Raw genomic sequence first — 55912 nt, 5'->3', positions numbered from 1 at the left:
AACAGGTCGACGTCGCGGATCTCGAAATCCATGCCCTTTTCGAACAGCACCAGCCGGCAACGCTGGGAGAACGGACAAGTCGTGCCGGAATACAGAACCATCATGTTTGCGTTTCCTCAAAAAGCTGAGGGCCAGCGCGCGGAAAAGCCGCTTGGCGGGCTTTTCCGCGCGCTGGCCCCACGCCAGTCACGGCGTGATTACTTGATATCTTTCCAGTAGGCGGCATTGAGCCGCCATGCGAAGAAAGTCAGGACACCGAGGAACAGCAGCACCCACACGCCAAGGCGTTTGCGGGTCTGCTGCGCCGGCTCGGACATCCAGCTCAGGTACGCGACCAGATCGCCGACGGCGGCATCGTAATCCACCGGCGAAAGCGTTCCGGGCGTCACCTGCTGGAACCCGGCGAGCTTGCGCACTTTCTCGCCCGTTTCCTCGTCCTTCTTTTCCTCGAATTTCGCAATGCGCTCCCCTTGAAGCTGCCACAGCACGTGAGGCATGCCGACGTTCGGGAACACGACGTTGTTCCAGCCCGTCGGCCGCGTATCGTCGCGGTAGAAAGTGCGCAGATACGTGTAGAGCCAATCACGGCTGCGGGCGCGCGCCTCGACGGACAGATCCGGCGGCGCAACGCCGAGCCAGTTCTTCGCGTCTTCCGGCCGCATCGCGACGGACATCGTGCTGCCGACCTTATCGGTCGCGAACAGGAGATTCTTCTCGATCTCCTTCTGCGAGATGCCGAGATCCGTCAGCCGGTTGTAGCGCATCAGGTTCGCACTATGGCAATTCAGGCAATAGTTTACAAACAATTGCGCGCCATGCTGCAAAGAGACGAGATTCTCCGTGTTATCGGGCGCCCGGTCGAGCGGAAATTCGCCCTCCTCGGCCCGCGCGGATGCGCTCGTCAGCAGACATGCCGACACAATAAACATTGCGAGCGCCGAAAGCAATTTCTTCATACGAATACCTCCTCGCTCACGTCAATGGGGTTTGAACCGCACGCGTTCGGGCGGCTGCTTGAATGTGCCGAGCCGCGACCAGAACGGCATGCCGAGGAAGAACGCGAAGTACACGAGCGCGCACACCTGCGCGATCAGCGTCGCGGCGGGCGACGGCGGCCGCGTGCCGAGGAACGCGAGCGTCATGAACACGGCGACGAAGATCCCGAAGAACACCTTGTGGAAGAACGGCCGGTAGCGGATCGATTTGACCGGGCTGCGGTCGAGCCACGGCAGGAAGAACAGCGTGACGACGGCCGCGCCCATCACGACGACGCCCCAGAACTTCGATTCGGTGAGGTACATGAAGACGACGAGCGCCGCGGCGAGCGCGGGCAGCGCGATCTTCCACTTGCCGCGCGCGCGCACGAGCGCGAGGAGGCCGAGCGCCGCGATCACGATCATCAGCACGATCTTGAACGGGTCGGTCGTCGCGCGCAGCATCGCGTAGAACGCGGTGAAGTACCAGACGGGCGCGATTTCCGGCGGCGTCTGCAGCGGGTTCGCCGGAATGAAGTTGTTCGCCTCGAGGAAGTAGCCGCCCATCTCCGGCATGAAGAACACGATCACCGCGAACACCATCAGGAACACGCAAACGCCGAAGAAGTCGTGCACCGAGTAGTACGGGTGGAACGGAATGCCGTCGAGCGGCACGCCCTTGTCGTCCTTCTTCTCCTTGATCTCGATGCCGTCCGGGTTATTCGACCCCACTTCGTGCAGCGCGATCAGGTGCGCGACGACAAGCAGCAGCAGCACGAGCGGAATCGCGATCACGTGGAACGCGAAGAAGCGGTTCAGCGTGACGTCGGACACGACGTAATCGCCGCGAATCCAGAGCGACAGGTCCGGGCCGATGAACGGGATCGCCGAGAACAGGTTCACGATCACCTGCGCGCCCCAGAACGACATCTGCCCCCACGGCAGCAGGTAGCCGAAGAACGCCTCGGCCATCAGGCACAGGAAGATCGCGCAGCCGAAGATCCACACGAGCTCGCGCGGCTTGCGGTACGAGCCGTACAGCAGGCCGCGGAACATGTGCAGGTAGACGACGACGAAGAACATCGACGCGCCCGTCGAGTGCATGTAGCGAATGAGCCAGCCCCACGGCACTTCGCGCATGATGTACTCGACCGACGCGAACGCGAGCGTCGAGTCGGGCTTGTAGTTCATCGTCAGGAAGATGCCGGTGACGATCTGGTTCACGAGCACGAGGAGCGCGAGCGAACCGAAGAAATACCAGACGTTGAAGTTCTTCGGCGCGTAGTACTCGGAAAGATGTTGCTTCCAGGTGGAAGTGAGGGGAAAGCGCCGGTCGACCCAGCCGAGCAGGCCTGTTGTGGAGATCTCTTTATTGTCGGTCGCCATTTACGCTTCTCCTTTCTCGTCCTTGCCGATCACGAGCGTCGTGGCCGACGTGAACATGTAAGGCGGGACGTCCAGATTCTGCGGCGCCGGCTTGTTCTTGAAGACCCTGCCGGCGAGGTCGTAGGTCGAGCCGTGGCACGGACAGAGAAAGCCGCCCGGCCAATCGTCGGGCAGGTTCGGCTGCGGCCCCGGCGTGAAACGCTGGCTCGGCGTGCAGCCGAGATGCGTGCACACCGCCATGACGACGAGAATGTTCTTGCGGTCGGTCCTCGACCGGTACTCGTTCGCGCAATACGACGGCAACGGCATCGAGTACGGGGATTTCGACTGCGGATCGGCGACTTCCTTGTCGGCCTTCACGACATCGGCGAGCATGTCGTCGGTGCGGTTCAGCACCCAGACCGGCTTGCCGCGCCAGGGAACCGTGAGCATTTCGCCCGGCTTGAGCGCGCCGATATCGACTTCGACGGGCGCGCCGGCCGCCTTAGCCTTGGTGGACGGCGCCAACGACGCCGCGAAAGGTACCACGGTTGCGACGCCACCGACGCCGCCCGCAACCGATGTCGCAATCAGCCAAGTCCGGCGGCCGCTGTCGACGTGTTCCTCTTCTTTGTCTCGCATCACACGCCCCAATTCTGAGTTGGATTTCCGTCACGACATTTCACACCGCCGCTAGTTTGCTCGAATGGAGTCGGCATTTACAAGACCCGGACGTTAAATACCTCCTGAAGCTATTATTAATCAAGGGTTTCCCCGAGCTATCGAAATTCCAGGTCCGATAATCGACGAAATCCGCACCGCAAGGCATTTCCGTTTGGATGCGGTGCGGCAATTCGCGCAGTTAAACCGGGTTATGAATATCGATAAAAATATGCTCGAGATCAAATCGCTCCGATAAATGCTGGCCGAGCGCCTGGATGCCGAATCGCTCGGTCGCATGGTGCCCCGCCGCAACGAATGCGACGCCGCTCTCGGCCGCCGCGTGCGTCACGTACTCGGACACCTCGCCCGTCAGGAACACGTCGGCGCCCGCGTCGATCGCCGCGTCGAAGAAGCTTTGCGCGCCGCCCGTGCACCACGCGACGCGGCGCAGTTGCTGGTCCTGGTCGCCCAGCACGAGCGGCGTGCGGCCGAGCGTGTTCTCGACCTTCGCGGCGAAATGTTCGAGCGAGACGGACATCGGCAACGTCGCGAGCCAGCCGAGATCCTGATCGCCGAAGCGGGCGTCGGCGATCAGGCCAAGACGCTCGCCGAGCTGCGCGTTGTTGCCGAGTTCGGGGTGCGCGTCAAGCGGCAGGTGGAACGCGAACAGGTTCAGGTCGTTCGCGAGCAGGCGCTTCAGGCGCTGATACTTGCGACCGGTGATCTGCGGCGCCTCGTTGCGCCAGAAGTAGCCGTGATGGACGAGCACCGCGTCCGCGCCCCATTCGAGGGCGCGATCGAGAAACGCGAGCGACGCCGTCACGCCGGTGGCGATTTTTTCGATCTTGCGACGGCCTTCCACCTGGAGGCCGTTCGGGCTGTAGTCCTTGAACCGCTCAATTTCGAGGGTATTGTTCAAGTACAATTCGAGTTCGATCCGATCCATATAAACCTCTAGTATCTTCAAATGCTTAGACGCTTCTGGCTGTTCTTCGCCCAAGCGGTGACGGTGCTGCTGGCACTGATGTTCATCGTGGCGACGCTCAAGCCGCAATGGCTGCAACGGCAGGGACAACTCGGCAAACAGCTCGCGGCGCCGATCGTCGCGCTGCGGGAAGTCGCACCCGGCGTCGGAGGCGCCCCGGCTCAATCCTCGTATGCGGACGCCGCGCAGAAGGCGATGCCCGCGGTCGTCAACGTATTCTCCAGCAAGGACGGTTCGCTGCCGCCCGATCCGCGCGCGAAGGACCCGCTCTTTCGCTATTTCTTCGGCGATCGCAACGCGCGCCGGCAGCAGGAGGAGCCCGCTGCCAATCTGGGGTCGGGCGTCATCGTAAGCTCGGAGGGTTACATTCTAACGAACCAGCACGTCGTCGACGGCGCGGACCAGATCGAAGTCGCGCTCGCCGACGGCCGCACGGCCACCGCGAAGGTGATCGGCAGCGATCCGGAAACCGATCTCGCGGTGCTCAAGATCAACATGACGAACCTGCCGACGATCACGCTCGGCCGCTCGGACCAGGCGCGCGTCGGCGACGTCGTGCTCGCGATCGGCAACCCGTTCGGCGTGGGCCAGACGGTGACGATGGGGATCATCAGCGCGCTCGGGCGCAATCACCTCGGCATCAACACGTTCGAGAATTTCATCCAGACCGACGCGCCGATCAATCCGGGCAACTCGGGCGGTGCGCTCGTCGACGTGAACGGCAACCTGCTCGGCATCAACACGGCGATCTACTCGCGCTCGGGCGGCTCGCTCGGCATCGGCTTCGCGATTCCCGTGTCGACCGCGCGCAACGTGCTCGAGAGCATCATCACGACGGGCGCCGTCACGCGCGGCTGGATCGGCGTCGAGCCGCAGGACGTGACGCCCGAGATCGCCGAATCGTTCAGCCTCGCGCAAAAATCGGGCGCGATCGTGGCGGGCGTGCTGCAAGGCGGCCCGGCCGACAAGGCGGGGATCAAGCCGGGCGATATCCTCGTGTCGATCGACGGCGAGGAAATCACCGATACGACGAAGCTGCTGAACGTGGTCGCGCAGATCAAGCCGGGCACGCCGGCGAAGGTGCATGTCGTGCGCAAGGGCAAGGAACTCGACGTGACGGTCGTGATCGGCAAGCGGCCGCCGCCGCCGAAACAGGCGCTCGACGACCAGAACAGCGACGAGGAACAGTGAGCGCCGGCGCGGCGCGCGCTTCGGAGCGGCCCTGGCCCCCCGGCGCGGCCGAGCGACGATGCCGGCGCGGGCCGGGTGGCGTCGACGGTGGCATCCGCCTACGGTAGCGCGGCGGCAAACAAAAAGGCAACCCGATGGGTTGCCTTTTTCGTTCCGATGCGCCGATCCCGCCGACTGCCGCGACCGGCGGAACGGGGCGGACCTTGAAACGGTGCCTGTGCGGCCCCCGACGCCGCCGATCGCGCCCCGCAAGATTCTTCAGCGTACCGGATTCGCGCCGAAGCACGCCTGGGCAGCGCCTCCTCCCCCGGGCGAAACCGGCGCCCCCCCTCTCGATCACCCCGAGTCGGCCCGTTCAGCTCGCCGCGGCCTTGCCCTTGTCCTCTTCCTTCGGCGGCGGCTTGACGAAGAGCCGCGCCGCGATGATCCCTGCCTCGTACAGCAGCACGAGCGGCAGCGCGAGCATCAGCTGCGAGAACACGTCGGGCGGCGTCACGACGGCCGCGACGACGAACGCGCCGACGATCACGTACGGCCGGATCTCCTTGAGCTTCTGCACGGTCAGCACGCCCATCCGCACGAGCAAGACGACGACGATCGGCACCTCGAACGTCACCCCGAACGCGATGAACATCCCGAGCACGAAACTCAGGTAATTGTCGATGTCGGTCGACATCTCGGCGCCGAGCGGCGCGTTGTAGTGCGCCATCACGCGGAAGATCGTCGGAAACACGAGGAAGTACGCGAACGCCATGCCGCACAGAAACAGGAAGTAGCTGCTGCCGACGAGCGGCAAGACGAGCTTCTTCTCGTGCTGGTAGAGCCCGGGAGCCACGAAGGCCCAGATCTGGTACAGCACGAACGGCAGCGCGATCACGAGCGCGACGAGCATCGTCACCTTCATCGGCACGAAGAACGAGCCGGTGACGTCGGTCACGATCATCTTGCCGCCCTTCGGCAGGTTCTCCATCAGCGGCCGCGCAAGCAGCCGGAAGATGTCGGGCGCCCAGTAGACGAGCCCGAGGAACACGACGATCACGGCCGCGCCCGCCTTGATGATGCGGTCGCGCAGCTCGACGAGATGGGAGATGAAGGTTTCTTCCGGACCTTCGTCCGGATTGTGCTGGGGGTCGCTCACGCCGGCCCTCGGTTGAAGTGTCTAGCGCCGATCATCGATCAGAAGAAACGCGCCGGACGGCGCAGGCTCGCCGGCTGGTGTCGCGCGACGCGCGCGGCGCCCGACTGCACCTGCGTACGGCGCATCGTCGCGCGCTTGTACCAGACGGGCGTCACCGTCTTCTTCACGCGCCAGTTGCGGCGCTTCGCCGACGCGGCGGCGAAGGTGCGCCACGACGGCTCGTCGAACGACGCGGGCGCGCCGCCCGATGCGTCCGCGGCCGCCGAATCGCCCGACGACCCGGCCGAATTCCACGCGGCGTTCAGATCGCGCTCGTGCTCGCGCAGGTTGTCGTGGATCGTGTTCTCGACGTTGCGCGCCGCCTGCTCGAAATCGGTCTTCATCGTGCGCAGCGCATCGAGCTCGATCTCGCGCGAGACTTCCGCCTTCACGTCGTTGATGTAGCGCTGCGCGCGCCCGAACAGCGCGCCCGCCGTCCGCGCGACGCGCGGCAGCCGCTCGGGGCCGAGCACGACGAGCGCGACGACGCCGATGAGCGCCATCTTCGAAAGACCGAGATCGAGCATCGCGACGCCCCGTCAGTGTCCGCGCGTCACGCCTTGTTCGAATCCGACGAACGCGCCGCGTCCTTCGCGTCGACGTTCACCGAGCCCGAGCGCGGCAGTTGCTGCGCGTCAGCGGGGGTTTCGCTCTCCTTCATGCCATCCTTGAAACCCTTGACCGCACTGCCGAGATCGTTGCCGATATTGCGCAGCTTCTTCGTGCCGAACACCAGCGCGACGATCAGCAACACGATCAGCCAGTGCCAAATACTCAATCCGCCCATGATGAAACTCTCCTAAACCTCGCCGGTTTCGCGGCGCAAATCACCGGCCCCGTGCCGGCTTCGTTCGGATAGCGGGCCGCCCGCCATCTCATCCCATCCGGCGCCACGGACGCGGCCCGGCCAGAATATGCGCGTGCAGGTGATAGACCTCCTGCCCGCCGCCCGGCCCGGTGTTGATTACCGTCCGGAACCCGGTTTCGCCGCCCGTGTACGCGCAACCCAACTGCTCGGCGAGCCGCGCGACGAGAACCATCATTCTACCAAGCAGCGGCGCGTCGTCCGCGGTGACGGAAGACAGCGTCGGCACGTGCTTGCGCGGTATCACGAGCACGTGCGTGTCGGCCGCGGGCCGGATGTCCCGGAAGGCGACGAACTCGTCGTCCTCGTGCACCTTCGTGCTCGGAATCTCGCCTGCCGCGATCTTGCAGAACAGGCAATTCGGGTCGTGACTCATCGTGTTCCTCGACGCGTCCCGCAACGCGTCAGAACCACGCCTGTGGATCGAGCGTCTTGTTGTCGTTCAAGTACAGCCAGCCTTTAATGATACGGTACAGCGTCCAGATCCACACCGCGCCCAGCACGATGAAGCCGATCCCGACGAACAGCAGCGCGAAACCGATCAGATACGCGATCAGCGCGCGCCAGAACGTACGGATCTGCCATTCGAAATGGGCCTGGTATGCGGTGCCCAGCGCATCGTCGCGTTTCACGTAGTTGATGATGATCGCGACGATGCCCGTGATGCCGCCCGTCAACCAGTGAATCGCGTACAGCAGATAGAGGATGTGCGTCAGCGTGCGCAACGATTGCTGGCGTTCGCCCTCGGTCGCACCCTGGAACGACGGCGGATATTGGTTCGGCGACTCTGGCATGATGCTATTCCCCTTTGATGACAAATCTCACGCGGCGTGTGGCCGCATCGGCTCACCCGCCATTTTCTTCGCGCTCGCGACGCTTGCGCAGCGCCTTTTCCTCGATGCCCGACATCCCTTCGCGGCGCTCGAGCTCGGCGATCACGTCGGCGGGGCTCAGGTCGAAATGAGACAGCGCGACGAGGCAGTGAAACCACAGGTCCGCGATCTCGCCGACGAGCGCGGAAGGCGCGCCGCCCTGGCGGACGTCCTTCGCGGCGAGCACGACCTCGGTCGCTTCCTCGCCGATCTTCTTCAGGACCGCGTCGTCGCCCTTGTGAAAGAGGCGCGACACGTACGATTGCTCGGGATCGCCGCCCTTGCGGCTGTCGATCACGGCGGCCAAGCGCAGCAGCGTGTCTTCGATCGTCGATTGCGTCATTTGTAGATATGTTCGGGATCTTTGAGCACCGGATCGACCGCGACCCATTCGCCGCCGTCGACGGTGCCCTCGAATTTCTGGAAAAAGCACGAGCGCCGGCCCGTGTGGCACGCGATGCCCGCGACCTGCTCGACCTTCAGCAGCACGACGTCCTCGTCGCAATCGAGCCGCACTTCGTGCACGTGCTGCACGTGGCCCGACTCCTCGCCCTTGAACCACAGGCGCTGCCGCGAGCGCGAGTAGTACACCGCTCGCTTCAGTTCGATCGTCTTCGCCAACGCGTCGCGGTTCATCCACGCGAACATCAGCACGTCGTTCGTCGCCGCGTCCTGCGCGATCACCGGCACGAGGCCGTTCGCGTCCCAGCGGACCTTGTCGAGCCAGTCGCCCGGCTTCACTGCTTCGTTCATCACAACCTCACCGCAATGCCACGCTCGGCCATGTAGCGCTTCGCCTCGCCGACCGTGTGCTCGCCGTAGTGGAAAATGCTCGCGGCCAGCACGGCGTCCGCGTGGCCTTCGACGATGCCCGCCGCGAGGTGCTCGAGCGAGCCGACGCCGCCCGACGCGATCACGGGCACGGGCACCGCGTCCGACACCGCGCGCGTGAGCGCGAGATCGAAGCCCGCCTTCGTGCCGTCGCGGTCCATGCTCGTGAGCAGGATCTCGCCCGCGCCGAGCTCGGCCATCTTGCGCGCCCACTCGACCGCGTCGAGGCCCGTGCCCTTGCGGCCGCCGTGCGTGAAGACCTCCCAGCGCGGCGGCTCGCCCTCGGCCGACACGCGCTTCGCGTCGATCGCGACGACGATGCACTGCGAGCCGTACTTGTCGGCCGCGTCGCGCACGAGCTGCGGGTTCGCGACCGCCGACGAGTTCATGCTGACCTTGTCCGCGCCGGCGTTCAGCAGGCGCCGTACGTCCTCGACCGCGCGCACGCCGCCGCCCACCGTGAGCGGAATGAACACCTGCGACGCGACCGCCTCGATGATCGGCAGGATCAGGTCGCGCCCGTCCGACGTCGCGGTGATGTCGAGGAACGTGAGTTCGTCGGCGCCCTGCTCGTCGTAGCGCCGCGCGATCTCGACGGGGTCTCCCGCGTCGCGCAGCTCGACGAAATTGACGCCCTTGACGACGCGCCCGGCGGTCACGTCGAGACAGGGGATGATGCGTTTAGCTAGAGCCATGATGTTACGCGGCATGCCGCGGGTAATGCCGTCCGCGCGCGGCGGACGGCTGGGCGAAAAGGCGTGGCGCCGAGGCGGCGCGTCAGGCGTCGTCGAGCTCGCCGTTCAGTTCGTCCGCGCGCTTTTGCGCGGCGGCGAAATCGAGGTCGCCCGAGTAGATCGCGCGGCCGCAGATCACGCCTTCGATACCTTCGACTTCCACTTCGCAGAGCTTCTCGATGTCGCCGATGTTCGACAGGCCGCCGCTCGCGATCACCGGAATGCCGACCGCCTGCGCGAGCTTCACCGTCGCCTCGATGTTGATGCCTTGCAGCATCCCGTCGCGGCCGATGTCCGTGTAGACGATCGACTCGACGCCGTAATCCTCGAACTTGCGCGCGAGATCGATCACTTCATGGCCCGTGAGCTTGCTCCAGCCGTCGGTGGCGACCTTGCCGTCCTTCGCGTCGAGGCCGACGATGATGTTGCCCGCGAACGCGCTGCACGCGTCCTGCAGGAAGCCCGGGTCCTTCACCGCCGCCGTGCCGATGATCACGTACGACAGCCCGGCGTCCAGGTACTTCTCGATCGTCTCGAGGCTGCGGATGCCGCCGCCCAGTTGCACGGGGACTTCGTCGCCCACTTCGCCGAGGATCGCCTCGATCGCCTCGAGATTTTTCGGCTTGCCGGCGAACGCGCCGTTCAGGTCGACGAGATGCAGACGCCGCGCGCCGAGATCGACCCATTTACGGGCCATCGCCGCAGGATCCTCGGAAAAAATCGTCGCTTGGTCCATATCGCCTTGTTTGAGGCGCACACACTGACCGTCTTTAAGATCGATGGCCGGAATCAGCAGCATAGCAATCGGGTGTTGTCAGGGAAAAATGAAGAGATCACAAAAGACGTGCGCCGCCCATCCGGCGCGACGCCGTCTCGCTAGTTTAGTACAACTCTTTCTGCGTATCCGCTCGCGAAGCCCGTGCGGCGGGCGTTTTGCACCCGCCGGGTGTGGCTCTCGCGCCACGTTCAGGGGTTCCAGTGGACAAAATTCCGGTATAGCCGCAGCCCCACTTCGGCGCTCTTCTCCGGGTGAAATTGGGTCGCGAAGAGATTGTCACGCGCGACCGCGGACGTAAAGACCTCGCCGTACGGGGTCTCGCCCGCGACGTGCGCCGGGTTGTCCGGCACCACGTAGTAGCTGTGCACGAAATAGAAGTACGCGTCGTCCGGCACGCCTTCCCATAACGGGTGCGGCTGCGTCTGATGCACCCGGTTCCAGCCCATCTGCGGCACCTTGAAGCGGGAGCCGTCGTCCTGCAGCCGGCCTTCGAGCTCGAAGCGCAGCACCTTGCCCGGCAACAGGCCGAGGCCCTCCGTGTCGCCTTCGGCGCTCCAGTCGAACAGCATCTGCTCGCCCACGCACACGCCGAGCAGCGGCTTCGCGCGCGACGCCTCGATCACCGCATCCTGCAGGCCGGACTCGCCGAGGCACCGCATGCAGTCGGGCATCGCGCCCTGGCCCGGCAGCACGACGCGGTCCGCCGCGCGGATCGCCTCGGGCCGGTCGACGATCTTCACGTCGGCGGCGGGTTCCGCCTTCATGAGCGCCTGCGCGACCGAGCGCAGGTTGCCCATTCCATAATCCACAATCGCAATCGAAGTTTTCATGTCAGTGCAGGTAACAATGCCTTCAGTCCGTCGACGATGAATTCCACCGCCAGCGCCGACAGCATCAATCCCATCAGACGCGTGACGATGTTGATGCCGGTGCGGCCGATCCAGTGCGCGATCGGCTCGGCGAGCCGCATCGCGAAAAAACAGATGAGCGCGAGCGCCGCGCCGATCGCGACGAGCCCGAGCCGGTCGTACCAGTGCCGGGCGTTCGCCGCGTAGACGATCACCGTGCTGATCGAGCCCGGCCCCGTCAGCAGCGGAATCGCGAGCGGCACGACGGCGATGCTGTTCTTCGACTCCGCCTCGTCGCGCTCCTCGGGCGTCGACCGGGTGTTGCCGATCTGCGCGTTCAGCATCGAAATCGCCATCAGCAGCATGATGATCCCGCCGCCGGCCTCGAGCGAGCCCACCGAGATCCCGAAGAAATCGATGATCTGCTGGCCGAGCAGCGTCGTCACCGCGATCACGCAGAACACGGAGACCGTCGCGACGCGGATCGTGTGCCGCCGCTCGGCTTCCGTCTGCTGCGCCGTCAGGCTCAGGAAAAACGGCACCGCGCCGAGCGGATTGATCAGCGCGAGCAGGGAGATGAACGATTTGAGCAGATCCATCGCAAGCCGGCGCAGCCGCCGCGGCCAGTGGGGTCGTGTTCGCTCCGGCCGGGAATCAGAGGCTGCCCTTCGTCGACGGGATCTGCCCCGCCGCACGCTCGTCGAGCTCCACCGCCATCCTGAGCGCGCGGCCGAACGCCTTGAACACCGTCTCGAGCTGATGGTGCGCATTGACGCCGCGCAGGTTGTCGACATGCAGCGTCACGCCCGCATGATTGACGAAGCCGCGAAAGAATTCGATCGACAGGTCGACGTCGAACGTGCCGATCCGCGCGCGCGTGAACGGCACGTGGAATTCGAGGCCCGGACGCCCGGAGAAGTCGATCACGACGCGCGACAGCGCCTCGTCGAGCGGCACGTACGAATGGCCGTAGCGGCGAATGCCCTTCTTGTCGCCGATCGCCTTCGCGACCGCCTGGCCGAGCGTGATGCCGACGTCCTCGACCGTATGGTGGTCGTCGATGTGCGTATCGCCATGCGCTTCGATGTCGAGATCGACGAGACCATGGCGCGCGATCTGATCGAGCATATGGTCGAGGAACGGGACGCCCGTCGCGAGCTTCTGCTTGCCGGTGCCGTCGAGGTCGAGCTTCACACGGATCTGCGTTTCGCTGGTATTGCGAACGACTTCCGCCACGCGCATGGTGATTCCTTGAATTGACTGGTGTAAATGGGGGACGGGAAAGGCGGCGCCCCGGGGTGGCCCGTCAGGGCAGCGCCAACTTCAATGCGGCCAGCAGGCGCGCGTTTTCTTCGGGAGACCCAACCGTTACGCGCACGCAATTGGCGAGCAATGGGTGCATTTTACTCACGTTTTTGATCAGCACCCGCTCGGTCAAAAGTACGTCGAACACGGCGGCCGCGTCCGGCACCCGCACGAGCAGGAAATTGCCCGCGCTCGGGAACACCGTCGCGCCCGGCAGCGCGCCGATCGCGTGCGCGAGCGCCGCGCGCGCGTCGCGCAGTTGCGCGGCCTGCGCGTCGAGCACGTCGAGGCGCTCGAGCAGGAATTCGGCCGCCGCCTGCGTCAGCACGTTCACGTTGTACGGCGGGCGCACCTTGTCGAACTGCGCGAGCCACGCGGGCAACCCGACCAGATAGCCGAGGCGAATGCCCGCGAGGCCGAGCTTCGACATCGTGCGCATCACGACGACGTTGTCGAACGCCGCCGCGCGCGGCAGCCAGCTGCGCTGCGCGAACGGCTGGTAAGCCTCGTCGATCACGACGAGGCTCGCGCTCGCCGCCGCGATGATCCGCTCGATGTCCTCGTCCGGATACAGCGTGCCCGTCGGGTTGTTCGGATAGGCGAGATAGACGAGCGCCGGCCGGTGCTCGGCGATCGCCGCGAGCATCGCGTCGACGTCGAGCGTCAGATCGGCCGCGAGCGGCACGCCGACGAACTCGAGCTGCGCGAACTTCGCCGACAGTTCATACATCACGAAGCCCGGCAGCGGCGCGAGCACTTTCGCGCCCGGCTTCGCGCACGCCATCGCGAGCATGCTGATGATCTCGTCGGAACCGTTGCCGAGCAGCACGTCGCACGCGGCGGGCACGCCCATCGCCGCGCGCAGCTTGTCGATCAGCGCGGCGGGACGCGGCGCCGGATAGCGGTTCAGCGCGACGTGCGCGAGCCGCTCGCCGAGCTCCGCCGCAAGCGGCGCGGGCAGCGAATACGGGTTCTCCATCGCGTCGAGCTTCACGAAGCCCGTGGCGTCCGGCACCGGGTAGCTCGTCATCGCGAGCACGTCGCGGCGGATGATGTCTTCTGGCGTAGTCATGTCGGCAGCGGCGCGCAGGCGCCGGCGTGGCCCCGGCCGAAGCGCCCTCGCGCGACGCCTGCGCCGCGCGGCGGGCCGCCTCGCCGGGCGGTCTCGGGTTGTCGTCGTTGTTGGCTGGTCTCGTATCGCGCTTCCGGTGCGCCCGGCTTACCTTTAGCCTTTCTGGCGGTCGCCCGCCCCTTTCATCCGGTACTCGGCGCTCTTCGCGTGCGCCTGCAATCCTTCGCCGTACGCGAGCTCCGATGCGATCTCGCCGAGCGTGTGCGCGCCTTCGGCGCTCACTTCGATCACGCTCGAGCGCTTGAAGAAATCGTAGACGCCGAGCGGCGACGAGAAACGCGCGGTGCGCGACGTCGGCAGCACGTGGTTCGGGCCCGCGCAGTAGTCGCCGAGGCTTTCGCTCGTGTAGCGGCCGAGGAAGATCGCGCCCGCATGGCGGATCTGCTTGCCCCATTGCTGCGGCTCGAGCGCGGAGATTTCGAGGTGCTCGGGCGCGATGTCGTTGGCGATCTTGCACGCCTCGGCCATGTCGCGCACCTTGACGAGCGCGCCGCGGCCCTCGAGCGACGCGCGGATCACGTCCCGGCGCGGCATCGTCGGCAACAGCTCGTCGATCGCCTTCTCGACGCGCTCGATGAACCCGTCGTCCGGGCACAGCAGGATCGATTGCGCGAGCTCGTCGTGCTCGGCCTGCGAGAAGAGGTCCATCGCGACCCACGACGGATCGGTCGTGCCGTCGCACAGCACGAGGATCTCGGACGGCCCGGCGATCATGTCGATGCCGACCGTGCCGAACACGCGGCGCTTCGCCGACGCGACGTACGCGTTGCCGGGGCCGCAGATCTTGTCGACGGCGGGCACCGTTGCCGTGCCGTACGCGAGCGCGGCCACCGCCTGCGCGCCGCCGATCGTGAACACGCGGTCGACGCCGCCCAACAGCGCCGCGGCGAGCACGAGGTCGTTCTTCACGCCGTCCGGCGTCGGCACGACCATCACGATCTCGCCGACGCCCGCGACGCGCGCGGGAATCGCGTTCATCAGCACCGACGACGGGTACGCGGCCTTGCCGCCCGGCACGTACAGGCCGGCGCGGTCGAGCGGCGTCACCTTCTGGCCGAGCACGGTGCCGTCGGCTTCCGTGTATTGCCAGCTATGGCTGCCGCATTCGATCTTCTGCTTCTCGTGGTAGCCGCGCACGCGCGCGGCCGCCGCCTCGAGCGCCGCGCGGCGCTTCGGCTCGAGGCCCTCGAGCGCCGCCTCGAGCGCGTCCTGCGGCAACTCGAGCGCCGCGACGCTCCGGGCGTTCAGCCGGTCGAAGCGGTTCGTGTAGTCGAGCACCGCGGCGTCGCCGCGCGCCTTCACGTCCGCGAGGATCTGCGCGACCGAGCGCTCGATCGCTTCGTCTTCGCTCGCCTCGAACGCGAGCACCGCGCGCAATTCGGCCGCGAAGCCTTCGCTTGCCGAATCGAGTTTGCGAATCTTGATAGCCATGCTGTCATCCGTTCCGGTAATGCGCCGAAAGCCGCGAGGGTCAGGCTCCGCTCCGCTGCGACGCGCGTTCGAACGCGTCGAGGAACGGCTTCAGCGCGGCGCGCTTCAGTTTGAGCGCGGCCTGGTTCACGACGAGGCGCGACGAGATCGGCATGATCTCCTCGACCTCGACCAGATTGTTCGCCTTCAGCGTGCCGCCCGAGCTGACGAGATCGACGATCGCGTCGGCGAGGCCCACGAGCGGCGCGAGCTCCATCGAGCCGTACAGCTTGATCAGGTCGACGTGCACGCCCTTCGCGGCGAAGTGCTCGCGGGCGGTCTCGACATACTTCGTCGCGACGCGCAGCCGCGCACCCTGGCGCACCGCGTTCGCGTAATCGAAGCCCGCCGGCACGGCCACCGACATCCGGCAGCGCGCGATGTTCAGATCGATCGGCTGATACAGCCCGCCGCCGCCGTGCTCCAGCAGCACGTCCTTGCCGGCGACGCCGAAATCGGCCGCGCCGTACTCGACGTAGGTCGGCACGTCGGTCGCCCGCACGACGATCACGCGCAGGTTCGGATCGGTGGTCGGCAGGATCAGCTTGCGCGAGGTTTCCGGGTCCTCGGCGACCGTCACGCCCGCCGCCGCAAGAAGCGGCACGGTTTCCTCGAAGATACGCCCTTTCGACAGCGCCAGCGTCAGCGGTGCAGTCATGCTTCGCTCCCTGAAATGCGGCGCACGCTCGCGCCGACGGCCGTCAGCTTCGTCTCCATCCGGTCGTAGCCGCGGTCCAAATGATAGATGCGGTCGACGAGCGTCTCGCCTTGCGCGCAGAGGCCGGCGATCACGAGGCTCGCCGACGCGCGCAGGTCGGTCGCCATCACGCTCGCGCCCGAGAGCCTCGGCACGCCCGTGACGAGCGCCGTGTTGCCGTCGACCGCGATGCTCGCGCCGAGGCGGTTCAGCTCCTGCACGTGCATGAAGCGGTTCTCGAAGATCGTCTCGATCACTTGCGCGGAGCCGTCCGCGACCGCGTTCAGCGCCATGAACTGCGCCTGCATGTCGGTCGGGAACGCCGGATACTCGGACGTGCGGATCGCGACCGCGCTCGGCCGGCGATCCATCTTCACGCGCAGCGTGTCGGCGCCCTCTTCGATCGTCGCGCCCGCTTCGCGCAGCTTGTCGATCACCGCGTCGAGGATGTGCGCACGCATGCCGGTGAGCGTCACGTCGCCGCCCGCCGCCGCGACCGCGCAAAGGAACGTGCCCGCCTCGATCCGGTCCGGGATCACCGCATGCGTCGCGCCGTGCAGGCGCTCGACGCCCTGGATCACGAGCCGGTCGGTGCCGATCCCGTCGATCTTCGCGCCCATTTCGACGAGCAGATGCGCGAGGTCCGTCACTTCCGGCTCGCGCGCGGCGTTCTCGATCACCGTCTCGCCGTCGGCGAGCGTCGCCGCCATCAGCAGATTCTCGGTGCCCGTGACGGTGATCATGTCGGTGACGATCCGCGCGCCCTTCAGGCGCTTCGCGCGCGCCTCGACGTAGCCGTGCTCGATGCGGATCTCGGCGCCCATCGCCTGCAGGCCCTTGATGTGCTGGTCGACTGGGCGCGCGCCGATCGCGCAGCCGCCCGGCAGCGACACCTTCGCGTAGCCGAAGCGCGCGAGCAGCGGGCCGAGCACGAGGATCGACGCACGCATCGTCTTCACGAGCTCGTAAGGCGCGACCGGGTTGTCGACGCGCGACGCATCAAGCAACACCCGCGCGCCGTCCGTCTCCTCGCGCATGCCCATTTGGCCGAGCAGCGCGAGCGTCGTGCGCACGTCCTTCAGGTTCGGCACGTTCTCGAGGCGCACGGGCTCGGCGCTCAGCAGGCCCGCGCAGAGGATCGGCAGCGCGGCGTTCTTCGCGCCCGACACGGCGATCTCGCCGGCAAGGCGCCGGCCGCCCTCGATCACGAGCTTGTCCGCTCCGTGCGCATGCGTTTGCCGATTGCCGGCCGGGGTTTCCGTGGCGACGCGCTCGACGGCGTCGCGTTCGTTGACGGTGACTTGCACTGACTGTTTCCGTTTATGCATTCTGCCATTCGGCGGGCGTCAGCGTCTTCATGCTGAGCGCGTGGATTTCCTGCTTCATGCGATCGCCAAGCGCCGCGTAGACGAGCTGATGCCGCTGAATCGGCCGCTTGCCCTCGAAGGCGGGCGACACGATCGTCGCGAAGAAATGCTGGCCGTCGCCTTCGACTTCCAGATGCGTGCAGGCAAGGCCCGCCGCGATGTATTGCTTGACCAGTTCGGGAGTCGGCAACATGAAATGCTCCTGTCAGTACGCGCTGGGCCGCCCGGCGCGATTCGGCGCGCGCGGCGGGGCGGCGGCGAACGCGGCGCGCGGCCGTCGATTCATATCAATGACGCAGTTTGTAGCCGGTGGCGAGCAGCCGCATCGCGATCAGCGCGAGCAGCGCGAAGAAGCCGGCGACGATCGCGAGGCTCGCGAGCGGATTCACGTCGGCGACGCCGAAGAACCCGTAGCGGAAGCCGTCGATCATGTAGAAGAACGGATTGAGCCGCGACACCTCGCGCCACACGGGCGGCAGCGAGTGCGTCGAATAGAACACGCCCGACAGGAACGTGAGCGGCATGATGAGGAAGTTCTGGAACGCGGCGAGCTGGTCGAACTTCTCGGCCCAGATGCCGGCGATCAGCCCGAGCGTGCCGAGAATCGCCGAGCCGAACAGCGCGAACGCGACGATGTAGAACGGCGCGGCGAAGCTCATCGGAATGAACCAGACCGTGACGACGAACACGCCCGCGCCGACCGCGAGCCCGCGCACGACGGACGCGAGCACGTACGCGCCGAAGATGTCCGCGTACGACAGCGGCGGCAGCAGCATGAACACGAGGTTGCCCGTGATCTTCGACTGGATCAGCGACGACGAGCTGTTCGCGAACGCATTCTGCAGCACGCTCATCATCACGAGGCCGGGCACGAGGAAGCTCACGTACTCGACGCCCGGATACACCTCGACGCGCCCCGTCAACGCATGGCCGAAGATCGTCAGATAGAGCAGCGCCGTGACGACGGGCGCGAGCACCGTCTGGAACGACACCTTCCAGAACCGCAGAATTTCCTTGTAGAACAGCGTGCGAAACCCGCTCATGCCAACCCCTCGATCACATCGGCGCCGTTCATCACCTGCACGAACACATCCTCCAGATCGGCCTTGCGGATTTCGATCTCGTCGAAGCCGCAGCCGGCCGCGCGGCAGAGCGACAAGATCCGCTCGACCTCGTCGTAATCGGCGATCCGCAGCAGATGCTCGGGCGCCGTGGCGGGCGCGGCCTCCGCTTCGAGCGCGCGCAACTCGGCGGGCAGCACGCCGTGCGACAGCCGCAGGAACAGCTGCAGCCCCGAGAAGCGCTGCAGCAGCGCGCGTGTGCGGTCGAGCGCGACGACTTCGCCGCGCCTGAGCATCGCGATGCGGTCGCAGAGCGACTCCGCTTCCTCGAGATAGTGGGTGGTCAGCACGATCGTGTGGCCTTCGCGATTGAGCCGCGAGATGAACTTCCACAGCGTCTGGCGCAGCTCGACGTCGACGCCCGCGGTCGGCTCGTCGAGCACGATCACGGGCGGCCGGTGCACGAGCGCCTGCGCGACGAGCACGCGCCGCTTCATCCCGCCCGACAGCGCGCGCATGTTCGCGTCGGCCTTTTCGGTGAGGTCGAGGTTCGCCATCACTTCGTCGATCCAGTCGTCGTTGCGGTGCAGGCCGAAGTAGCCGGACTGGATGCGCAGCGTCTCGCGCACCGTGAAGAACGGATCGAACACGAGCTCTTGCGGCACGACGCCGAGCGCGCGCCGCGCCGCCCGGAAATCCTTGACGACGTCGTGGCCGCGCACGGTGACGGTGCCTTCGTCGGCGCGCGCGAGGCCGGCGAGAATGCTGATGAGTGTGGTCTTGCCTGCGCCGTTCGGGCCGAGCAAACCGAAAAACTCGCCTTCCTCGACCGACAGGCTGACGCCCTTGAGCGCCTGAAGCGACTTGTAGCGCTTCTTGACGTGACGGATTTCTATGGCTGACATGACTGAGCGCGGCACGACGGCCGCGACGCCTTCTTTATGCTCGATGCGAAAGGGGGAATTGGGGACCGTTCGGCAGCCCCGCAAAACGGTTGATTATAGGGCAAACCGGCGAAGCCGATCGTCGTGGGAACCCGTAGCCGGAGCCCGGGCGCATGATGCGCGTCGCAAACGCGTCGCGCGCTCGCTTCGGCGCATTCGCCGCGCCCGGCCCGGGCGGGCGGCGGGCCCTGCCTCATCGATCAGCGGAACGAAGACGGGCTCGCGAACGGCGCAACGGCCGTCGGCGAACCCGGACGCGGGCGTCAATGTCGCCCGGAGAGAAGCGTGTCGATGCCGTACGCCTGCGCGAGACTCGCGAGCTTCGGCGGCAGATTGAGGATGTCGAGCGTCACGCCGCGCGCACGCGCGGCGCGCTGCCAGGCGAGCAGCACCGAGAGCGCCGACGAATCGAATTGCGCGAGCGCCCCGCAGTCGACGGCCGTCGCGCCCGCGTCGATGCGCGCGAGCCCTTGCGCGAGCGCGGCCTTCGCGCTCGCGTGGGTCAACGTCGCGCCGGAGTCGAAGCGGCTCACGATGCCTGCTTGCCCGAGGCAAGCTGCTGGTTGCGCTCGGTCAGGAACTGGATCAGGCCGTCGACGCCGCTTTGCTGGATCTTCTCGTTGAACTGCTGCTGGTAGGTCTGGATCAGCCAGGCGCCCAGCACGTTCAGGTCATAGACGCGCCAGCCCTGCGCCGTCTTGTACAGCCGATAGTCGATCTGCACCGGTTGGCCGTTGTTCATCGCGACCGTGCGCACGACTACATCCGTCGCGTCCGAATCCGCGCGGAACGGCGGGTACTGGATCTGCTGGTCCGGCTTCAGCTGCGCGAGCGCGCCCGAATAAGTGCGGATCAGCAGCTGCTTGAACTGCTCGATCACCTGCTGCTGCTGGGCGGGCGTCGCGGTGCGCCAGTTGCGGCCCATCGCGAGCTGCGTCGTGCGGCGGAAATCGGTGTACGGCAGGATGTCCTTGTTGACGATCGTGATGATGCGGGCGGTATCGCCCTGCCTGATCGTCTGCGCGCGCACTTCGTCGAGCACCTGCTGCGTCGCGGACTTGATCAGCGCCTGCGGATTCGACTGGTCGACTTCCGCGTGCGCGGCGGCCGCGCCAAACGAAAACAGCGCGGCAAAGACGGGGATCAGAAACAGTTTCTTCATAGGTATGCCCTGCTTATGTGGGTCAATGCCAAACTTTGAACCGTCGGCGGCGGCGCAAGTTCGCGCCGGCCGCCGTCAGAATCGTTTCCGGCTGTAACGAATGTAAGTGCCGGGGTCAATGTAGCCGGATGCTCGGGAAACGGATGCCGCCCGGCGACGGCGGCACGACCTGTTGAGCAGGCACGTTGGTCGCGCTGCTCGGGTTCGGCACCGCGGCCGATGCGGGCGCCGCCACGGCCGGCGCCGCGCCCGACGCCGCCGAAGGCACGGACGCGGCCGCCGGCGCCGACGCGGCAGCCGCGCCGCTCGCCGGCGCCGCGGCGCCCTCTTCCGGCATTTCGTAATTCGGCGGCGGCGCTTCGTTGCCGTAATCCGGCAGGTTCGACTGCGCGCTCGCGCCGCCGCCGATCAGCGCCTGGCGGCGCTGCAGGTACGCGTTGCGCACGAACGAATATTTGTCGATCGCGGCCGCCTCGAGCACGTCGCCCGCGCCGAGCAGGTTCGCGCGCGTGTTGACGAGGTTCAGGCCGAACAGCCCCCAGCTCACGCTGTCGGGCCGCACGTAGGTGAGCGGATTGCCCGCGTAATCGACGGCAAGGCCGGCCGTGTCGCGAATCGTGCTCGGGCCGAGCAACGGCAGCACGAGGTATGGACCGCTCGGCACGCCGTAGTGGCCGAGCGTCACGCCGAAGTCGCTCGTATGCTTCGGCAGCTTCGCGAGCGTCGCGACGTCGAACAGGCCGCCGACGCCGAACACGGTGTTGATCACGACCCGCATGATGTCGCCGACGCCGTCGGCGATCTTCAGCTGCACGATGTTGTTCGCGGCGACGTACACGTCGCCGATGTTCGAGAAGAAGTTCGTCACGCTGTCGCGCACCGGCTGCGGCACCGCCCACTGGTAGCCGCGCGCGACCGGCTTGAGCGCGTACTGGTCGACCTTGTCGTTGAACGTATACATCGTCCGGTTGAAGCCTTCGAACGGATCGCCCTTCGTCGGCGTCTGGACCGTCGCGCAACCGCTCAATGCCGCGGCGGCCGTAATCGCCAGCACCGCGTGTCTGATGCGGATCGTCTGCATGATGTTCTTCCCCTCGGTTCTTCTCTCGGATTCCGCTTGCGCGACGCTCACTGCGCGGCCGCGCCCGATGCCGCCGGCGCGGGCGCGGGCACAGGCGCGCCCGGCGCCGCGGCGGCCGGCTTCGCGCCGCCCGCGTCCGCGGCCTTGCTGTACAGGAACTGCCCGATCAGGTTCTCGAGCACGATCGCCGACTGCGTCATCGTAATCGTGTCGCCCGCCTTCAGCATTTCCGTGTCGCCGCCCGGATCGAGGCCGATGTACTGCTCGCCGAGCAGGCCCGACGTGAGGATCTTCGCCGACGAATCCTTCGGAAACGGGTATTGCTTGTCGAGATCGACCGTGACGAGCGCCTGGTAGGTGTTCGAGTCGAAGCCGATCGCCTTCACGCGGCCGACCACGACGCCCGCGCTCTTCACGGCCGCGCGCGGCTTCAGGCCGCCGATGTTGTCGAACTTCATCTTCACCGCGTAGGTCGGCTGAAACGACAGCGAGCTCATGTTGCCGACCTTCAGCGCGAGGAACAGCAGCGCGAGAAAGCCCAACACCACGAAGAGGCCGACCCAGAAGTCGAGAGCAGTCTTTTTCATCGTCATCCCAGAAAAGGCTTAGCTGAACATCAACGCGGTCAGCAGGAAATCGAGGCCGAGTACGGCGAGCGACGCGTACACGACAGTCTTGGTCGTCGCGTGCGACACGCCTTCGGGCGTCGGCTTCGCTTCGTAACCCTGAAACAGCGCGATAAACGTGACGGCGAAGCCGAACACGACGCTCTTGATCACGCCGTTGCCGACGTCGGCCCACACTTCGACGCCGCCTTGCATCTGCGACCAGAACGCGCCGGGATCGACGCCGATCAACAGCACGCCGACGACGTAGCCGCCGAGCACGCCGACCGCGCTGAAGATCGCGGCGAGGAGCGGCATCGCGATGACGCCCGCCCACATCCGCGGCGCGATCACGTTCTTCAGCGGATCGACCGCCATCATCTCGAGCGCGGTCAGTTGCTCGCCCGCCTTCATGAGGCCGATCTCGGCCGTGAGCGACGTGCCCGCGCGCCCCGCGAACAGGAGCGCCGACACGACGGGGCCGAGCTCGCGCACGAGCGACAGCGCGACGAGCAAGCCGAGCGCCTGCTCGGAGCCGTAGCGGTTCAGCGTGTAGTAGCCCTGCAGGCCGAGCACGAAACCGACGAACAGCCCCGACACGGCGATGATCACGAACGAGTAATTGCCGAGGAAATGGATCTGCTTCGTGACGAGCCGCGGCCGCCTCAGGAGCGAGAAGAACTCGAGCACGACGCGCACGAACATCCGGGTCGCGTAGCCCGTGCGCTCGAGTCCGCCGAGCACGAAACGTCCGATCGCGCTGATCATCTGCGCCCTCCGCCAAGGCCGAAATCCGCCGCGAGCGGCTGGCTCATGTAGTGAAATTTGAACGGGCCGTCCGGCGCGCCGTCGATGAACTGGCGCACGCTCGGATCGGTCGACGCGCGCAGCGCGTCGGGCGTGCCCTCGGCGAGAACGCCGCCGTTCGCGAGGAAGTAGACGTAGTCGGCGATCGCGAACGATTCCGGCACGTCGTGCGTGACGAGGATCGACGTCGCGCCGAGCGCGTGGTTCAGCGTGCGGATCAGGTTCGCCGTGATGCCGAGCGAAATCGGGTCGAGGCCCGCGAACGGCTCGTCGTACATGATGAGCTGCGGATCGAGCGCGATCGCGCGCGCGAGCGCGATGCGCCGCGCCATCCCGCCCGACACCTCGGACGGCATCAGGTTGCGCGCGCCGCGCAGGCCGACCGCGTTGAGCTTCATCAGCACGAGATCGCGGATCAGCTCTTCCGGCAGATCCGTGTGCTCGCGCAGCGCGAACGCGACGTTGTCGAACACCGACATGTCGGTGAAGAGCGCACCGAACTGGAACAGCATGCCCATCTTGCGGCGCAGCGCGTAGAGACCCTCACGCGTCTGCGCGCCGACATCGGCGCCGTCGAACAACACCTGGCCGCGACGTGCGCGCACGAGCCCGCCGATCAGGCGCAGCACGGTGGTCTTGCCGCAGCCCGAACCGCCCATCACCGCGACCACCTGGCCGCGCGCGAAACGCATGTTCAAGTTCGACAGGACGAGACGCTCGCCGTAGCCGAAAGCGACGTCGCGAAGCTCTAGCAGGGACTCGGAGGAGGAGCTCACGGAGCTGGCAATCCTTATACGCAGAACGCCGAATTATAGGGCCTGCCTCGGAATGATGTCGTGAAGGCTTCTCAAGCGTTCCAGTCAGAGATTGTCAAATTATCGTCCGAATTTTTGCTGCAACGCAACAATCGCCGCCCGGTAGTCGGCCGCGCCCGTGATCGCGCTGACGACGGCCGCGCTGCCGACGCCCGCCGCCAGCACCGCGCCGAGGGTGTCGACGGCGATTCCGCCGATCGCGACGAGCGGCGCCTGCGGCCCAGCGAAGCGCGCATAGCGCGCGAGCCGCGCGAGCCCCTGCGGCGGCGCGGCGACCGCCTTCGTCGCGGTCGCGAATATCGGGCCGAGCGCGAGGTAGCTCGGCTTCAACTGCAGCGCGACCAGCATTTCGTAGTACCCATGGCTCGACAGGCCGAGGCGCACGCCCGCTCGCGCGATCGCCGCCAGATCGGCGGTCTCGAGATCCTCCTGGCCGAGGTGCACGCCGTACGCGCCCGCGTCGAGCGCGAGCCGCCAGTGATCGTTGATGAACACGCGCGCGTCCGGATGGCGGCGGCCCGCGGCCACGGCCCGCTCGACCTCCGCGCGCAGCGCATCGGGCGACGCGTCCTTCACGCGCAGTTGCACGGTCTTCACGCCGCAGTCGAGCACGCGCTCGATCCACTCGGCGCTCGGCAGCACCGGATACAGGCCGAGCCGCTGCGGACACGGCGGGAACGCGGGCTTCGGCGCGGCGGGCACGCCGAGCGCGCGGGGAAAGCGCGCGGCATCGACGGGCCACGGATCGTCGCCGCGCGCATCGTCGCCGTCGCGCCACGCGAGCGCGAGCACGAGCGCGTCGGACGCCGGAAAACCGCAATCGAGAAACGCGGCGAGCGCCGCGATCCAGTCGTCGGCGAGCGGCCCGCGCGCGGCGAGCGCATGGCGCGCCGCACCCGTGTGGAGCGTCGCCGATACGTCATCGATCACGATCGCCTGCGCGCCCGCCGCCGTCAGCCGCGCGATGTGCGCGGCGTGCGCATCGGCGTCGCCCGCGATCGCGACCCACAGGTCGCCCGCGCGCGGATGCTCGGGCGGCGCAAGGCAAATGCGCGTGCGCATGTCGGGCGACGGCCATACGCCGAGCGTCGCGCGAATCCGCTCGGCAGTCTCGGTGAGCTCGTCGGCGGGCGGCCAGAATGCGTTGGGGAGCGCCGGGCTCATGCGTGGCTCCCGTCCTGGTGCCAGAACGGCATCCCGACGACGGGCGTGCTCGCGTGCGCGGTCTCGCGCGCCTCCATCGCCCCCGCGAGATACGCGGCGCGCCCGGCCTCGACGCCCTGCGCGAACGCGCGCGCCATGATCTCCGGATGCGTCGCCTGCGACACGGCCGTGTTGAGCAGCACGCCGTCGAAGCCCCACTCCATCACCTGGCACGCGTGCGACGGCACGCCGAGCCCCGCGTCGACGATGAGCGGCACATCCGGCAGCCGCTCGCGCAGCACGCGCAGCCCGTACGGATTCACGACGCCCTTGCCGGTGCCGATCGGCGCGCCCCACGGCATCAGCACCTCGCAGCCGGCGTCGAGCAGGCGCCGGCCGATCACGAGATCCTCGGTGCAGTACGGCAGCACCTTGAAGCCTTCCTTGACCAGCAGCGTCGCCGCTTCGATGAGGCCGACGGGGTCCGGCTGCAGCGTGTAGTCGTCGCCGATCAGCTCGAGCTTGATCCAGTCGGTCTCGAACACCTCGCGCGCCATCTGCGCGGTCGTCACTGCCTCGGCCACCGTCTGGCAGCCCGCGGTGTTCGGCAACAGCGGCACGTCGTGGCGCTTGAGCAGATCGAAGAAGCCGGCCTCGGCCGCGCCGGCGTTCATCTGGCGCCGCAGCGCGACCGTCACCATGCCCGGCCGCGCGGCCGCGATCGAATCGGACAGCGACTGCAGCGACGGATAGCGCGACGTGCCGAGCAGCACGCGGCTCGCGAAGGTTTTGCCGTGCAGCGTGAGCGTGTCGGCGGAGGAAAGAGGCGTCATCGGAAGATCCTGTGGGAACGGGGTGCGGAGGCGATGCCGGCGCGCCGGCGCATCAGCCGCCCGCGACCGGATGCACGACGTCGAGCTTGTCGCCCGCGGCGAGCGCGCGCGCCGCGTGCTGCGTGCGCGCGACGAACGCGCCGTTGACCGCGACCGCGAACGGCGGCTGCACGCCGTACGCCGCGAGCGCGTCGGCGACCGTCGCGCCGTCGGGCAGCGAGAGCGTCTGTTGATTGATCTGGATGTCCATGATGGCTGTCGATGTCGGTTGATCGGTTCGTCGGGCCGCGCTCAGGCAGGCGCGTGGTGCGCGGCGCCGTGCTGCAGCAGCGCCGGCCAGCGCGCGTCGCACCGCCACGCGGCGAACGTGTCGGCGTCCCTCACCGTGCGTTCGACGAGCGCCTGCGCGAAGCGCGCCGCCGTATCGGCGACTTCCGGCGCGATCATGAAGCCGTGCCGATACAGGCCGTTGACCGCGAGCGTCGCGCCGCCGTCCCAGACGAGCGCCGGGCGATGATCCGGCAGCGTCGGCCGGCATTGCGAATTCAGTTCGAGAATGCGCGCCTCGCCGAACGCCGGGTGCACCGAGAACGCGGCGCTCAGCAGCTCGAGCGCGGAGCGCACGCTGACGGGCGACATGTCCTCGCCTTCGATCTCGGTCGCGCCGATCACGTAAAGATCGTTCTCCTTCGGCGCGACATAGAGCGGATAGCGCGGGTGCAGCAGCCGCACGGGGCGCGTGAGGCCGATGCCCGGCGCATGCACGCGCGCGACCTCTCCGCGGATGCCGCGCAGCGTCGGCATCTGCGCCTTCGCGCCGAGCCCGCGGCAGTCGATCGTGATGCGCGCGGCGGGCGCCGCCTGCGGCTCGATCGCCGTATTCCAGTGCGCATCGACGCCGCGCTCCGCAAGGCCCGCGGCGAGCGCGCGCAGCACCTGTCGATTGTCGAGCTGGCCCTCGCGCGGCAGCAGCAGGCCGTGCGCGAAGCGCCCGGCGAGCGCCGGCTCGGCCGCGTCGACCTGCGCGCCCGCGAGCGCGACGAGGCCGCCGTCGAGCAACTCCGCGCTCGCGTTCGCGCGCACGCGACGCTCGAAGAGCGGCGCTTCCGCGCGGTCCGCGTGATGCCAGACGACGAGCGTGCCGTTGCGCTGGAAGAACACGGGTTCGGGCAGCTCCGCGAGCCAGCGCGGCCAGAGATCGAACGACGCGACGCCGAGATCGGTGACGAAGCGCTCGGCGCTCGCCGCTTCGGCGAGCGGCGCGAGCATCGCCGCCGCGACCCACGCGGCGGAGCCCGAGCCTGCCGCGTCGCCGCGCTCGTACAGCGCGACGCGGTGCCCCGCGCCCGCGAGACGCCATGCGATCAGGCGGCCGACGAGGCCGCCGCCCAGCACCGCGAAATCGGGCTCAGACGCACGCAGGTTCATCGCATCCGCCCGTCGTGTTCGTCACATGAAAGCGGCTCGAAGCGGGAGCCGGGAAATCCGCCGCGGCCGACGGCTCGCAGCGAAGCAAAAGAACTGAAGATTGCACGGTCATCGATACCTTCCGTCACGCGCGAAGATGCGCACCCAAAAGGACGAAACCGGCGACTGAGGCCGGCCGGGACTCGCGATGCGCGCGGCTCGCCGAAGCGACGGCGCGGGCATGGCCCGGCGGGATCGGAAACTTCCCGCGCCGGTATTACCCGGATCGGGTGCGAAGGGTCTCTCTCAGCCTCGCCGCGCATCCGGCCACGCCGATTCGGCAGGGCCGAGGCACGCGAAGCACCCCTGTTTCGTCGGCGGTCATTAGACCATAAAAGCGGAAACGGCCGCAAACCTCGCGCTGCGGCAAATTCGCCTGCCGCGCGGCGGCGCTGGCACAATGCCCGCTGGGCACGGCGCGCGAGCGAGCATCGCCGCGGCGCCGAGCCAGTGCCGTTCCCGGCATTAAGCGCCGTTTAAGGCGCGCTCGCCAGAATCCGCGGCACGCACGCCGCGCGCGGCGCCGAACGGACGCGCCGGGCGCGGCCCGGTTGTCCGCCCGGCGTCGCCGGCCTCACATCAGGAAGCTCATGACTCAATCGATGCAAGTCCTCGCCCCCGTCCCGGACGGCCCGACGCAATCCCCGCCTCCCGTATCCACGTGGAGCCTCATCAAGCCCTATTGGGTTTCCGAGGAGTGGAAAGTCGCGTGGGGCCTGCTCGTCACGATCGTCGCGATCAACCTGACGCTCGTGTGGATCAACGTGCGGATCAACTCGTGGAGCGCATCGTTCTACAACGCGCTGCAATCGAAGGACGTGCGCGACTTCCCGAGCCTGCTGATCACGTTCGCCGTGCTCGCGTTCGCGTTCATCATCCTCGCGGTGTACGGCCTCTATCTGCGCCAGATGCTCGGCTTCCGCTGGCGCCAGTGGCTGACGACGCGCTTCCTGCACGAATGGCTCGGCGAGCGCAACTTCTACCGGATCGAGCGCGACCGGCTCGCCGACAACCCCGATCAGCGGATCGCGGACGACCTGCAATCGCTCGCGTCGACGACGCTGTCGCTATCGCTCGATCTGCTGTCGACGGTCGTCACGCTGGTCTCGTTCGCGACGATCCTCTGGTCGATCGCCGGCGCGGCGACGATCTCGCTCGGCGGCCACGCGATCACGATTCCCGGCTACATGGTGTGGGTCGCGATGATCTACGCGATCGCGGGCTCCTACGTGATGCACCGCTTCGGCCATCCGCTCGTGTCGATCAACTACCAGCAGCAGCGCGTCGAGGCGGACTTCCGCTTCAGCCTGATCCGCATCCGCGAGAACGCCGAGCAGATCGCGTTCTACAACGGCGAGCCCGTCGAAACCGCGCACGAGCAGAACCTGTTTCAGCGAATCCGCGAAAACTGGTGGCGCGTGATGCGCTACACGAAGCGCCTCACGTTCGTGCTGAACTTCTATGCGCAGCTCGCGAGCCTCTTTCCGATCGCAGTCGCCGCGCCCCGCTACTTCGCGGGCGCGTTCACGTTCGGCGTGCTGATCCAGATCAGCCGCGCGTTCAGCACCGTCAGCGACTCGTTCTCGTGGTTCATCAACAGTTACGGCACGCTCGCCGAGTGGCGCGCGACCGTCAACCGTCTGCGCGAATTCAAGCGCGTGATGGGCGCGTCGCATCTGAAGGAAGCGATGTCGCCCGCGACCGAGCGCGGCGGCATCAACCTGCACTACGTCGACGCGCCGCAGATCACGACGTCGGGCCTGAAGCTCGCGCTGCCGAACGGCGCCGCGCTCGCGTCGATCGGCGACGTCGCGATCGAGCCCGGCTCGCGCTGGCTCGTGCGCGGGCCGTCCGGCTCCGGCAAGAGCACGCTGATGCGCGCGCTCGCGGGGCTCTGGCCGTTCGGCGACGGCGCGATCGACGCGCCCGTCGACGCGCGGATGATGTTCGTTCCGCAGCAGAGCTATTTGCCGATCGGCACGCTGAAGGCGGCGCTCGCGTATCCGTCGGCCGTCGACACGTTCAGCGACGACGCGTGCCGCGACGCGCTGCGCGCGTGCGGCCTCGGCGACTACGTCGAGCGGCTCGCCGAGACGGGCCACTGGACGCGCATCCTGTCGCCCGGCGAGCAGCAACGCCTCGCGGGCGCGCGCGTGCTGCTGCACAAGCCCGATTACCTGTTCCTCGACGAGGCGACGAGCGCGCTCGACGCCGACAACGAAGCGCGCCTCTACCGGCTCTTCGACGAGCGGCTGCCGAAGGCGGCGATCGTCAGCATCGCGCACCGCGAATCGGTTGCGTCGTTCCACGAGCAGACGCTCGACGTGCGCCGCGACGAAGCGAGAGTCGCCGCGTGAGCGGCGCGCGCGAGCGCGTCGTGCTGATCACGGGCGCGGGCTCGGGGATCGGCGCGGCGCTCGCAGCCAGGCTCGCCGCGCCCGGCGTCGCGATGATGCTGCACGCGCGCGGCGCAGGCGACGCCGCTTGGCCGCATCGCCGAGCCGGACGACGTCGCGGCGCTGATCGCGTTTCCGCTCTCCGATGAAGCGCGCCACATCACCGGGCAGGTGATTCACATCGACGGCGGGTTGACGCTCGGCTGAACGTGCCGGCGGATTAACGAAACGGTTCGAACGGCCGCGTTGGCGTTGGCGTTGGCGTTGGCGTTGGCGTTGGCGTTGGCGTTGGCGTTGGCGTTGGCGTTGGCGTTGGCGTTGCCAAGCGCCCAACGCCAACGCATTCGGCTAGGACCTGTTCCCCGGCCGAGTCGAAGCATGACGTCGAACGATGCAAGGACGATGGCCGAGCCGCCGTCGGACAGCATGCTAAGCCCGCGCAGCTACGCAAGCCCGCCTGCGTAGCTGCGTAGACGCGCCGCCGTCACTCCGGCAGCGCCGCCGCCGCGAGCACCCGATGCTCGGCGCCCGCGCGCGTGAGGACGCTCTCGTAGAGCGTGAGCGTTTCGAACCGCAACGCGAGCGGCATGCGGCTCGCACCATCGTTCGCGCCGTCGGGCGCCACGCGATGCGCGTCGCGCGGGAATCGCGCGATCGTCACGTGCGGCTTGAACGCGCGGCTGTCGGGCGGCAAGCCGAGCTCGGCGAGCGCGCCGGCCACGCGCTCGCCGAGCGCGAGCAACCGGGGCTGCGGCGCGAGCTCCGCGACGACGAGCCGCGCATGCGCGGTGCTCGGCCAGCAGACGACGCGCTCGACGCCGACGGGCGGCACCGCGTCGACGGCCGCGAGCCCGGCGAGGCGCGCGCCGAGCCGCTCGCTCTTCGTCCGCTCGATCGCGCCGAGGAACGCGATCGTCACGTGCAGCTGATCGCGCGGCGTGCGCCGCGCGCCGGCGGCGACAGGGAACGCCGCGAGCGCGTCGCGCGACGCCGGATCGAGCGTCAGCGCGACGAAGCAGCGCAGCCGGTCGCCCGCCATCTTCACCGTGCGGAGCCGAACGGCTCCGCGGCCCCCGTTGCCCCGGCCGCGCCCGCGCCGCGTCCCGCCGCGAGCTTGTCGCCCTGCGGCAGCGGCCCGTGCTCACCCCACACGTCGTCCGGGAGCACCTTCGCGAGCTCGGGAATCGTCCTGCGCGTGAACACCGGATCGGTCACGCCCGCCGCGCGCTGGCGCTGGTAATCGCGCCACGCGGCGAGCGCGTACTTGCCGAGCATGAGGATCGCGAGCAGGTTGATGAGCGCCATCAGGCCCATGCTGGTATCGGCCATCGCCCACACGAGCGGCAGTTGGCCGACGCTGCCGAACATCACCATCCCGAGCACCGCGAGGCGGAACACCAGCAGCGCGCCGCGCCGGCTCGTGACGAATTCGACGTTGCCTTCCGCATACGCGTAGTTGCCGATCACCGAAGAAAACGCGAGGAAGAAGATCGCCACCGCCATGTAGATGCCTCCCCAATCGCCGACGTGGCTCGAGATCGCGCGCTGCGTGAGCGCCGCGCCTTCCATCGACGTGCCCGCCTCGTACTGCCCCGACAACAGGATCACGAACGCGGTCGCGCTGCAGATCACGATCGTGTCGACGAACACGCCGAGCATCTGAATCAGGCCCTGCGTGACCGGATGCCGCGTGCTCGCGGTCGCGGCCGCGTTCGGCGCGCTGCCCATCCCGGCCTCGTTCGAGAAGAGGCCCCGCTTCACGCCGATCGACACCGCCTGGCTCACCGCGTAGCCGGCGAAGCCGCCCGCCGCCTGCTCGAAGCCGAACGCGCTCTTCACGATGAGCACGATCATGTCCGGCACGAGCGCGACGTGCGTCGCGACCGCATAGACGGCAAGCGCGAGATAGCCAATCGCCATCACGGGCACGATCACCTGCGCGACATGCGCGATCCGGCGAATGCCGCCGAAGATGATCGGCGCCGTCAGCGCGACGAGCCCGAGCCCGACCGCGGCGCGGCTCACGCCGAACGACGTGTTGAACGCCTCGGCGATCGCATTCGCCTGCACCGCGTTGAACACGAAGCCGAACGCGAGGATCAGCGACAGCGAGAACAGCACGCCGAAGCCGCGCGAGCGCAGCCCGATCTGGATGTAGTACGCGGGGCCGCCGCGATACGTGCCGTCATGATGCGACACCTTGAAGATTTGCGCGAGCGTCGCCTCGACGAACGCCGACGACATCCCGACGAGCGCCGTCACCCACATCCAGAAGATCGCGCCCGGGCCGCCTACCGTCATCGCGACCGCGACGCCCGCGATGTTGCCCGTGCCGACGCGGCTCGCGAGCCCGGTCGCGAACGCCTGGAACGACGAGATGCTGCCCGGCTCGCCCTTGCTGCCGACGAGGCGCATGCTGAGAAACAGCGCGCGCAGTTGGATCATCCTGAAGCGCAGCGTGAACCACACGCCCGCGCCCAGCAGCAGCGCAATCAGCACGTAGTTCCAGAGAATGCCGTTGATGCCGTCGATCAACGCATGCACGAAGCCTTCCATCCATCATCTCCTGATTTGGGGTCGGATTTTGTCTTGATTCCGGTCTTAGCCGGCCGAGGGCCGACATGATATGACAGGTTTCGCCGACTCTTACAAAATGAAATTTTTGTAGAGGAAGATGAAAGGCCGCGCGCCGGGTGCGGCGCGCGCCGCCGGCTCCGCCGCCGCGAGCCGCGCGATGCCTGCAAAGCGCGCACGGCGAAGCGATCGCGCAAAAAAAACGGGCGTCCATGCGGACGCCCGGTTCGTCGAAGCGGCGCTGCGGCGAACGCCGGCGCGTTCAGCGCGGCAGTTCCGAGCTGCCCATCAGGTACGCGTCGACCGAGCGCGCGCACTGGCGGCCTTCGCGGATCGCCCAGACGACGAGCGACTGGCCGCGGCGCATGTCGCCCGCGGCGAACACCTTGTCGACCGACGTGTAGTACGCGCGGTCGCCTTCGGTGCCCGCGCGCGCGTTGCCGCGTGCGTCCTTCGCAACGCCGAACGCCTCGAGCACGGGCGCAACCGGCTGCGTGAAGCCCATCGCGAGCAGCACGAGATCGGCCTTGATCTCGAACTCGGAATTCGGCACCTCCTGCATCTTGCCGTCGACCCACGCGACGCGCACCGCGATCAGCTTCTCGACCTTGCCGTTCCTGCCTTCGAAGCGCTTCGTCGCGACCGCCCAGTCGCGCTCGCAGCCTTCCTCGTGCGACGACGACGTGCGCAGCTTGATCGGCCAGTACGGCCACACGAGCGGCTTGTCCTCCGCTTCGGGCGGCTGCGGCAGCAGCTCGAACTGCGTGACCTGCTTCGCGCCGTGGCGGTTGGACGTGCCCACGCAGTCCGAGCCCGTGTCGCCGCCGCCGATCACGACGACATGCTTGCCCTTCGCGAGCAGTTGATCGGCCACCTTGTCGCCCGCGTTCACGCGGTTCTGCTGCGGCAGGAACTCCATCGCGTAATGAATGCCGGCGAGCTCGCGGCCCGGCACCGGCAGATCGCGCGGCGTCTCCGAGCCGCCCGCGATCACGACCGCGTCGAATTCGTCCTTCAGCGTCTGCGGCGAAATCGTCTCCTTCGCCATGTTGCCGATCGACTCGGGCAGCGGATCGCGGCCGATGAACACGCTCGTGCGGAACGTCACGCCTTCCGCTTCCATCTGGCGCATCCGGCGGTCGATCAGCCACTTCTCGAGCTTGAAGTCGGGAATCCCGTAGCGCAACAGGCCGCCGATCCGGTCGTTCTTCTCGAACACCGTCACGTCGTGGCCCGCGCGCGCGAGCTGCTGCGCGGCGGCGAGGCCCGCGGGGCCGGAGCCGACGACCGCGACCTTCTTGCCCGTCTTGTGCGCGGCCGGCTGCGGCTCGACCCAGCCTTGCGCCCACGCCTTGTCGATGATCGCGTGCTCGATCGACTTGATGCCGACGGCGTCGTCGTTGATCCCGAGCGTGCACGCCGCTTCGCACGGCGCCGGGCAGATGCGGCCCGTGAACTCGGGGAAGTTGTTGGTCGAGTGCAGCACGTCGATCGCCTGCCGCCAGTCCTGGCGGTACACGAGATCGTTGAAGTCCGGAATGACGTTGTTGACGGGGCAGCCGTTGTTGCAAAACGGGATGCCGCAGTCCATGCAGCGCGCGCCCTGGATCTTCGCGTCCTCGTCGGTCAGCGCCGCGACGAATTCCTTGTAGTGCTTCACGCGCGTGAGCGGCGCTTCGTACGCCTCGTGACGGCGCTCGTACTCCAGAAAACCGGTGATCTTGCCCATGAGGTTCTCTTCTGAATCTGTTGAATCGAGTAAGGGGGACCCGCGCCCGCCCATCGGACGGGCGCGTTCGCTATGTCGTCGAGCTGCTTTGCGTCAGGCGGCGAGCACCTCGCCCGCTTTCTTTTTCGCGCCGATTTCGCCGAGCGCGCGCTTGTATTCGTGCGGGAACACCTTCACGAACTGGCGGCGCGCCGCATCCCAGTTTTCGAGCAGCGACTTCGCGCGCGGCGAGCCGGTGAACTGGAAGTGGCGCTCGACGAGCCCCTTGAGCAGCGCTTCGTCCGTCGCGCCCGCATGCCAGAGCGCGGGATCGATCGTGCGCTCCTGCTCGGCCTGCTGCAGCACCGGATCGAGCGCGACCATCGACTTGTTGCACTTCGCGGCGAACGTGCCGTCCGGGTCGTACACGTACGCGACGCCGCCCGACATGCCGGCCGCGAAGTTGCGGCCCGTCTCGCCGAGCACGACGACCGCGCCGCCCGTCATGTATTCGCAGCCGTGGTCGCCCGTGCCCTCGACGACGGCCGTCGCCCCCGAGTTGCGCACGCAGAAGCGCTCGCCCGCGACGCCGCGGAAGAACGCCTCGCCCTCGAGCGCGCCGTACATCACCGTGTTGCCGCAGATGATGTTTTCCTCGGACTTGCCGCGGAAGTCGTTGGTCGGACGGATGATGATCCGGCCGCCCGACAGCCCCTTGCCGACGTAGTCGTTGCCGTCGCCGACGAGGTCGAGCGTCACGCCCTTCGCGAGGAACGCGCCGAAGCTCTGGCCCGCCGTGCCCTTCAGCTGGATGTGGACCGCGTCGTCGGCGAGGCCGTCGTGGCCGTGCTTCTTCGCGATCGCGCCGGACAGCATCGCGCCGACCGTGCGGTTCACGTTGCGCACCGGCTGGATGAACGACACGTGCTCGCCCTTGTCGATCGCGGCCTTCGCCTTCTCGATCAGCGTGTGATCGAGCGCGCGCTCGAGGCCGTGGTCCTGCGATTCGAGGTGGCGGCGCGCGATGCCTTCGCAGCCTTCCGGCTGGTAGAACACGCGCGAGAAGTCGAGGCCCTTCGCCTTCCAGTGCTCGACGCCGCGGCGCATGTCGAGCAGATCGGCGCGGCCGACGAGATCGTCGAACTTCGCGATGCCGAGCTGCGCCATGATCTCGCGCGCTTCCTCGGCGACGAAGAAGAAGTAGTTGACGACGTGCTCGGGCTGGCCCGAGAACTTCGCGCGCAGCACCGGGTCTTGCGTCGCGACGCCGACCGGGCACGTGTTCAGATGGCACTTGCGCATCATGATGCAGCCTTCGACGACGAGCGGCGCCGTCGCGAAGCCGAATTCGTCCGCGCCGAGCAACGCGCCGATCACGATGTCGCGGCCCGTCTTCATCTGGCCGTCGGCCTGCACGCGGATGCGCCCGCGCAGGCGGTTCAGCACGAGCGTCTGCTGCGTCTCGGCGAGGCCGAGCTCCCACGGCGTGCCCGCGTGCTTGACCGACGACAGCGGCGAAGCGCCCGTGCCGCCGTCGTGGCCCGCGATCACGACGTGATCGGCCTTCGCCTTCGCGACGCCCGCCGCGACCGTGCCGACGCCCACTTCCGACACGAGCTTCACCGAGATGCTCGCAACCGGATTGACGTTCTTCAGGTCGTGGATCAGTTGCGCGAGATCCTCGATCGAATAGATGTCGTGGTGCGGCGGCGGCGAGATGAGGCCGACGCCCGGCACCGAATAGCGCAGCTTGCCGATGTATTCGGACACCTTGTGGCCCGGCAGCTGGCCGCCCTCGCCCGGCTTCGCGCCCTGCGCCATCTTGATCTGGATCTGGTCCGCCGACGCGAGATACTCGGCCGTCACGCCGAAGCGGCCCGACGCGACCTGCTTGATCTTCGAGCGCAGCGAATCGCCTTCCTTCAGCGGAATGTCGCGGACGATTTCGTCGCCGATCACCGATTTCAGCGTGTCGCCGACCTTGATCGGAATGCCGCGCAGCTCGTTGCGATAGCGGTTCTCGTCCTCGCCGCCTTCGCCGGTGTTCGACTTGCCGCCGATCCGGTTCATCGCGATCGCGAGCGTCGTGTGCGCTTCCGTGCTGATCGAGCCGAGCGACATCGCGCCCGTCGCGAAGCGCTTGACGATCTCCTTGGCCGGCTCGACCTCGTCGATCGGAATCGCCTTCATCGGATCGACCTTGAACTCGAACAGGCCGCGCAGCGTCATGTGGCGCTTCGTCTGATCGTTGATCAGGTGTGCGTATTCCTTGTACGTCTGGTACGAGTTGCCGCGCGTCGCGTGCTGCAGCTTCGCGATCGAATCGGGCGTCCACATGTGATCCTCGCCGCGCACGCGGAACGCATATTCGCCGCCCGCGTCGAGCATGTCGGCGAGAACCGGGTTGTCGCCGAACGCGTCGCGGTGCAGGCGGATCGCTTCGTCGGCCACGTCGAACAGGCCGATGCCGCCCACCTTCGACGCCGTGCCCCTGAAGTACTTGTCGACGAGCTCGGTCGACAGGCCGAGCGCCTCGAAGATCTGCGCGCCGGTGTACGACATGTACGTGGAGATGCCCATCTTCGACATCACCTTCTGCAGGCCCTTGCCGACCGCCTTCGTGAAGTTGTAGACCGCCTTCTCCGGCGACAGGTCGCCCGGCAGGCCTTGCGCCATCTTCGCGAGCGTTTCCATCGCGAGGTACGGATGCACGGCCTCCGCGCCGTATCCGGCGAGCAGCGCGAAGTGGTGCGTCTCGCGCGCGGAACCCGTCTCGACGACGAGGCCCGTGCTCGTGCGCAGGCCCTGCTGCACGAGGTGCGTGTGGATCGCCGACGTCGCGAGAAGCGCCGGAATCGCGACGTTCTCCGCATCCGTCTTGCGATCGGACACGATCAGGATGTTGTAGCCCGACTTCACCGCGTCGACGGCTTCCGCGCACAGCGACGCGAGGCGCGCCTCGATGCCTTCCTTGCCCCACGCGACCGGATAGCAGATGTTCAGCTCGTACGCGCTGAACTTGCCGCCCGTGTAACGATCGATCAAGCGGATCTTCGCGATGTCCTTGAAGTCGAGCACGGGCTGCGACACTTCGAGGCGCATCGGCGGGTTGATGTTGTTCGTGTCGAGCAGGTTCGGCTTCGGGCCGATGAACGACACGAGCGACATCACCATGTTTTCGCGGATCGGATCGATCGGCGGGTTCGTGACCTGCGCGAACAGCTGCTTGAAGTAGTGGTAGAGCGTCTTGTTCTTGTTCGACATGACGGCCAACGGCGAATCGTTGCCCATCGAGCCGACCGCTTCCTCGCCCTGCTGCGCCATCGGCGCCATCAGGAACTTCAGGTCCTCCTGCGTGTAGCCGAACGCCTGCTGGCGGTCGAGCAGCACGGCCGACGAGCGGCGCGCGGCGGCCACGTCCTCGTCCTGCGGCTCGATCTCGTCGAGCTTGATGCGCACCGCGTCGATCCAGCTCTTGTACGGCTTCGCGTTCGCGAGGTTGTCCTTCAGCTCCTTGTCGTCGATGATCCGGCCGTGCTCCATGTCGATCAGGAACATCTTGCCCGGCTGCAGCCGCCACTTCTTGACGATCCTCGATTCGGGGATCGGCAGCACTCCCGCTTCCGACGCCATGATCACGAGATCGTCGTCGGTGATGATGTAGCGCGCCGGGCGCAGGCCGTTGCGGTCGAGCGTCGCGCCGATCTGGCGGCCGTCGGTGAACGCGATCGCGGCGGGGCCGTCCCACGGCTCCATCATCGCGGCGTGGTATTCGTAGAACGCGCGGCGGTTGTCGTCCATCAGCGTGTGCTGCTCCCACGCTTCCGGAATCATCATCATCACCGCGTGCACGAGCGGATAGCCCGCCATCACGAGCAGCTCGAGGCAGTTGTCGAACGAGGCCGTATCGGACTGGCCGGGATAGATGAGCGGCCAGAGCTTCGGCAGATCGTCGCCGAGCACGTGCGACGCGATCGCGCCGGTGCGCGCGTTCAGCCAGTTGACGTTGCCCTTCACCGTGTTGATCTCGCCGTTGTGCGCGATCATCCGGTACGGGTGCGCGAGCTCCCACGCCGGGAAGGTGTTCGTCGAGAAGCGCTGGTGCACGAGCGCGAGCGCCGACACGACGCGCTCGTCCTGCAGATCGCGATAGTAGACACCGACCTGGCCCGCGAGCAGCAGCCCCTTGTAGACGACCGTGCGCGCCGACATCGACGGCACGAAGTATTCCTTGCCGTGCTTCAGCTTGAGCGCCTGAATCCGGTGGCTTGCGGTCTTGCGGATCACGTAGAGCTTGCGCTCGAGCGCGTCCGTCACCATCACGTCCTTGCCGCGGCCGATGAAGATCTGGCGGATCACGGGCTCGCTCGCCTTCACCGCGGGCGAGATCGGCATCGCATGGTCGACCGGCACGTCGCGCCAGCCGAGCACGACCTGGCCTTCCGCCTTCACGGTGCGCTCGAGCTCCTGCTCGCACGCGATCCGCGACGCGCTCTCCTTCGGCAGGAAGATCATCCCAACCCCATATTCGCCGGCGGGCGGCAGCGTCACGTCCTGCTTCGCCATTTCCTCGCGGTAGAACGCGTCCGGGATCTGGATCAGGATGCCCGCGCCGTCGCCCATCAGCGGATCGGCGCCGACCGCGCCGCGGTGATCGAGATTCTCGAGGATCTTCAGACCCTGCTCGATGATTTCGTGGCTTTTCTTGCCCTTGATGTGAGCGACGAAGCCGACGCCGCAGGCGTCGTGCTCGTTTTGCGGGTCGTACAGACCTTGCGCGGCGGGAAGCGCGCTCTTCGACTGCTGATGGTCGATCATGGGGACACCGTCGGAAAGGGGCCTCGCGGCCGTTGAACCATGTACTTGTTGCCCGTCGTCCCCCTTCGTGTGGATCGCGACGCGGCCGGCCGGTGCAGGAATGGGTGGGGCTGCGATTGCCGGAATTCGGAATATACGCGACGAATCAAAGGAATAGCAACTAAATCCCGATGTTCGATCCCCAATTACAAACTTGGTGCACGATCACATCATTTTATTGGGGCTGCATAAAAATGGGGCAAAAATGAGCGGCATCCACGGATGCCGCCTCGCGCCGCGCCGCCCGCGCGCTCACTGCTGGATGGGCGGCGTGTTCTCGCGCACCTTGCGGGGCCGTCCGCGCGGCAGCGGCGACACGCGCCGGTTCGCGGTGCGCGCCGCCCATTCGCGGTAGGTTTCGCCGCCGAGCACCCAGCCCTTCAACGTCGCCTGCTGGAGCTGATCGGCCTGACGCTCATCGAGCGGCTGCTCGCACAGCTCCTTGTACGCGCGCTGTCGCTCGAACGGCGTGTTGCCGAGCGCCCAGTAGAGTGGGTGGTCGGTGATCAGGCTGTCGACGGTAAGGCCGACGTGATGCCGATAGCTCGACCAGCGGTACGCGTCCGCGCTCGTCACGAGCTGCGCGCGCACCGGGCTCATCTCGACGACGCGGCTCGCGAGCAGGAAGTAGCGCTCGCCCTCGATGACGGTCGCGCGATAGCGCCCTTCCCACAACGTGCCGCGCCGCGAATAGCGCCGGTTGAAATGCGCGACGTAGCGACGGCCGACGGCCTGCATCGCCTTCGGCAGGCTCGCCTCGTCGCTCGGCGTCACGAGGAGCTGGACCTGGCGCGGCAGCAGCACGTATGCGTGCACCGCCAGATGATGATCGCGCGCCGCCGCCTTCAGGCAATCGATGAATAATTCGTAATCCTGGTCGTCGACGAACGCCGGTTGCTGATCAAGGCCGCGTAGAATCACGTGCTGCGGCTGATCAGGTACGTAAAGTCGTGCTAGCCGTGCCATGCTGAATGTCCATTTGATCGCGTTAGGAAATACCCGAAGGCTCGTATAAGTGCGTCCGCGCCAAAGCCCGCCGCGGTGCGGGAATACGTACGGTCGTGCGAATTCTAGGGAAAACGCTCTAGCTTACAACTCTGTCCTGTTTGAAACACCGTCGTCATAATGAGCACGCCTTTTATCGGAGGAGACAAAGGATGAAACAAAAAATGGCCATTACGGGGGCCGTCGCGCTCGCTTTCGCGGCGGCCGCGAGCACGGCGCACGCGCAATCCGCAGGCAGCTTCTACGTCACGACCGGCTGGTTCCATCTCGCGCCTCAAGACAGCAGCGATCCGCTCAAGGTCATGAACGTCGGCGGCACGCCGGTCAATCACGAGGTGCCCAACACGGGCGCGGGCATCGACAATGCGGACACCATCGGCTTCGCCGCCGGCTACTTCGTGACGGATCACATCGCCACTGAATTGGTCGCCGGGATCCCGCCAAGGTTCAATCTGAACGGCAAAGGCTCGCTCGAACAGTTCGGCGTGCTCGGCCATGCTTACCAATGGAGCCCGGCGCTCCTCCTCAAGTACTACTTCAACGACGCGAAGGCGAAGTTCCGGCCTTACGTCGGCATCGGCGCGTCGTACATCTGGTTCACCGGCGCGAAGATCACCAACAGCGCATTCGAGCGCGGCGCGCTCGGCGGCCCGACCAGCGTGCAGACCAGCAATCAGTGGGCGCCCGTTTTCAATGCAGGCTTCACTTACAACTTCACCGATCACTGGTTCGGCGGGCTGTCGGTGTCGTACATCCCCGTCAGCCTGACGGCCACGCTGACGACGCAGCGCCCGACGCCGATCGGCACGCTCACGCAGACCTCGCAAGCGAAGATCACGCTGAATCCGATCGTGACCTACCTGAACATCGGCTACCGTTTCTAAGCGTAGTCGAATATTTGGGGAATGGTTAATTCCGCTGCAATTTGTAGCGGAATTTTCTTGAGGTTACGAGGCGGCCATCACCTCTTGCTCCGGCGGGGCCCCGCCGGAGCAGTTTCGTTCGCGCGTTGCGCGCAAACCGTCGGTTTCATCCTTCCCGGCCGGCGAGGCCCGGGCCGATCAGGTCGATCCGGTCCGTGCAGACGAGATCCACGCCCCAATCCGCAAGTTCGCGCGCCCGCACGGGATCGTTCACCGTGTACGCGAGAATGCGCAACCCCGCCGCTTTCACGTCGCGCACGAGCGCCTCGTTGAATTGCGCGTGATGCGCGTGCAGCGAGACGCAGCCGAGCCGATGCGTCTGCTCCAGCCAATCGGCCGGGATCTCCTCGTACAGCATCCCGCGCGGCAGCTCCGGCGCGGCCGCGCGCGCCGCGCCGAGCGCCTGCGCCGAAAACGACGACAGCAGCGGCGGCACGGCGGCGTCGCGCCACAGCGCGGCCGCCTCCACCGCGACGACGCGGCCCGTCTCTTCGTCGCGCGCCGGGCTCGGCTTGATCTCGACGTTCGCCATGAGGCCGAGCGCGGCGCACCGTGCTGCCGCCTGCGCGAGCGTCGGCATCCGCTCGCCGGAAAAACGCGCGTCGAACCACGCGCCCGCGTCGAGCGCCTCGAGCGCCGCGTAGCGCAGCTCGCACGCGGCCCCGGCGCCGTTCGACGTGCGCTCGACCGTGTCGTCGTGCAGCAGGAACGCGACGCCGTCCGCCGACAACTTCGCGTCGAATTCGACCATCGAGTGTCCGTAGCGCGCGCCCGTGTCGAGCGCGGCGAGCGTGTTCTCGGGAGCCAGCGCGCCGCCGCCGCGGTGCGCGACCACGCGCGGATAAGGCCAGGCTTGCAGGATCGTCATCGCAGTCTCGTCGGAAGCGGTGGACCAGTGGACCAGTGGACCAGTGGATTGTGAACTCGGCCGATCGAATCAGCCGGCGCGCTTGCCCGTCGCCGGATCGAAGAAATGCAGATGCTGCGCAGGCAACGCGACGGGCAGCGTCTCGCCGCGCGCCGGACGCAGCGCGTGCGGCAGCCGCACCGCGACGTCGCGCGCGCCCCAGCGGCCGTGCGCGAGATTGTCCGCGCCGAGCAGCTCGCACGAATCGACCGCGAGCGTCGCGGGCGCGGCGCCCGGCTGCGGCGTCATGTGCTCGGGCCGCACGCCGAGTATCCATTCGCGCCCCGGCGCGACCTCGCCGCCCACGCCCGCGGCGCCCGCTACCGGCAGCCGGGGGCCGCCGTCCGCAACCTCGAACGTCGCGCCGTCTTCCGACAGCCGCCCGTGCAGCAGGTTCATCGCGGGCGAGCCGATGAAGCTCGCGACGAACGTCGTCGCCGGCTTCTCGTACACGTCGACGGGCGCGCCGATCTGCTCCGCGTAGCCGCGATTCATCACGATCACGCGCTGCGCGAGCGTCATCGCCTCGATCTGGTCGTGCGTCACGTAGACGCTCGTCGTCGCGAGCCGCGCGTGCAGCCGCTGGATCTCGAGGCGCATCTGCACGCGCAGCTTCGCGTCGAGGTTCGACAGCGGCTCGTCGAACAGGAACACCGCCGGCTCGCGAACGATCGCCCGCCCCATCGCGACCCGCTGCCGCTGCCCGCCCGACAGCTCGCGCGGCCGCCGCGCAAGCAGCGGCCCGAGCTCGAGGATCTGCGCGGCCGCCTGCACGCGCGCGTCGATCAGCGCGCGCTCGACGCCGCGAATCTTGAGCCCGTAGCCCATGTTCTGCGCGACCGTCATGTGCGGATACAGCGCGTAGTTCTGAAACACCATCGCGATATCGCGATCCTTCGGCTCGAGCGCGTTGACGACGCGCCCGCCGATCGCGATCTCGCCCTCCGTCACCGTCTCGAGGCCGGCGATCATCCGCAACAGCGTCGATTTCCCGCAACCCGACGGCCCGACGAGCACGACGAACTCGCCGTCGGCGATGTCGACGTCGATCCCGTGCAGCACGTATTGCGCGCCGTCGTAACTTTTCCTGACGCCCTTCAAGCTCAGCGCGGCCATGCTCCGACATCCTCCAGATTGCGTTTCATTTTTCCGAATCGACGAGACCGCGCACGAACCAGCGCTGCATCGCGAGCACGACGACGAGGGGCGGCAGCATCGCGACGAGCGTCGCCGCCATCACGAGATGCCATTCGGTCGCGGCGTCGCCGCTCGCGATCATCGACTTGATGCCGACGACGGCCGTCGTGAGCGACGCGTCGGTCGTGATCAGGATCGGCCACAGATACTGGTTCCAGCCGTAGATGAAGGTGATCACGAACAGCGCGGCGATGCTCGTCTTCGACAGCGGCAGCACGACGTCCCAGAAGAAGCGCAGCGGCCCCGCGCCGTCGATGCGCGCGGCGTCGACGAGCTCGTCGGGCAGCGTCATGAAGAACTGCCGGAACAGGAAGGTCGCCGTCGCCGACGCGATGAGGGGCAACGTGAGGCCCGCGTAGCTGTTCGTCAAATGCAGCGTCGACACCACCTGCACGGTCGGGAAGATCCGCACCTCGACGGGCAGCATCAGCGTGACGAAGATCAGCCAGAACGCGGCGTTGCGCAGCGGAAAGCGGAAATAGACGATCGCGTACGCGGACAGGATCGACACCGCGATCTTGCCCGCCGCGATCACGAGCGCCATCACGATGCTGTTGACGAGCAGCGTGCCGAACGGCGTCGTCATGCCGCCGCTGCCGCGCTGCCAGATCGCCGTGACGTTCTCGACAAGATGCGTGCTCGGCACGAGCGAGAGCGGCACCGTGAACACCTCGCGCGCGTTCATCGTCGCCGCGCAAAAGCCGACGTATACCGGAAACACGATCACGACGATTCCGGCGATCAGCACCGCATGGCAGAACAGGTCGAAGCCCTTGCGATTTTCGATCATGCGTATTGCACCCTGCGTTCGACGAAGCGGAACTGGACCACCGTCAGCGCGACGACGATCGCCATCAGCACCACCGATTGCGCGCCCGAGCTACCGATGTCGAGCCCCTGGAAGCCTTCCGCGTAGATCTTGTAGATCAGCGTCTTCGTGCTCTGGCCCGGGCCGCCCGCGGTCGCGGCGTCGATCACCGGGAACGTGTCGAAGAACGCATAGACGAGATTGACGACGAGCAGGAAGAAACTCGTCGGCGACAGCAGCGGCAGCGCGATGTGGAAGAAGCGCCGCACGGGGCCCGCGCCGTCGATCGCGGCCGCCTCGATCAGCGAGCGCGGAATCGCCTGCAGCCCCGCATAGAAGAACAGGAAGTTGTAGCTGACCTGCTTCCACACCGACGCGATCACGACGAGCAGCATCGCCTCGCCGCCGTTCAGCGCGTGATTCCAGACGATGCCGGCGCGCGCGAGCGCATACGTGATCACGCCGATGCTCGGGTTGAACAGGAACGCCCACAGCACGGCGGCGATCGTCGGCGCGACCGCGTACGGCCAGATGAGGAGCGTGCGGTACGCGCGAGCGCCGCGGATCACGCGATCGGCGCACGCGGCGAGCAAGAGCGACACGACGAGCCCGCAGACGGTCACGCTCGCGCTGAACACGAGCGTCGTCTTGAACGATTCGACATAGAGCGGATCGGCGAACAGGTGCGCGAAATTGGCGAAGCCGACGAACTCGCTCGACGTGCCGAACGCGTCCTGCATCTGAGTCGACTGCCAGAGCGCGACGCCCGCCGGCCAGAGGAAAAAGATCGCGGTAATCGCGAGCTGCGGCGCGACGAGCAGGTACGGCAGCGCGCTCGCGCCAAAACGGGAATGGGGTGTCATCAGCAGGATTCCGAACGGACGGAAGTCAGACGAATGCCGCCGGGCGCGGCCGCCGGCGCAACCCGTTCGCTCGCGAAACCGCACGCGCGAAAGGGCCGCGCCGGCGACGACGCACGCCGGCGGCGCAGGCTCAACCGCCCGACTTCTCGAAGCGGCGCAGCAACTCGTCGCCGCGCGCGGCGGCCGAATCGAGCGCCGCCTTCGGCGTCTTCTTCTGCGCCCACACCTGTTCGAGCTCCTCGTCCACGATCGTGCGGATCTGCGGCATGTTGCCGAGCCGCAACCCCTTCGTGTACGGCAGCGGCGGCTTGTTCATCATCTGCTTGATGGCCGTGTCCGCGCCCGGATGCTTCGCGTAGAAGCCCTGCTCGCGCGCGAGATCGTACGCGGCCGTGGTCACGGGCAGATAGCCCGTGTCCTCGTGCCACTTCGCGGCGACGGCGGGCGAGCTTAGATACGCGAGGAACTTCGCGACGCCCTTGTACGTGCCCGGGTCCTTGCCCGCGAGCACCCACAGGCTCGCGCCGCCGATGATCGCGTTCTGCGGCGCGCCCTTCACGTTCGCGTCGTACGGCATCATCCCGGTGCCGAAGTCGAACTTCGCGTACTTGTGGACTGTCGCCAGCGCGCCGGACGAGGTCGTCATGATCGCGCAGTCGCCGCTGTAGAACTTCGCGGTCGCCTCGTCCTTGCGGCCGACGTACGTGAACGTGCCGTCCTTCGCCATGTCCTGCAGGAACTGGATGTGCGCGATCTGCTGCGGCTTGTTGAAATCGAGCGTCGCGTCGGCGCCGTCGAAGCCGTTGTTGCGCGTCGCGAACGGCAGGCCGTGCCACGCGCTGTAATTCTCGAGCTGAATCCAGCCTTGCCAGCCCGTCGTGTAGCCGCACGCGTAGCCCGCCTTCTTCAGCTTTTCCGCGTCGGCCTTCACGTCGGCCCACGTCTTCGGCGGCTGGTTCGGATCGAGGCCCGCCTTCTTGAATGCGTCCTTGTTGTAGTACAGCACGGGCGTCGAGCTGTTGAACGGCATCGACACGAGGCGCCCCGTCTTCGCGTCGCTGTAGTAGCTCGCGATCGTCGGCACGAACGCCTTCTCGTCGAGCGGCACGCCCGCCTGACGGAACACGTCGGACACGGGCAGCACCGCCTTCTTCGCCTGCATCATCGTCGCCGTGCCCACTTCGTACACCTGCAGGATCGCCGGCGCGTTGCCGCTGCGGTACGCGGCGATGCCAGCCGCGAGCGCCTGGTCGTAGGTTCCCTTGAAGACCGGCACGATCTTGTAATCGCTTTGCGACGCGTTGAACTGCGAGGCGATCTCGTTCACGCGCTCGCCGAGCGCCGCCTCCATCGCATGCCAGAACTGGATTTCGGTGGCGGCGCACGCCGCCTGCTGCGCGCCGAACCAAAGCACGCCCCCGCACGCGAGCGAACGAACCAGCGTCTTGTATTTCATGGACCTCTCTCCTTTTCTCCTCAGTCCGGACAACGCGCGCCGCACCACAGCTGCGCCCGCGCCGGACCCGGCAAGCCGGACAGTCTAGTTTTCGTCTATGACAAACAAGCGTTGATACTCTTTCAGGGCGAAACGATCGGTCATGCCGGCGATGTAATGCGCGACGAGGCGCGGTTGCTGCGCGGCGTCGGCCGCTTGGTAATCGGGCGGCAGCAGGCGCGGGTCGCTCGTGAACGCGTTGAAGAGGCCGGTAACGACCCGCTGCGCCTTGCTCGCCATCCGCATCACGCGATAGTGGCGGTACAGGTTCTTGAACAGGAAGCGCTTGAGCGCCGCCGCCTGCGCGGCGATCCGCTCGCCGTGCGCGACGAGGGGCGGCGCCGCGCGCACGTCGTCGAGCGACGACGGCGCGTGCCGCACGAGATTGCGCGTGGTCGCGTCGATCAGATCGACGATCAGCGTGTTGATGATCCGGCGCACCGTCTCGTGCACGAGACGGCGGCCTTCGAGATGCGGATACTCGGCGAGCGCGGCTTCGTAATGCCCCTGCCACAGCTCGACTTCGGCAAGCTGCTCGATCGTGATGAGGCCCGAGCGCAGGCCGTCGTCGACGTCGTGATTGTTGTAAGCGATTTCGTCCGCGATGTTCGCGAGTTGCGCCTCGAGCGACGGCTGCCGGCCCTGCAGAAATCGCTCGCCGAGTTCGCCGAGCCTGCGCGCGTTCTCGCGCGAGCAATGCTTGAGAATCCCTTCGCGCGTCTCGAAGCACAGATTCAGGCCGTTGAACGCGCCGTAATGCTCTTCGAGCTCGTCGACGACGGCAAGGCTCTGCAAGTTGTGCTCGAAGCCGCCGTAGTCGCGCATGCACGCGTTGAGCGCGTCCTGCCCCGCATGGCCGAACGGCGTGTGGCCGAGATCGTGCGCGAGCGAGATCGCTTCGACGAGGTCTTCATTCAGGCGCAGGTTGCGCGCGACGGAACGAGCGATCTGCGCGACTTCGAGACTATGCGTGAGACGCGTGCGGAACAAGTCGCCTTCGTGGTTCACGAACACTTGCGTCTTGTATTCGAGGCGCCTGAACGCGGTGGAGTGCACGATGCGGTCGCGATCGCGCTGGAACTCGGTGCGCGCGGCGGGCGGCGGTTCGGGATGGCGCCGGCCGCGCGACTGCGACGCGTGCGCCGCATACGGCGCGAGATGTGCTTCGAGCGCGGCGGTGGTCGGCGCGGCGACGGGAATCGCCTGCTCGCCGCCCGCTTGCGAGGGCGGCGCGTCGCGGGTGTCGCGCGGGATGCCGCCGGGTATTTCGCTCACCGTGTCGTGTCCTCCACGTCAAATGCGCCGGATCGGCCCGCTTCGCGTTACTGGGTAGCGGCCGCCAGTGTCGCGAATATGGCGTCGTCCGACGCCTGGGTAATGATCGTCTCGCCAAAGCGCGAGAGCAGGATGAACTTGATCGCGCCCGCCTCCGCCTTCTTGTCGACGCGCATCAGCTCGACGTAGCGCGCGTCGCCGAGATCGGGCGCGCGCGTGGGCAGGTGCGCGGCCTCGACGACCTTGCGCAGCCGCGCGCGCGACGCTTCGTCGAGATGGCCGGTGCGCACCGACAGATCGGCCGCCATCACCATCCCGCAGCCGACCGCCTCGCCGTGCAGCCACTCGCCGTAGCCGAGCCCCGCCTCGATCGCGTGCCCGAACGTGTGGCCGAAATTGAGGATCGCGCGCAAGCCGCCCTCGCGCTCGTCCGCGGCGACGACGCTCGCCTTGATCTCGCACGAGCGCTTGACCGCGTGCGCGAGCGCATCCGGATCGCGCCGATTGAGCGCATCGACGTTCGCTTCGATCCAATCGAAGAATTCCGCGTCGGCGATCGCGCCTGTCTTGATGATCTCGGCCACGCCCGCCGCGAGCTCGCGATCGGGCAGCGTCGACAGCGCGCCGATGTCGGCGATCACCGCCTGCGGCTGATAGAACGCGCCGATCATGTTCTTGCCGAGCGGGTGATTGATGCCCGTCTTGCCGCCGACCGACGAATCGACCTGCGACAGGAGCGTCGTCGGCACCTGGATGAACGGCACGCCACGCATGTAACACGCGGCCGCGAAGCCCGTCATGTCGCCGATCACGCCGCCGCCCAACGCGATCAGCGTCGTCTTGCGGTCCGCGTGCTGCTCGAGCAGGCCGTCGAAGATCAGATTGAGGGTTTCCCAGTTCTTGTACGCCTCGCCGTCGGGCAGCACGACGGTCGACACGCGCTTGCCGAGCGGCGCGAGCGCCGCGCGCAACTTGTCGCCATAGAGCGGATCGACGGTCGCGTTCGTGACGATCGTGACCGACGCGCCGGCGATATGCGGCGCGAAGAGTTCGGTGCGGCCGATCAGATCGGCGCCGATGTGAATCGGATAGGCGCGCTCGCCCAGGTCGACGTTGACGGTAATCATGCTTGTATTGGCTTGGCGACGATGCCCGCCATCTCGAGCTGCATCAGCACCATGTTGACGAGCCCGTTGACGGATGGACGGCCGGTTTCGATGACGAAGTGCGCGCATTCGCGATAGAGCGGATCGCGCGCCTCGTACAGCGCTTCGAGCTTGGCTTTCGGATCGTCGGTTTGCAACAGCGGGCGGTTCTTGTCCTTGCGCGTGCGCAGCCAGAGGTCGTGCGGATTCGCGCGCAGATAGACGACGAGGCCGCGCTCGCGAAGCAGCTTGCGGTTCTCGGCACGCAGGATCGCGCCGCCGCCCGTCGCAAGCACGATGTTCTCGCGCTGCGTGAGCTCGGCGATCATCTGCGCCTCGCGCTCGCGAAAGCCCGTCTCGCCTTCGAGCTCGAAGATGACCGGTATGCGCGCACCCGTGCGCGCCTCGATCTCGTGATCCGAATCAAAGAATGGCCTGTCGAGCCGGCGCGCGACCGCCCGGCCCACGGTGGTTTTACCCGCCCCCATGAGCCCGACGAAAATTACGTTCACGTGTGGGTCCCGCGCTTGCAACGGCGTCCTCTGCTTCAATGAGTGTGTCGCGCAGCTTACTGGCAAAGCGCCTGCCTTGTCGAGCCTGGCTCCCATGGGGTTCAGGGCCCGATCACGACGGTCGGCGTAATGTAGACGACGAGTTCGCTGCGCTGCGCGCGCTGTGCTCGGTGCCTGAAAAGCGCGCCCAACACCGGTATTTTGCCCAAGAGCGGCACCCGAGTCACATCGTCGCGGTCGTCGCTCTCGAAAATCCCCCCGATCGACACGGTTCCGCCGTTTTCGACCTCGACACGCGTCTGCACGTGCTTCGTATGAATCGCGGGGCCGGATGCGGTCTCCTCGCCGATGCTGTCCTTCGCCACGTCAAGATCGAGAATCACACGCCCGTCGGGCGTGATCTGCGGCTCGACTTCGAGCTTGAGCGTCGCACGCCGGAACTGAACGCCCGACACGCCGTTGCCGACCTTCGCCTGGTACGGCAGCTCGGCGCCCTGCTCGACGACGGCCTTGGTCCGGTCCGCCGTCACGACGCGCGGGCTCGACACGATCTGTCCCCGCCCCTGCGACTCGAGCGCGCTCAGCTCGACATCGAGCAGGCGGCTCGCGCGCGCGGCGAACAGCGTGAGGCCGGCAGTGGCGGCGTCGAATCCGCCGATCGGCCTTGCCGTGAGGTCGGCCAACGTGCCGCCTCGGCCGGCGACGACACCCGTCGCGCGGTCGCCCGCGTCGGGCGCACGCAGCGCGAGGCGCGCGCCGAGATTGCGCGAGAACCCGCGGTCGCCCTCGACGATCCGCGCTTCGATCAACACCTGTCGCGACGGCGTATCGAGCTGGCCGATCAGATCGGCGATTTGCGCGAGACGCCCGGACATATCGGTGACGAACAGCAGATTCGTCCGAGGATCGGCCAGCACCGAGCCGCGCTTCGACAAAATCCGCTGCCCGGCCGAGCCGGCAAGCAGGCGCTGCACATCGGCCGCTCGCGCATAACGGAGCACGAAGCTGCGGCTCGAAAGCGGCTCCAGCTCCGCGGCGCGCGCGTGCGCATCGAAACGCAGGCGCTCACGCTCGGCGAGCTCCGCGACAGGCGCAATCCATATCACGCTGCCGCGCCGCGCCATCGCGAGACCGTGCGCATCCAGGAGCGCGTCGAACGCGCTGCGCCAGCGCACATCGTTCAAACGCAACGACACTGTTCCGCGCACGCGCTCGCTGACGACTATATTGAGGCCCGTGAATCGCGCGAACGCGTCGAAGACCGCGGCGAGGCTCGCCTGTTGCAGATTGAGGGAAATCGGGCGATCGTCGTCTGATTCGGCAGCGACATCGTGAGGAACCGTCGCGGCATCGGCGCTCGGCGGCGGCGGCGGCGGCGGCGGCGACGGCGAACGGCGCTCGTCGCTCATTCGCTGCTCGGGCGAGAGCGGGATGGGCGGCCCTTCCAGCGCGGCGTCCGCCGCTCGTGCAGAACCCGGCGCCCGTCCGCTTGCCGATGCGACGCCGGCCGCGGCCGAATCAGCCGGCGCCTCCGCTCCGGCTGCGGACGTGCCGGCCCGCGGCGCATCGTCGGCGAATTCGCCCGTTGGCTCGCCCTCGCCGCCCATGTCCGGCAGCGATGCCGCCGCGGACGTGCTCGCGAAGTCGTTTCGCCATGTCGACACGGCAACCTCCGGCAACGGCGCACGGCCGGCAGCACCACCCGGCATGCTCGCCGACCACCCGACAGGCCCGCCTGCGGGCAGAGGCGGCAACGACGCGGCGGCCGCATCCGCCGCTCCGATCGCACACCCCACCAAAAGTAGAGCGAATCCGCGCATCATCCCGTCGCTCCGCCTACCGTCATCTCGCGACGCCCGCCGCCGTGCGTCGCAAGCGTGACGCCGTCGGCGCGAAGCCGGGCGAGACGCCCGCCGCCGATCAACTGCCCTGGCGCGACGGACCACGCGGCATCGCCGCGCTCGAATAGCGCAAGCCCGCTGCGCCGATCGCGCATCACGCCGACGAGCCGCGCGGCGTCGGCTGCGTCTTCGGCCGCCAGCATCGGCATCGCGGCAAAAGGATCGGCGAGCCGCGCCTCGCGCGCATCGGCAGGCCGCTCGTCGCCACCGCCCGGCAATGCCGGCCACACGTCGAGCGTTGCGTCCAGCATCGTGGCGCCGCCGTCGCGCTTGACGCTCGACGCGACCGGCACCGCGAGCGCGGGCAGCGCAGCGAGCCCCGACAGAAAGCGGCACAGCGCGCCGAAGTCGCCTTCCGCGCTGATCGCAAATGCGTAGACGCCGCTGTCGTCACGCCCCTCGCCCTCGCCCGCGCGCGCGCCTTCGAGCCGTTCGAGCTTGCGCACCCGCAGCCCGCTCGCGTCCGCATGGCCGGCGAGCCGCAACGCGAAATCCGCAGGCGTCTGCCGTTCGCCCGGCAGGCGGCCGGCGCGCGCCGGCGACGCAGGTCGCGCGGACGGCTCGGCCAGGAGCCGCCGCGCGCGGGCTTCACGCGACGCGACCGCTTCAAGCGCCGTCCGGCTTCGTTCCACGCCGCCCCAGTCCGCGTCTCGGCCGACGTAAACACCCCACGCCAACACGCCGCAGGCGAGCGCCGCGCCCGCCGAAGCGCGCCACGCGAAACCCGACAGCACGTGCGAATCGGCCAATCGCCGCCAGGCGAGCCACGCCGCCGATCGTTCAGCCGACATGCTCACGCGCCCTCCCGTGCCGCCGCCCGTAGACGTGCCGCAACGCTCGCGACACGGCCATGCGTCACGCCGGGCCAGCGAATTCGCACCGAGAAAGAGAGCGACCGGCCACCGTCCGCATCGCGCCCCCACGCAGTTCTCACTGCCTGCAGCCCCGCGACCTCCATCGTCCAGCCGCGCCGTGCTGCGTCGAGCTCCGTCAGCCATCGTTCGGCCGATGCGGGATCGAGCGCGCTCGCTTCGAGCAACGCACCGCGCCCGTCGCAGCGGATCGAGCGCAGCCGCACGCCGCCGTAACGCAGTTGCCGAAGCGCATCGAACAGCTCGACCGTGCGCGCGCGCGGCCCGGCCCGCTCGGCAGCCAGCGCCGCGCGTTCGCGCTCGGCGTCGCGCAAGCGCGCCGCCTGCTCCGCTTCTTTCAGTTGCGGCGCCCAAGCGGCGAGCCGACGCTCCATCAGCGCACGCTGCGCATCGAAACGCGCGCGCTCGAACGTGCGGCCGACGCGCCAAAGCGCGGCGCCCGCGAGCCCCGCGCATGCCGCAGCCGTCAATTCGCCGAGCACGCGCCGCCGCGCCCGGCGGACATCGCGCGCCCGGTACGGCAGCAGATTGAAGCCGCCCAGCCACGCACGCCGCATCCTCGGATCACGCGGCACCGCGCCGCTCGCGGTGCTCGGCGTCATTCGAACACCCCGCGCAACGCAAGCCCGAACGCCACGGCGAAACCCGGCGAGCGTGCAAACTCGTCGTCGACCGCGCCGAGCGGCCCACAGGCCGCGCATTCGAACGGCAACACGATGCAGCCGAGCAGATCACCGACGTCGGCAAGCGAGATCCGCGCGCCGCCGAGCCATTCCGGATCGCCGGCGACGAATGCGCAGCGCGGAGCACCGGCCCGGGCAAGCTCGCGCAGCGCATCCGCGAGATCCGCGTGCTCGGGCGCGGGATAGCGAATCTGCGCGGTGACCGCGCCAGCCGACACGAGCCAGCCATGCACACCGCTCTCACCGATCCAGACACCGAGATACGGCTCGCCTTCGTCGATCTCGCGCGCGGCAACATGGCGCATCGCCCGCAATGCGGCGAGCGGCTCGCCGTCGATCGCGACGAGTTCGATGCCGGCCGACGCGGCCGCCTCGATCCGCACGTCGAGATGCACGTGCGCCGCGGTCGCGAACGCCACCTCGCGCGTCGCGGCGGCGTCGTTGACGCACCAGTCGACCGCGAGCGCGTCGCGCGCGAGCCCGGTGAGCCGCTCGGCCGCCGCACGCACGGCAGGCTCGACGGCCGCCCCGGCTTCTTCGCGCGGCCACGCGAGCGTCGCGGTCGAGAATGCGCCGTCCGGCAGCGCCATCACGCCCGCGATCGTTCGCTGCGCGACGCCCGCCCGCCGCACCTGCGGCGCCCGGTCGAACGCCGCGGTCATCGCGGCGGCGACGGCCGTCCAATCGGCGTCGGCCGACTCGTCGAACACGCCGGCCGGCAACGGCTCCGCGTCGAGCGCCTCGAGCCGCACCGTGCCGCCGCGAGCGCGCCGGCTCAACACCGCGATCCGCACCGCGCGCCGGTTCACGTCGATCCCCGCCGCGAAGCGCCGGCCGATCGACCACCACGAACGTTGTTGCATCCCAGTCCTCCATGAGCGCGCCTCCCGTCGAGGCACGTTACGGAGCCATTTTGCGAAGCCGGCCGGCGCGCCGGGAGTCTGCCGAACGGCCAACGCGCGCGCCGTCGGGCCGCAAGCGCGCTACGATGAATCATCGGCACGCCGCCCGGCCGCGGCGCGCCGGTTCCCATCCGGAACCCTTCCGGAGTCCGGTAAAACCGGGCGGCTATAATCGCGGGACTGTTTTTCTGGTATGCCTATGCAATCTACGAATCCTACGTCCCCGCCTCCCCCGCCCGAACCGCGCCGCCGCCCACTGTGGCTGACGCTCGTGCTCGGCGTCGCAGGCGTGTGCGTGGCGCTCGCAGTCTGCGCCGGGCTCGTGCTCGGCTACGCGCTCGTCGTCGCGTCGCCGAACATGCCGTCGCTCGACGCGCTGACCGACTACCGCCCGAAGGTGCCGCTGCGCATCTACACGGCCGATCACGTGCTCATCGGAGAATTCGGCGAGGAGCGCCGCGACATCGTCCGCCTGCAGGACGTGCCCGATTCGCTCAAGAAAGCGGTGCTCGCGATCGAGGACGCACGCTTCTACGAACACGGCGGCGTAGACCTGACAGGCATCATCCGCGCCGGCATCGTCGCACTGACGAACGGCCACGCGACCCAGGGCGCAAGCACGATCACGATGCAGGTCGCGCGCAATTTCTTCCTGTCGAGCGAGAAGACGTACACGCGCAAGATCTACGAGATGCTGCTCGCCTACCGGATCGAGCGCGCGCTCACGAAAGATCAGATTCTCGAGGTCTACATGAATCAGATCTATCTGGGGCAGCGCGCATACGGCTTCGCGGCCGCCGCGCACGCGTACTTCAACAAGGACCTGAAGGACGTGACGCTCGCCGAGGCCGCGATGCTCGCGGGCCTGCCGAAGGCGCCGTCCGCGTACAACCCGGTTGCGAATCCGAAGCGCGCGAAGGTCCGGCAGCAATACATCCTGCAACGGATGCTCGAGCTGAACTTCATCACGCGCGAGCAGTACGACGAGGCGATCGCCGAGCCGCTCGTCATCAAGAGCGCGAGCCGCGAATACAGCGTGCACGCGGAATACGTCGCGGAAATGGTGCGGCAGATGATGTACGCGCAGTACAAGGACGAGGCATACACGCGCGGGCTGAACGTCGTCACGACGATCGATTCCGCAGACCAGACCCTCGCGTACCGCGCGCTGCGCAAGGGCCTGATGACGTACGACCGTCGTCACGGTTATCGCGGGCCGGAGGGCTTCATCGAGCTGCCCGCGAACGCGGACGACCGCGAGCAGGCGATCGACGACGCGCTCGTCGACCATCCGGACAACGGCGAGCTGATCGCGGCCGTCGTCACCGAAGCGAGCCCTCGACAGATTCGCGTCGTGTTCTCGAACGGCAGCGACGCGACGGTGAGCGGCGACGACCTCCGCTTCGCCGCGAGCTCGCTGTCCGCGAACGCGCAGCCGAACAAGCGAATCCGCCCCGGCGCGATCGTGCGCGTGTTCAAGAACGACGACGGCTCGTGGGCGATCGGCCAGTTGCCGCAGGTCGAAGGCGCGTTCATTTCGATCGTCCCGCAGGACGGCGCGATCCGCTCGCTGATCGGCGGCTTCGACTTCAACAAGAACAAGTTCAACCACGTGACGCAGGCCTGGCGGCAGCCGGGCTCGTCGTTCAAGCCGTTCATCTATTCGGCGTCGCTCGACAAGGGGCTCGGCCCCGCAACGATCATCAACGACGGCCCGCTCTACTTCAGTGCCGCCGAAACGGGCGGCCAGCCGTGGGAACCGAAAAACTACGGCGGCGGCTTCGACGGCCCGATGTCGATGCGCGTCGCGCTGCAGCGCTCGCGCAACCTGGTGTCGATCCGCATCCTGAACCACATCGGCCCCAAGTACGCGCAGCAATACATCACGCACTTCGGCTTCGACGCGGATCGCCACCCGGCCTATCTGCCGATGGCGCTCGGCGCGGGCCTCGTCACGCCGTTGCAGATGGCGGGCGCGTTCTCGGTGTTCGCGAACGGCGGCTTCCGGATCAATCCGTATCTGATCGCCGAAGTGACCGATCCGAGCGGCAACATGGTCGCGCGCGCGCAGCCGCTCGTCGCCGAGCAGAATGCGCCGCGCGCGATCGACCCGCGCAACGCGTACGTGATGAACAGCCTGTTGCAGAGCGTCGCGCAGCGCGGCACGGGCGCGCGCTCGAACGTGCTGAAGCGCACCGATCTCGCGGGCAAGACAGGCACGACGAACGATTCGCGCGACGCGTGGTTCGGCGGCTATCAGCACACGCTCGCGGCGATCGCGTGGATGGGCTACGACAGCCCGCGCAGCCTCGGCGATCGCGAAACCGGCGGCGGCCTCGCGCTGCCCGTGTGGATCGACTACATGGGCCCCGCGCTGAAGAACGTGCCGGAATACAAGATGCCGATGCCCGACGGCGTCGCGACGCTCGGCGGCGAGCTGTATTTCAGTCAGTTCACGCCGGGCCACGGCTTCGTCTCGACGGTCGGCGTGAACATGCCGGCCGCACCGCCCGATTCCGCCAGCGTCGTGCCCGGGCATGTCGACGAGCAGGAGAAGCAGGACATCATGAACCTGTTCCGCGGCGGCAACTGAGCGCCGTTCGCCCCAAAGGAAAAAGCGGCCTTCAGGCCGCTTTTTTCTGGTTCATCGCGGAATTCCGGGGAACGCGGCGCGGATCTTGAGGAAGAAGTACTCCTCGTCACGGTACCCGTAGGCC

At 67.5% G+C, this 55912-nt stretch carries 56 protein-coding genes, 1 pseudogene and 1 riboswitch (1 of these 58 cut by a window edge); of the genes and pseudogenes, 5 read left to right on the top strand and 52 right to left on the bottom strand.

The window, feature by feature from the left end:
* From WS91_RS29230 to WS91_RS29210, 5 genes are all read right to left on the bottom strand, one after another.
* Nucleotides 1-104, bottom strand: the 5' end (the start) of a protein-coding gene (locus WS91_RS29230) for a glutathione S-transferase N-terminal domain-containing protein (protein ID WP_004185176.1). Its footprint begins 508 nt before the window's first position; the window shows 104 of its 612 coding nt (coding positions 1-104); it begins with the start codon at nt 102-104; the stop codon falls past the left edge of the window.
* A 93-nt stretch (nt 105-197) separates the two neighbouring features.
* Nucleotides 198-956, bottom strand: coding sequence for a cytochrome c1 (locus WS91_RS29225; RefSeq protein ID WP_038754985.1), 759 nt, complete (start codon nt 954-956; stop codon nt 198-200).
* Between the two features lie 21 nt (nt 957-977).
* Nucleotides 978-2360 (bottom strand): cytochrome b, encoded by a 1383-nt coding sequence (locus WS91_RS29220; protein ID WP_059577328.1) that lies wholly within the window; start codon nt 2358-2360, stop codon nt 978-980.
* Nucleotides 2361-2981 (bottom strand): ubiquinol-cytochrome c reductase iron-sulfur subunit, encoded by a 621-nt coding sequence (gene petA / locus WS91_RS29215; protein WP_038754979.1) that lies wholly within the window; start codon nt 2979-2981, stop codon nt 2361-2363.
* A 220-nt stretch (nt 2982-3201) separates the two neighbouring features.
* A complete protein-coding gene (locus WS91_RS29210) occupies nt 3202-3948 on the bottom strand; it encodes a Nif3-like dinuclear metal center hexameric protein (protein ID WP_038754977.1) in 747 nt (248 codons plus the stop codon).
* A 21-nt stretch (nt 3949-3969) separates the two neighbouring features.
* Here WS91_RS29210 and WS91_RS29205 point away from each other — a divergent pair, with 21 nt between their 5' ends.
* On the top strand, nt 3970-5178 hold the full coding sequence (locus WS91_RS29205; protein ID WP_038754974.1) for a Do family serine endopeptidase: 1209 nt from the start codon (nt 3970-3972) through the stop codon (nt 5176-5178).
* Nucleotides 5179-5533: 355 nt separating this feature from the next.
* On the opposite strand, the gene tatC is transcribed toward WS91_RS29205, so the two are convergent.
* The 29 genes from tatC to WS91_RS29060 form a co-directional block, all read right to left on the bottom strand.
* Nucleotides 5534-6316: a twin-arginine translocase subunit TatC gene (tatC, locus tag WS91_RS29200; RefSeq protein ID WP_038753787.1), complete on the bottom strand. Its 783-nt coding sequence runs from the start codon at nt 6314-6316 to the stop codon at nt 5534-5536.
* A 38-nt stretch (nt 6317-6354) separates the two neighbouring features.
* A complete protein-coding gene (tatB, locus tag WS91_RS29195) occupies nt 6355-6882 on the bottom strand; it encodes a Sec-independent protein translocase protein TatB (RefSeq protein ID WP_038753784.1) in 528 nt (175 codons plus the stop codon).
* 26 nt (nt 6883-6908) lie between these two features.
* On the bottom strand, nt 6909-7142 hold the full coding sequence (gene tatA, locus WS91_RS29190; RefSeq protein ID WP_038753781.1) for a Sec-independent protein translocase subunit TatA: 234 nt from the start codon (nt 7140-7142) through the stop codon (nt 6909-6911).
* 88 nt (nt 7143-7230) lie between these two features.
* Entirely contained in the window at nt 7231-7596 is a 366-nt protein-coding gene (locus tag WS91_RS29185; protein ID WP_038753799.1) for a histidine triad nucleotide-binding protein, read from the bottom strand.
* 28 nt (nt 7597-7624) lie between these two features.
* On the bottom strand, nt 7625-8014 hold the full coding sequence (locus tag WS91_RS29180) for a DUF4870 family protein (protein WP_038753778.1): 390 nt from the start codon (nt 8012-8014) through the stop codon (nt 7625-7627).
* Nucleotides 8015-8066: 52 nt separating this feature from the next.
* Entirely contained in the window at nt 8067-8435 is a 369-nt protein-coding gene (locus WS91_RS29175; RefSeq protein ID WP_038753776.1) for a phosphoribosyl-ATP diphosphatase, read from the bottom strand.
* On the bottom strand, nt 8432-8845 hold the full coding sequence (hisI, locus tag WS91_RS29170; RefSeq protein WP_038753773.1) for a phosphoribosyl-AMP cyclohydrolase: 414 nt from the start codon (nt 8843-8845) through the stop codon (nt 8432-8434). The genes WS91_RS29175 and hisI overlap by 4 nt, the downstream gene beginning before the upstream one ends.
* The gene (hisF, locus tag WS91_RS29165; protein WP_038753770.1) at nt 8845-9618 is read right to left on the bottom strand and encodes an imidazole glycerol phosphate synthase subunit HisF; all 774 of its coding nucleotides are present in this window, start codon (nt 9616-9618) and stop codon (nt 8845-8847) included. The genes hisI and hisF overlap by 1 nt, the downstream gene beginning before the upstream one ends.
* 82 nt (nt 9619-9700) lie before the next feature.
* Nucleotides 9701-10456 (bottom strand): 1-(5-phosphoribosyl)-5-[(5-phosphoribosylamino)methylideneamino]imidazole-4-carboxamide isomerase, encoded by a 756-nt coding sequence (hisA, locus tag WS91_RS29160; RefSeq protein ID WP_038753768.1) that lies wholly within the window; start codon nt 10454-10456, stop codon nt 9701-9703.
* A gap of 167 nt (nt 10457-10623) precedes the next feature.
* A complete protein-coding gene (gene hisH / locus WS91_RS29155) occupies nt 10624-11265 on the bottom strand; it encodes an imidazole glycerol phosphate synthase subunit HisH (protein WP_059577335.1) in 642 nt (213 codons plus the stop codon).
* The gene (locus tag WS91_RS29150) at nt 11262-11882 is read right to left on the bottom strand and encodes a YchE family NAAT transporter (protein WP_038753762.1); all 621 of its coding nucleotides are present in this window, start codon (nt 11880-11882) and stop codon (nt 11262-11264) included. Before WS91_RS29150 ends, hisH begins: the two co-directional genes overlap by 4 nt.
* 55 nt (nt 11883-11937) lie before the next feature.
* On the bottom strand, nt 11938-12525 hold the full coding sequence (gene hisB, locus WS91_RS29145) for an imidazoleglycerol-phosphate dehydratase HisB (protein WP_038753759.1): 588 nt from the start codon (nt 12523-12525) through the stop codon (nt 11938-11940).
* 64 nt (nt 12526-12589) lie between these two features.
* Complete coding sequence (hisC, locus tag WS91_RS29140; RefSeq protein WP_038753757.1) at nt 12590-13660, bottom strand: histidinol-phosphate transaminase; 1071 nt, start codon at nt 13658-13660, stop codon at nt 12590-12592.
* A gap of 153 nt (nt 13661-13813) precedes the next feature.
* On the bottom strand, nt 13814-15151 hold the full coding sequence (gene hisD, locus WS91_RS29135; protein ID WP_038753754.1) for a histidinol dehydrogenase: 1338 nt from the start codon (nt 15149-15151) through the stop codon (nt 13814-13816).
* Between the two features lie 40 nt (nt 15152-15191).
* Complete coding sequence (gene hisG / locus WS91_RS29130) at nt 15192-15848, bottom strand: ATP phosphoribosyltransferase (protein ID WP_006029350.1); 657 nt, start codon at nt 15846-15848, stop codon at nt 15192-15194.
* Nucleotides 15845-17194: a UDP-N-acetylglucosamine 1-carboxyvinyltransferase gene (murA, locus tag WS91_RS29125; protein WP_059671516.1), complete on the bottom strand. Its 1350-nt coding sequence runs from the start codon at nt 17192-17194 to the stop codon at nt 15845-15847. The genes hisG and murA overlap by 4 nt, the downstream gene beginning before the upstream one ends.
* Before the next feature lie 13 nt (nt 17195-17207).
* Nucleotides 17208-17447, bottom strand: a complete 240-nt coding sequence (locus WS91_RS29120) for a BolA family protein (protein WP_038753747.1) — start codon at nt 17445-17447, stop codon at nt 17208-17210.
* 94 nt (nt 17448-17541) lie between these two features.
* Nucleotides 17542-18297 (bottom strand): ABC transporter permease, encoded by a 756-nt coding sequence (locus tag WS91_RS29115; protein ID WP_038753743.1) that lies wholly within the window; start codon nt 18295-18297, stop codon nt 17542-17544.
* Nucleotides 18294-19220, bottom strand: coding sequence for an ABC transporter ATP-binding protein (locus WS91_RS29110; RefSeq protein WP_038753740.1), 927 nt, complete (start codon nt 19218-19220; stop codon nt 18294-18296). Before WS91_RS29110 ends, WS91_RS29115 begins: the two co-directional genes overlap by 4 nt.
* A gap of 302 nt (nt 19221-19522) precedes the next feature.
* Nucleotides 19523-19792 carry an STAS domain-containing protein gene (locus WS91_RS29105; RefSeq protein ID WP_038753737.1) on the bottom strand — a complete coding sequence of 90 codons (270 nt, stop codon included), beginning with the start codon at nt 19790-19792 and terminating at the stop codon, nt 19523-19525.
* Nucleotides 19789-20421, bottom strand: a complete 633-nt coding sequence (locus WS91_RS29100; RefSeq protein WP_038753734.1) for an MlaC/ttg2D family ABC transporter substrate-binding protein — start codon at nt 20419-20421, stop codon at nt 19789-19791. Before WS91_RS29100 ends, WS91_RS29105 begins: the two co-directional genes overlap by 4 nt.
* 115 nt (nt 20422-20536) lie before the next feature.
* Nucleotides 20537-21502 carry an MlaA family lipoprotein gene (locus WS91_RS29095; protein ID WP_059671562.1) on the bottom strand — a complete coding sequence of 322 codons (966 nt, stop codon included), beginning with the start codon at nt 21500-21502 and terminating at the stop codon, nt 20537-20539.
* Nucleotides 21503-21549: 47 nt separating this feature from the next.
* On the bottom strand, nt 21550-22095 hold the full coding sequence (gene mlaD, locus WS91_RS29090; RefSeq protein ID WP_038753731.1) for an outer membrane lipid asymmetry maintenance protein MlaD: 546 nt from the start codon (nt 22093-22095) through the stop codon (nt 21550-21552).
* A 12-nt stretch (nt 22096-22107) separates the two neighbouring features.
* The gene (mlaE, locus tag WS91_RS29085) at nt 22108-22875 is read right to left on the bottom strand and encodes a lipid asymmetry maintenance ABC transporter permease subunit MlaE (RefSeq protein ID WP_038753728.1); all 768 of its coding nucleotides are present in this window, start codon (nt 22873-22875) and stop codon (nt 22108-22110) included.
* The gene (locus WS91_RS29080; RefSeq protein WP_038753725.1) at nt 22872-23690 is read right to left on the bottom strand and encodes an ABC transporter ATP-binding protein; all 819 of its coding nucleotides are present in this window, start codon (nt 23688-23690) and stop codon (nt 22872-22874) included. Before WS91_RS29080 ends, mlaE begins: the two co-directional genes overlap by 4 nt.
* A gap of 99 nt (nt 23691-23789) precedes the next feature.
* Nucleotides 23790-24893, bottom strand: a complete 1104-nt coding sequence (thiE, locus tag WS91_RS34915; protein ID WP_082754438.1) for a thiamine phosphate synthase — start codon at nt 24891-24893, stop codon at nt 23790-23792.
* On the bottom strand, nt 24890-25705 hold the full coding sequence (locus WS91_RS29070) for a thiazole synthase (RefSeq protein ID WP_038753722.1): 816 nt from the start codon (nt 25703-25705) through the stop codon (nt 24890-24892). Before WS91_RS29070 ends, thiE begins: the two co-directional genes overlap by 4 nt.
* Nucleotides 25706-25757: 52 nt before the next feature.
* On the bottom strand, nt 25758-25955 hold the full coding sequence (gene thiS, locus WS91_RS29065) for a sulfur carrier protein ThiS (protein ID WP_059577346.1): 198 nt from the start codon (nt 25953-25955) through the stop codon (nt 25758-25760).
* A 41-nt stretch (nt 25956-25996) separates the two neighbouring features.
* Complete coding sequence (locus tag WS91_RS29060) at nt 25997-27133, bottom strand: FAD-dependent oxidoreductase (RefSeq protein WP_038753717.1); 1137 nt, start codon at nt 27131-27133, stop codon at nt 25997-25999.
* A gap of 225 nt (nt 27134-27358) precedes the next feature.
* Nucleotides 27359-27490, bottom strand: a riboswitch (TPP riboswitch).
* A 272-nt stretch (nt 27491-27762) separates the two neighbouring features.
* On the opposite strand from WS91_RS29060, the gene WS91_RS29055 reads away from it, so the two are divergent.
* Together WS91_RS29055 and WS91_RS38055 are read left to right on the top strand one after the other, a co-directional pair.
* Nucleotides 27763-29529 (top strand): ABC transporter ATP-binding protein/permease, encoded by a 1767-nt coding sequence (locus WS91_RS29055; RefSeq protein ID WP_059577349.1) that lies wholly within the window; start codon nt 27763-27765, stop codon nt 29527-29529.
* Nucleotides 29530-29634: 105 nt separating this feature from the next.
* Nucleotides 29635-29775 (top strand): annotated as a pseudogene (locus WS91_RS38055) (SDR family oxidoreductase); the annotation flags it as partial.
* On the opposite strand, the gene WS91_RS34905 reads toward WS91_RS38055, so the two are convergent.
* The 6 genes from WS91_RS34905 to WS91_RS29025 all read right to left on the bottom strand — a co-directional run bounded on the left by WS91_RS34905 (nt 29745) and on the right by WS91_RS29025 (nt 39673).
* Nucleotides 29745-29996, bottom strand: coding sequence for a hypothetical protein (locus WS91_RS34905; RefSeq protein ID WP_082758411.1), 252 nt, complete (start codon nt 29994-29996; stop codon nt 29745-29747). The pseudogene WS91_RS38055 and the gene WS91_RS34905 overlap by 31 nt on opposite strands.
* A 56-nt stretch (nt 29997-30052) precedes the next feature.
* A complete protein-coding gene (gene thpR, locus WS91_RS29045) occupies nt 30053-30613 on the bottom strand; it encodes an RNA 2',3'-cyclic phosphodiesterase (protein ID WP_059646838.1) in 561 nt (186 codons plus the stop codon).
* Nucleotides 30610-32124, bottom strand: a complete 1515-nt coding sequence (locus tag WS91_RS29040) for an alanine/glycine:cation symporter family protein (protein WP_059671514.1) — start codon at nt 32122-32124, stop codon at nt 30610-30612. The genes thpR and WS91_RS29040 overlap by 4 nt, the downstream gene beginning before the upstream one ends.
* A gap of 280 nt (nt 32125-32404) precedes the next feature.
* Nucleotides 32405-33871, bottom strand: a complete 1467-nt coding sequence (locus tag WS91_RS29035) for a glutamate synthase subunit beta (RefSeq protein ID WP_038749710.1) — start codon at nt 33869-33871, stop codon at nt 32405-32407.
* 93 nt (nt 33872-33964) lie between these two features.
* Nucleotides 33965-38668, bottom strand: a complete 4704-nt coding sequence (locus WS91_RS29030) for a glutamate synthase-related protein (protein WP_059671513.1) — start codon at nt 38666-38668, stop codon at nt 33965-33967.
* A gap of 291 nt (nt 38669-38959) precedes the next feature.
* A complete protein-coding gene (locus tag WS91_RS29025; protein ID WP_004196743.1) occupies nt 38960-39673 on the bottom strand; it encodes a transposase in 714 nt (237 codons plus the stop codon).
* A 191-nt stretch (nt 39674-39864) separates the two neighbouring features.
* Here WS91_RS29025 and WS91_RS29020 point away from each other — a divergent pair, with 191 nt between their 5' ends.
* The gene (locus tag WS91_RS29020) at nt 39865-40596 is read left to right on the top strand and encodes an OmpW/AlkL family protein (RefSeq protein ID WP_038749704.1); all 732 of its coding nucleotides are present in this window, start codon (nt 39865-39867) and stop codon (nt 40594-40596) included.
* 145 nt (nt 40597-40741) lie between these two features.
* On the opposite strand, the gene ugpQ is transcribed toward WS91_RS29020, so the two are convergent.
* The 12 genes from ugpQ to pilM all read right to left on the bottom strand — a co-directional run bounded on the left by ugpQ (nt 40742) and on the right by pilM (nt 53156).
* Nucleotides 40742-41503 carry a glycerophosphodiester phosphodiesterase gene (ugpQ, locus tag WS91_RS29015; RefSeq protein ID WP_059671512.1) on the bottom strand — a complete coding sequence of 254 codons (762 nt, stop codon included), beginning with the start codon at nt 41501-41503 and terminating at the stop codon, nt 40742-40744.
* 69 nt (nt 41504-41572) lie between these two features.
* Nucleotides 41573-42658, bottom strand: a complete 1086-nt coding sequence (locus WS91_RS29010) for a sn-glycerol-3-phosphate import ATP-binding protein UgpC (RefSeq protein WP_059577364.1) — start codon at nt 42656-42658, stop codon at nt 41573-41575.
* Nucleotides 42659-42683: 25 nt separating this feature from the next.
* Entirely contained in the window at nt 42684-43529 is an 846-nt protein-coding gene (ugpE, locus tag WS91_RS29005; RefSeq protein WP_059671511.1) for a sn-glycerol-3-phosphate ABC transporter permease UgpE, read from the bottom strand.
* Nucleotides 43526-44410, bottom strand: a complete 885-nt coding sequence (gene ugpA / locus WS91_RS29000; RefSeq protein ID WP_059646844.1) for a sn-glycerol-3-phosphate ABC transporter permease UgpA — start codon at nt 44408-44410, stop codon at nt 43526-43528. Before ugpA ends, ugpE begins: the two co-directional genes overlap by 4 nt.
* A 130-nt stretch (nt 44411-44540) precedes the next feature.
* On the bottom strand, nt 44541-45866 hold the full coding sequence (ugpB, locus tag WS91_RS28995) for a sn-glycerol-3-phosphate ABC transporter substrate-binding protein UgpB (RefSeq protein ID WP_038749692.1): 1326 nt from the start codon (nt 45864-45866) through the stop codon (nt 44541-44543).
* A gap of 84 nt (nt 45867-45950) precedes the next feature.
* Nucleotides 45951-47180: a deoxyguanosinetriphosphate triphosphohydrolase gene (locus tag WS91_RS28990; protein WP_059577368.1), complete on the bottom strand. Its 1230-nt coding sequence runs from the start codon at nt 47178-47180 to the stop codon at nt 45951-45953.
* Between the two features lie 47 nt (nt 47181-47227).
* Entirely contained in the window at nt 47228-48307 is a 1080-nt protein-coding gene (gene aroB / locus WS91_RS28985; RefSeq protein WP_059671510.1) for a 3-dehydroquinate synthase, read from the bottom strand.
* Complete coding sequence (locus WS91_RS28980; RefSeq protein WP_060821402.1) at nt 48304-48858, bottom strand: shikimate kinase; 555 nt, start codon at nt 48856-48858, stop codon at nt 48304-48306. The genes aroB and WS91_RS28980 overlap by 4 nt, the downstream gene beginning before the upstream one ends.
* Before the next feature lie 80 nt (nt 48859-48938).
* Complete coding sequence (locus tag WS91_RS28975) at nt 48939-50660, bottom strand: type IV pilus secretin PilQ (RefSeq protein ID WP_059671509.1); 1722 nt, start codon at nt 50658-50660, stop codon at nt 48939-48941.
* On the bottom strand, nt 50657-51469 hold the full coding sequence (locus WS91_RS28970) for a hypothetical protein (protein WP_059671561.1): 813 nt from the start codon (nt 51467-51469) through the stop codon (nt 50657-50659). Before WS91_RS28970 ends, WS91_RS28975 begins: the two co-directional genes overlap by 4 nt.
* A gap of 62 nt (nt 51470-51531) precedes the next feature.
* Nucleotides 51532-52212: a hypothetical protein gene (locus WS91_RS28965; RefSeq protein ID WP_059671508.1), complete on the bottom strand. Its 681-nt coding sequence runs from the start codon at nt 52210-52212 to the stop codon at nt 51532-51534.
* On the bottom strand, nt 52209-53156 hold the full coding sequence (gene pilM / locus WS91_RS28960; protein WP_059671507.1) for a pilus assembly protein PilM: 948 nt from the start codon (nt 53154-53156) through the stop codon (nt 52209-52211). The genes WS91_RS28965 and pilM overlap by 4 nt, the downstream gene beginning before the upstream one ends.
* Nucleotides 53157-53394: 238 nt before the next feature.
* Here pilM and WS91_RS28955 point away from each other — a divergent pair, with 238 nt between their 5' ends.
* Entirely contained in the window at nt 53395-55788 is a 2394-nt protein-coding gene (locus WS91_RS28955; protein ID WP_081989679.1) for a penicillin-binding protein 1A, read from the top strand.
* Nucleotides 55789-55912 lie beyond the last annotated feature (124 nt).

This window comes from Burkholderia sp. MSMB1498, from assembly GCF_001526245.1.
In the GTDB taxonomy this organism is placed as follows: domain Bacteria; phylum Pseudomonadota; class Gammaproteobacteria; order Burkholderiales; family Burkholderiaceae; genus Burkholderia; species Burkholderia savannae.
The sequence above is the reverse complement of the archived record's forward strand: the minus strand, read 5'-3'. Positions and strand labels throughout refer to the sequence as shown.

Excerpts from the sequence above, each read along its gene's own strand:
- WS91_RS29225 (WP_038754985.1), bottom strand. The coding sequence starts at position 956 with ATGAAGAAATTGCTTTCGGCGCTCGCAATGTTTATTGTGTCGGCATGT.
- WS91_RS29220 (WP_059577328.1), bottom strand. The coding sequence starts at position 2,360 with ATGGCGACCGACAATAAAGAGATCTCCACAACAGGCCTGCTCGGCTGG.
- petA (WP_038754979.1), bottom strand. The coding sequence starts at position 2,981 with ATGCGAGACAAAGAAGAGGAACACGTCGACAGCGGCCGCCGGACTTGG.
- WS91_RS29210 (WP_038754977.1), bottom strand. The coding sequence starts at position 3,948 with ATGGATCGGATCGAACTCGAATTGTACTTGAACAATACCCTCGAAATT.
- WS91_RS29205 (WP_038754974.1), top strand. The coding sequence starts at position 3,970 with ATGCTTAGACGCTTCTGGCTGTTCTTCGCCCAAGCGGTGACGGTGCTG.
- tatB (WP_038753784.1), bottom strand. The coding sequence starts at position 6,882 with ATGCTCGATCTCGGTCTTTCGAAGATGGCGCTCATCGGCGTCGTCGCG.
- tatA (WP_038753781.1), bottom strand. The coding sequence starts at position 7,142 with ATGGGCGGATTGAGTATTTGGCACTGGCTGATCGTGTTGCTGATCGTC.
- WS91_RS29185 (WP_038753799.1), bottom strand. The coding sequence starts at position 7,596 with ATGAGTCACGACCCGAATTGCCTGTTCTGCAAGATCGCGGCAGGCGAG.
- WS91_RS29180 (WP_038753778.1), bottom strand. The coding sequence starts at position 8,014 with ATGCCAGAGTCGCCGAACCAATATCCGCCGTCGTTCCAGGGTGCGACC.
- WS91_RS29175 (WP_038753776.1), bottom strand. The coding sequence starts at position 8,435 with ATGACGCAATCGACGATCGAAGACACGCTGCTGCGCTTGGCCGCCGTG.
- hisI (WP_038753773.1), bottom strand. The coding sequence starts at position 8,845 with ATGAACGAAGCAGTGAAGCCGGGCGACTGGCTCGACAAGGTCCGCTGG.
- hisF (WP_038753770.1), bottom strand. The coding sequence starts at position 9,618 with ATGGCTCTAGCTAAACGCATCATCCCCTGTCTCGACGTGACCGCCGGG.
- hisA (WP_038753768.1), bottom strand. The coding sequence starts at position 10,456 with ATGCTGCTGATTCCGGCCATCGATCTTAAAGACGGTCAGTGTGTGCGC.
- hisH (WP_059577335.1), bottom strand. The coding sequence starts at position 11,265 with ATGAAAACTTCGATTGCGATTGTGGATTATGGAATGGGCAACCTGCGC.
- WS91_RS29150 (WP_038753762.1), bottom strand. The coding sequence starts at position 11,882 with ATGGATCTGCTCAAATCGTTCATCTCCCTGCTCGCGCTGATCAATCCG.
- hisB (WP_038753759.1), bottom strand. The coding sequence starts at position 12,525 with ATGCGCGTGGCGGAAGTCGTTCGCAATACCAGCGAAACGCAGATCCGT.
- hisC (WP_038753757.1), bottom strand. The coding sequence starts at position 13,660 with ATGACTACGCCAGAAGACATCATCCGCCGCGACGTGCTCGCGATGACG.
- hisD (WP_038753754.1), bottom strand. The coding sequence starts at position 15,151 with ATGGCTATCAAGATTCGCAAACTCGATTCGGCAAGCGAAGGCTTCGCG.
- hisG (WP_006029350.1), bottom strand. The coding sequence starts at position 15,848 with ATGACTGCACCGCTGACGCTGGCGCTGTCGAAAGGGCGTATCTTCGAG.
- WS91_RS29120 (WP_038753747.1), bottom strand. The coding sequence starts at position 17,447 with ATGTTGCCGACTCCCGAACTGGTCAAGCAATACATCGCGGCGGGCCTT.
- WS91_RS29115 (WP_038753743.1), bottom strand. The coding sequence starts at position 18,297 with ATGAGCGGGTTTCGCACGCTGTTCTACAAGGAAATTCTGCGGTTCTGG.
- WS91_RS29110 (WP_038753740.1), bottom strand. The coding sequence starts at position 19,220 with ATGTCAGCCATAGAAATCCGTCACGTCAAGAAGCGCTACAAGTCGCTT.
- WS91_RS29100 (WP_038753734.1), bottom strand. The coding sequence starts at position 20,421 with ATGAAGAAACTGTTTCTGATCCCCGTCTTTGCCGCGCTGTTTTCGTTT.
- WS91_RS29095 (WP_059671562.1), bottom strand. The coding sequence starts at position 21,502 with ATGCAGACGATCCGCATCAGACACGCGGTGCTGGCGATTACGGCCGCC.
- mlaD (WP_038753731.1), bottom strand. The coding sequence starts at position 22,095 with ATGACGATGAAAAAGACTGCTCTCGACTTCTGGGTCGGCCTCTTCGTG.
- mlaE (WP_038753728.1), bottom strand. The coding sequence starts at position 22,875 with ATGATCAGCGCGATCGGACGTTTCGTGCTCGGCGGACTCGAGCGCACG.
- thiE (WP_082754438.1), bottom strand. The coding sequence starts at position 24,893 with ATGAGCCCGGCGCTCCCCAACGCATTCTGGCCGCCCGCCGACGAGCTC.
- WS91_RS29070 (WP_038753722.1), bottom strand. The coding sequence starts at position 25,705 with ATGACGCCTCTTTCCTCCGCCGACACGCTCACGCTGCACGGCAAAACC.
- thiS (WP_059577346.1), bottom strand. The coding sequence starts at position 25,955 with ATGGACATCCAGATCAATCAACAGACGCTCTCGCTGCCCGACGGCGCG.
- WS91_RS29060 (WP_038753717.1), bottom strand. The coding sequence starts at position 27,133 with ATGAACCTGCGTGCGTCTGAGCCCGATTTCGCGGTGCTGGGCGGCGGC.
- WS91_RS29055 (WP_059577349.1), top strand. The coding sequence starts at position 27,763 with ATGACTCAATCGATGCAAGTCCTCGCCCCCGTCCCGGACGGCCCGACG.
- WS91_RS34905 (WP_082758411.1), bottom strand. The coding sequence starts at position 29,996 with ATGCTGTCCGACGGCGGCTCGGCCATCGTCCTTGCATCGTTCGACGTC.
- WS91_RS29040 (WP_059671514.1), bottom strand. The coding sequence starts at position 32,124 with ATGGAAGGCTTCGTGCATGCGTTGATCGACGGCATCAACGGCATTCTC.
- WS91_RS29035 (WP_038749710.1), bottom strand. The coding sequence starts at position 33,871 with ATGGGCAAGATCACCGGTTTTCTGGAGTACGAGCGCCGTCACGAGGCG.
- WS91_RS29030 (WP_059671513.1), bottom strand. The coding sequence starts at position 38,668 with ATGATCGACCATCAGCAGTCGAAGAGCGCGCTTCCCGCCGCGCAAGGT.
- WS91_RS29025 (WP_004196743.1), bottom strand. The coding sequence starts at position 39,673 with ATGGCACGGCTAGCACGACTTTACGTACCTGATCAGCCGCAGCACGTG.
- WS91_RS29020 (WP_038749704.1), top strand. The coding sequence starts at position 39,865 with ATGAAACAAAAAATGGCCATTACGGGGGCCGTCGCGCTCGCTTTCGCG.
- ugpQ (WP_059671512.1), bottom strand. The coding sequence starts at position 41,503 with ATGACGATCCTGCAAGCCTGGCCTTATCCGCGCGTGGTCGCGCACCGC.
- WS91_RS29010 (WP_059577364.1), bottom strand. The coding sequence starts at position 42,658 with ATGGCCGCGCTGAGCTTGAAGGGCGTCAGGAAAAGTTACGACGGCGCG.
- ugpE (WP_059671511.1), bottom strand. The coding sequence starts at position 43,529 with ATGATCGAAAATCGCAAGGGCTTCGACCTGTTCTGCCATGCGGTGCTG.
- ugpA (WP_059646844.1), bottom strand. The coding sequence starts at position 44,410 with ATGACACCCCATTCCCGTTTTGGCGCGAGCGCGCTGCCGTACCTGCTC.
- ugpB (WP_038749692.1), bottom strand. The coding sequence starts at position 45,866 with ATGAAATACAAGACGCTGGTTCGTTCGCTCGCGTGCGGGGGCGTGCTT.
- aroB (WP_059671510.1), bottom strand. The coding sequence starts at position 48,307 with ATGATTACCGTCAACGTCGACCTGGGCGAGCGCGCCTATCCGATTCAC.
- WS91_RS28975 (WP_059671509.1), bottom strand. The coding sequence starts at position 50,660 with ATGATGCGCGGATTCGCTCTACTTTTGGTGGGGTGTGCGATCGGAGCG.
- WS91_RS28965 (WP_059671508.1), bottom strand. The coding sequence starts at position 52,212 with ATGACGCCGAGCACCGCGAGCGGCGCGGTGCCGCGTGATCCGAGGATG.
- pilM (WP_059671507.1), bottom strand. The coding sequence starts at position 53,156 with ATGCAACAACGTTCGTGGTGGTCGATCGGCCGGCGCTTCGCGGCGGGG.
- WS91_RS28955 (WP_081989679.1), top strand. The coding sequence starts at position 53,395 with ATGCAATCTACGAATCCTACGTCCCCGCCTCCCCCGCCCGAACCGCGC.